55 protein-coding genes, 1 tRNA gene and 1 pseudogene (1 of these 57 only partly in view) are annotated in these 54,640 nt (G+C 68.4%); 36 read left to right on the top strand and 21 right to left on the bottom strand.

Going from position 1 to position 54,640, the window contains the following annotated elements:
- Positions 1-92: 92 nt before the first annotated feature.
- Genes CYAGR_RS17230 through CYAGR_RS10620 form a run of 7 tightly spaced genes read left to right on the top strand, consistent with a single transcriptional unit; the run spans position 93 to position 6,755 of the window.
- On the top strand, positions 93-992 hold the full coding sequence (locus CYAGR_RS17230; protein WP_015109812.1) for a class I SAM-dependent methyltransferase: 900 nt from the start codon (positions 93-95) through the stop codon (positions 990-992).
- The gene (locus CYAGR_RS10645) at positions 992-2,008 is read left to right on the top strand and encodes a glycosyltransferase family 2 protein (protein WP_015109811.1); all 1,017 of its coding nucleotides are present in this window, start codon (positions 992-994) and stop codon (positions 2,006-2,008) included. The genes CYAGR_RS17230 and CYAGR_RS10645 overlap by 1 nt, the downstream gene beginning before the upstream one ends.
- The gene (locus CYAGR_RS10640) at positions 2,005-2,940 is read left to right on the top strand and encodes an NAD-dependent epimerase/dehydratase family protein (RefSeq protein ID WP_015109810.1); all 936 of its coding nucleotides are present in this window, start codon (positions 2,005-2,007) and stop codon (positions 2,938-2,940) included. The genes CYAGR_RS10645 and CYAGR_RS10640 overlap by 4 nt, the downstream gene beginning before the upstream one ends.
- A gap of 32 nt (positions 2,941-2,972) precedes the next feature.
- Positions 2,973-3,719 carry a CmcI family methyltransferase gene (locus CYAGR_RS10635; protein ID WP_015109809.1) on the top strand — a complete coding sequence of 249 codons (747 nt, stop codon included), beginning with the start codon at positions 2,973-2,975 and terminating at the stop codon, positions 3,717-3,719.
- A 23-nt stretch (positions 3,720-3,742) separates the two neighbouring features.
- Positions 3,743-5,038 (top strand): glycosyltransferase family 4 protein, encoded by a 1,296-nt coding sequence (locus CYAGR_RS16555; RefSeq protein ID WP_015109808.1) that lies wholly within the window; start codon positions 3,743-3,745, stop codon positions 5,036-5,038.
- Complete coding sequence (locus CYAGR_RS10625) at positions 5,038-5,940, top strand: hypothetical protein (protein WP_015109807.1); 903 nt, start codon at positions 5,038-5,040, stop codon at positions 5,938-5,940. Before CYAGR_RS16555 ends, CYAGR_RS10625 begins: the two co-directional genes overlap by 1 nt.
- On the top strand, positions 5,937-6,755 hold the full coding sequence (locus CYAGR_RS10620; RefSeq protein WP_172637179.1) for a glycosyltransferase: 819 nt from the start codon (positions 5,937-5,939) through the stop codon (positions 6,753-6,755). Before CYAGR_RS10625 ends, CYAGR_RS10620 begins: the two co-directional genes overlap by 4 nt.
- On the opposite strand, the gene galE is transcribed toward CYAGR_RS10620, so the two are convergent.
- Positions 6,737-7,840 carry a UDP-glucose 4-epimerase GalE gene (gene galE, locus CYAGR_RS10615; RefSeq protein ID WP_015109805.1) on the bottom strand — a complete coding sequence of 368 codons (1,104 nt, stop codon included), beginning with the start codon at positions 7,838-7,840 and terminating at the stop codon, positions 6,737-6,739. The two genes, CYAGR_RS10620 and galE, sit on opposite strands and share 19 nt — an antisense overlap.
- Before the next feature lie 58 nt (positions 7,841-7,898).
- Positions 7,899-9,287, bottom strand: a complete 1,389-nt coding sequence (locus CYAGR_RS10610; protein WP_245552508.1) for an exopolysaccharide biosynthesis polyprenyl glycosylphosphotransferase — start codon at positions 9,285-9,287, stop codon at positions 7,899-7,901.
- Positions 9,288-9,426: 139 nt separating this feature from the next.
- On the opposite strand from CYAGR_RS10610, the gene CYAGR_RS10605 reads away from it, so the two are divergent.
- Positions 9,427-9,498, top strand: a tRNA-Gly gene (locus tag CYAGR_RS10605).
- A gap of 6 nt (positions 9,499-9,504) precedes the next feature.
- On the opposite strand, the gene CYAGR_RS17835 is transcribed toward CYAGR_RS10605, so the two are convergent.
- Entirely contained in the window at positions 9,505-9,966 is a 462-nt protein-coding gene (locus CYAGR_RS17835; RefSeq protein WP_015109803.1) for a GNAT family N-acetyltransferase, read from the bottom strand.
- Positions 9,967-10,129: 163 nt separating this feature from the next.
- Here CYAGR_RS17835 and secA point away from each other — a divergent pair, with 163 nt between their 5' ends.
- The 3 genes from secA to CYAGR_RS10585 are packed head-to-tail and all read left to right on the top strand — an operon-like array spanning position 10,130 to position 13,677.
- The gene (secA, locus tag CYAGR_RS10595; RefSeq protein ID WP_015109802.1) at positions 10,130-12,964 is read left to right on the top strand and encodes a preprotein translocase subunit SecA; all 2,835 of its coding nucleotides are present in this window, start codon (positions 10,130-10,132) and stop codon (positions 12,962-12,964) included.
- Between the two features lie 45 nt (positions 12,965-13,009).
- A complete protein-coding gene (locus CYAGR_RS10590; RefSeq protein ID WP_015109801.1) occupies positions 13,010-13,285 on the top strand; it encodes a type II toxin-antitoxin system VapB family antitoxin in 276 nt (91 codons plus the stop codon).
- The gene (locus CYAGR_RS10585) at positions 13,285-13,677 is read left to right on the top strand and encodes a type II toxin-antitoxin system VapC family toxin (protein WP_015109800.1); all 393 of its coding nucleotides are present in this window, start codon (positions 13,285-13,287) and stop codon (positions 13,675-13,677) included. Before CYAGR_RS10590 ends, CYAGR_RS10585 begins: the two co-directional genes overlap by 1 nt.
- 15 nt (positions 13,678-13,692) lie before the next feature.
- Here CYAGR_RS10585 and cysE read toward each other — a convergent pair whose 3' ends face one another.
- Together cysE and CYAGR_RS10575 are read right to left on the bottom strand one after the other, a co-directional pair.
- Positions 13,693-14,442, bottom strand: coding sequence for a serine O-acetyltransferase (cysE, locus tag CYAGR_RS10580; RefSeq protein WP_015109799.1), 750 nt, complete (start codon positions 14,440-14,442; stop codon positions 13,693-13,695).
- A 12-nt stretch (positions 14,443-14,454) separates the two neighbouring features.
- Positions 14,455-15,444, bottom strand: a complete 990-nt coding sequence (locus CYAGR_RS10575; RefSeq protein WP_015109798.1) for a GntR family transcriptional regulator — start codon at positions 15,442-15,444, stop codon at positions 14,455-14,457.
- A gap of 103 nt (positions 15,445-15,547) precedes the next feature.
- Here CYAGR_RS10575 and CYAGR_RS10570 point away from each other — a divergent pair, with 103 nt between their 5' ends.
- Positions 15,548-16,351, top strand: a complete 804-nt coding sequence (locus tag CYAGR_RS10570; RefSeq protein WP_245552507.1) for a dienelactone hydrolase family protein — start codon at positions 15,548-15,550, stop codon at positions 16,349-16,351.
- 64 nt (positions 16,352-16,415) lie between these two features.
- On the opposite strand, the pseudogene infC reads toward CYAGR_RS10570, so the two are convergent.
- Positions 16,416-16,976: pseudogene (infC, locus tag CYAGR_RS10565) on the bottom strand (translation initiation factor IF-3); the annotation flags it as partial.
- 20 nt (positions 16,977-16,996) lie between these two features.
- Positions 16,997-17,932: a tRNA (adenosine(37)-N6)-dimethylallyltransferase MiaA gene (miaA, locus tag CYAGR_RS10560; RefSeq protein WP_015109795.1), complete on the bottom strand. Its 936-nt coding sequence runs from the start codon at positions 17,930-17,932 to the stop codon at positions 16,997-16,999.
- A gap of 226 nt (positions 17,933-18,158) precedes the next feature.
- Between miaA and gyrB the strand changes: the two genes are divergently transcribed.
- Together gyrB and CYAGR_RS10550 are read left to right on the top strand one after the other, a co-directional pair.
- Positions 18,159-20,117: a DNA topoisomerase (ATP-hydrolyzing) subunit B gene (gene gyrB, locus CYAGR_RS10555; RefSeq protein ID WP_015109794.1), complete on the top strand. Its 1,959-nt coding sequence runs from the start codon at positions 18,159-18,161 to the stop codon at positions 20,115-20,117.
- A 17-nt stretch (positions 20,118-20,134) separates the two neighbouring features.
- Positions 20,135-20,452 (top strand): hypothetical protein, encoded by a 318-nt coding sequence (locus CYAGR_RS10550; protein WP_015109793.1) that lies wholly within the window; start codon positions 20,135-20,137, stop codon positions 20,450-20,452.
- A gap of 31 nt (positions 20,453-20,483) precedes the next feature.
- Here the strand turns inward: CYAGR_RS10550 and CYAGR_RS10545 are convergent, their stop codons facing one another.
- Complete coding sequence (locus tag CYAGR_RS10545) at positions 20,484-20,963, bottom strand: glutathione peroxidase (RefSeq protein ID WP_015109792.1); 480 nt, start codon at positions 20,961-20,963, stop codon at positions 20,484-20,486.
- A gap of 79 nt (positions 20,964-21,042) precedes the next feature.
- On the opposite strand from CYAGR_RS10545, the gene mgtE reads away from it, so the two are divergent.
- The 3 genes from mgtE to CYAGR_RS10530 all read left to right on the top strand — a co-directional run bounded on the left by mgtE (position 21,043) and on the right by CYAGR_RS10530 (position 24,417).
- Positions 21,043-22,419: a magnesium transporter gene (mgtE, locus tag CYAGR_RS10540; protein ID WP_015109791.1), complete on the top strand. Its 1,377-nt coding sequence runs from the start codon at positions 21,043-21,045 to the stop codon at positions 22,417-22,419.
- A gap of 247 nt (positions 22,420-22,666) precedes the next feature.
- On the top strand, positions 22,667-23,620 hold the full coding sequence (locus CYAGR_RS10535; RefSeq protein ID WP_156818600.1) for an RpoD/SigA family RNA polymerase sigma factor: 954 nt from the start codon (positions 22,667-22,669) through the stop codon (positions 23,618-23,620).
- Positions 23,621-23,685: 65 nt separating this feature from the next.
- Positions 23,686-24,417, top strand: coding sequence for a putative 2OG-Fe(II) oxygenase (locus CYAGR_RS10530; RefSeq protein ID WP_015109789.1), 732 nt, complete (start codon positions 23,686-23,688; stop codon positions 24,415-24,417).
- 9 nt (positions 24,418-24,426) lie between these two features.
- Here CYAGR_RS10530 and CYAGR_RS10525 read toward each other — a convergent pair whose 3' ends face one another.
- Positions 24,427-24,816 (bottom strand): MAPEG family protein, encoded by a 390-nt coding sequence (locus CYAGR_RS10525; RefSeq protein WP_015109788.1) that lies wholly within the window; start codon positions 24,814-24,816, stop codon positions 24,427-24,429.
- Between the two features lie 89 nt (positions 24,817-24,905).
- The gene (locus CYAGR_RS10520) at positions 24,906-25,577 is read right to left on the bottom strand and encodes a winged helix-turn-helix transcriptional regulator (protein WP_015109787.1); all 672 of its coding nucleotides are present in this window, start codon (positions 25,575-25,577) and stop codon (positions 24,906-24,908) included.
- Between the two features lie 119 nt (positions 25,578-25,696).
- Between CYAGR_RS10520 and CYAGR_RS10515 the strand changes: the two genes are divergently transcribed.
- Positions 25,697-26,035 carry an acyl-CoA dehydrogenase family protein gene (locus tag CYAGR_RS10515; protein ID WP_043325724.1) on the top strand — a complete coding sequence of 113 codons (339 nt, stop codon included), beginning with the start codon at positions 25,697-25,699 and terminating at the stop codon, positions 26,033-26,035.
- A gap of 273 nt (positions 26,036-26,308) precedes the next feature.
- Here CYAGR_RS10515 and CYAGR_RS10510 read toward each other — a convergent pair whose 3' ends face one another.
- Both CYAGR_RS10510 and CYAGR_RS10505 read right to left on the bottom strand, forming a co-directional pair.
- Entirely contained in the window at positions 26,309-27,367 is a 1,059-nt protein-coding gene (locus CYAGR_RS10510) for an IS91 family transposase (protein WP_015109140.1), read from the bottom strand.
- On the bottom strand, positions 27,367-28,314 hold the full coding sequence (locus CYAGR_RS10505) for a tyrosine-type recombinase/integrase (RefSeq protein WP_216593343.1): 948 nt from the start codon (positions 28,312-28,314) through the stop codon (positions 27,367-27,369). The genes CYAGR_RS10510 and CYAGR_RS10505 overlap by 1 nt, the downstream gene beginning before the upstream one ends.
- Positions 28,315-28,498: 184 nt before the next feature.
- On the opposite strand from CYAGR_RS10505, the gene CYAGR_RS10500 reads away from it, so the two are divergent.
- Together CYAGR_RS10500 and mutT are read left to right on the top strand one after the other, a co-directional pair.
- Positions 28,499-29,323, top strand: coding sequence for an acyl-CoA dehydrogenase family protein (locus CYAGR_RS10500; RefSeq protein WP_051017117.1), 825 nt, complete (start codon positions 28,499-28,501; stop codon positions 29,321-29,323).
- A 12-nt stretch (positions 29,324-29,335) separates the two neighbouring features.
- Positions 29,336-30,514, top strand: coding sequence for an 8-oxo-dGTP diphosphatase MutT (mutT, locus tag CYAGR_RS10495; RefSeq protein ID WP_015109786.1), 1,179 nt, complete (start codon positions 29,336-29,338; stop codon positions 30,512-30,514).
- Here the strand turns inward: mutT and tsaE are convergent.
- Positions 30,477-30,995, bottom strand: coding sequence for a tRNA (adenosine(37)-N6)-threonylcarbamoyltransferase complex ATPase subunit type 1 TsaE (gene tsaE / locus CYAGR_RS10490; protein WP_015109785.1), 519 nt, complete (start codon positions 30,993-30,995; stop codon positions 30,477-30,479). The two genes, mutT and tsaE, sit on opposite strands and share 38 nt — an antisense overlap.
- Before the next feature lie 91 nt (positions 30,996-31,086).
- On the opposite strand from tsaE, the gene ahcY reads away from it, so the two are divergent.
- The 5 genes from ahcY (at position 31,087) to CYAGR_RS10465 (ending at position 36,294) form a co-directional block, all read left to right on the top strand.
- Positions 31,087-32,529: an adenosylhomocysteinase gene (gene ahcY, locus CYAGR_RS10485; protein ID WP_015109784.1), complete on the top strand. Its 1,443-nt coding sequence runs from the start codon at positions 31,087-31,089 to the stop codon at positions 32,527-32,529.
- A gap of 26 nt (positions 32,530-32,555) precedes the next feature.
- On the top strand, positions 32,556-34,088 hold the full coding sequence (locus CYAGR_RS18405) for a hypothetical protein (RefSeq protein ID WP_156818448.1): 1,533 nt from the start codon (positions 32,556-32,558) through the stop codon (positions 34,086-34,088).
- A gap of 59 nt (positions 34,089-34,147) precedes the next feature.
- Positions 34,148-34,519 (top strand): GtrA family protein, encoded by a 372-nt coding sequence (locus CYAGR_RS10475; protein ID WP_015109782.1) that lies wholly within the window; start codon positions 34,148-34,150, stop codon positions 34,517-34,519.
- A gap of 83 nt (positions 34,520-34,602) precedes the next feature.
- Positions 34,603-35,502, top strand: a complete 900-nt coding sequence (locus tag CYAGR_RS10470; protein WP_015109781.1) for a glycosyltransferase family 2 protein — start codon at positions 34,603-34,605, stop codon at positions 35,500-35,502.
- A 135-nt stretch (positions 35,503-35,637) separates the two neighbouring features.
- Entirely contained in the window at positions 35,638-36,294 is a 657-nt protein-coding gene (locus CYAGR_RS10465; RefSeq protein ID WP_015109780.1) for a DedA family protein, read from the top strand.
- Between the two features lie 142 nt (positions 36,295-36,436).
- Here the strand turns inward: CYAGR_RS10465 and CYAGR_RS10460 are convergent, their stop codons facing one another.
- Entirely contained in the window at positions 36,437-36,832 is a 396-nt protein-coding gene (locus CYAGR_RS10460) for a single-stranded DNA-binding protein (RefSeq protein WP_015109779.1), read from the bottom strand.
- Between the two features lie 159 nt (positions 36,833-36,991).
- Here CYAGR_RS10460 and CYAGR_RS10455 point away from each other — a divergent pair, with 159 nt between their 5' ends.
- From CYAGR_RS10455 to CYAGR_RS10425, 7 genes are all read left to right on the top strand, one after another.
- Positions 36,992-38,038 (top strand): rod shape-determining protein, encoded by a 1,047-nt coding sequence (locus CYAGR_RS10455; RefSeq protein WP_043327022.1) that lies wholly within the window; start codon positions 36,992-36,994, stop codon positions 38,036-38,038.
- A 5-nt stretch (positions 38,039-38,043) separates the two neighbouring features.
- Entirely contained in the window at positions 38,044-38,784 is a 741-nt protein-coding gene (gene mreC, locus CYAGR_RS10450; RefSeq protein WP_015109777.1) for a rod shape-determining protein MreC, read from the top strand.
- Positions 38,784-39,395 (top strand): hypothetical protein, encoded by a 612-nt coding sequence (locus CYAGR_RS10445; RefSeq protein ID WP_015109776.1) that lies wholly within the window; start codon positions 38,784-38,786, stop codon positions 39,393-39,395. The genes mreC and CYAGR_RS10445 overlap by 1 nt, the downstream gene beginning before the upstream one ends.
- A 3-nt stretch (positions 39,396-39,398) precedes the next feature.
- On the top strand, positions 39,399-40,739 hold the full coding sequence (locus CYAGR_RS10440) for an ABC transporter substrate-binding protein (RefSeq protein WP_015109775.1): 1,341 nt from the start codon (positions 39,399-39,401) through the stop codon (positions 40,737-40,739).
- 136 nt (positions 40,740-40,875) lie between these two features.
- The gene (gene rpaB / locus CYAGR_RS10435; protein ID WP_015109774.1) at positions 40,876-41,760 is read left to right on the top strand and encodes a response regulator transcription factor RpaB; all 885 of its coding nucleotides are present in this window, start codon (positions 40,876-40,878) and stop codon (positions 41,758-41,760) included.
- 70 nt (positions 41,761-41,830) lie between these two features.
- Positions 41,831-43,351 carry a lysine--tRNA ligase gene (gene lysS / locus CYAGR_RS10430; RefSeq protein ID WP_015109773.1) on the top strand — a complete coding sequence of 507 codons (1,521 nt, stop codon included), beginning with the start codon at positions 41,831-41,833 and terminating at the stop codon, positions 43,349-43,351.
- Positions 43,352-43,389: 38 nt separating this feature from the next.
- Positions 43,390-43,653 carry a hypothetical protein gene (locus CYAGR_RS10425; RefSeq protein WP_015109772.1) on the top strand — a complete coding sequence of 88 codons (264 nt, stop codon included), beginning with the start codon at positions 43,390-43,392 and terminating at the stop codon, positions 43,651-43,653.
- Positions 43,654-43,681: 28 nt separating this feature from the next.
- Here CYAGR_RS10425 and CYAGR_RS10420 read toward each other — a convergent pair whose 3' ends face one another.
- From CYAGR_RS10420 to egtB, 5 genes are read right to left on the bottom strand one after another with little or no spacing between them, the layout of a single operon-like run.
- The gene (locus CYAGR_RS10420; protein WP_015109771.1) at positions 43,682-44,482 is read right to left on the bottom strand and encodes a YdcF family protein; all 801 of its coding nucleotides are present in this window, start codon (positions 44,480-44,482) and stop codon (positions 43,682-43,684) included.
- Positions 44,483-44,495: 13 nt separating this feature from the next.
- A complete protein-coding gene (locus CYAGR_RS10415) occupies positions 44,496-44,981 on the bottom strand; it encodes a hercynine metabolism protein (protein WP_015109770.1) in 486 nt (161 codons plus the stop codon).
- Positions 44,978-45,214: a hercynine metabolism small protein gene (locus CYAGR_RS10410; RefSeq protein WP_015109769.1), complete on the bottom strand. Its 237-nt coding sequence runs from the start codon at positions 45,212-45,214 to the stop codon at positions 44,978-44,980. Before CYAGR_RS10410 ends, CYAGR_RS10415 begins: the two co-directional genes overlap by 4 nt.
- Positions 45,211-46,182, bottom strand: a complete 972-nt coding sequence (gene egtD, locus CYAGR_RS10405; protein ID WP_015109768.1) for an L-histidine N(alpha)-methyltransferase — start codon at positions 46,180-46,182, stop codon at positions 45,211-45,213. The genes CYAGR_RS10410 and egtD overlap by 4 nt, the downstream gene beginning before the upstream one ends.
- Positions 46,176-47,426, bottom strand: coding sequence for an ergothioneine biosynthesis protein EgtB (gene egtB, locus CYAGR_RS10400; RefSeq protein WP_015109767.1), 1,251 nt, complete (start codon positions 47,424-47,426; stop codon positions 46,176-46,178). The genes egtD and egtB overlap by 7 nt, the downstream gene beginning before the upstream one ends.
- A 60-nt stretch (positions 47,427-47,486) precedes the next feature.
- On the opposite strand from egtB, the gene CYAGR_RS10395 reads away from it, so the two are divergent.
- Both CYAGR_RS10395 and CYAGR_RS10390 read left to right on the top strand, forming a co-directional pair.
- A complete protein-coding gene (locus CYAGR_RS10395; protein WP_245552506.1) occupies positions 47,487-48,533 on the top strand; it encodes a cysteine synthase A in 1,047 nt (348 codons plus the stop codon).
- Entirely contained in the window at positions 48,530-50,665 is a 2,136-nt protein-coding gene (locus CYAGR_RS10390; RefSeq protein ID WP_015109765.1) for a serine/threonine protein kinase, read from the top strand. Before CYAGR_RS10395 ends, CYAGR_RS10390 begins: the two co-directional genes overlap by 4 nt.
- Before the next feature lie 9 nt (positions 50,666-50,674).
- On the opposite strand, the gene smpB is transcribed toward CYAGR_RS10390, so the two are convergent.
- Positions 50,675-51,175, bottom strand: a complete 501-nt coding sequence (smpB, locus tag CYAGR_RS10385; protein WP_015109764.1) for an SsrA-binding protein SmpB — start codon at positions 51,173-51,175, stop codon at positions 50,675-50,677.
- A 62-nt stretch (positions 51,176-51,237) separates the two neighbouring features.
- Between smpB and ruvB the strand changes: the two genes are divergently transcribed.
- Entirely contained in the window at positions 51,238-52,308 is a 1,071-nt protein-coding gene (ruvB, locus tag CYAGR_RS10380; RefSeq protein ID WP_015109763.1) for a Holliday junction branch migration DNA helicase RuvB, read from the top strand.
- Here ruvB and CYAGR_RS10375 read toward each other — a convergent pair.
- On the bottom strand, positions 52,256-53,869 hold the full coding sequence (locus CYAGR_RS10375; RefSeq protein WP_015109762.1) for a glucosyltransferase domain-containing protein: 1,614 nt from the start codon (positions 53,867-53,869) through the stop codon (positions 52,256-52,258). The genes ruvB and CYAGR_RS10375 overlap by 53 nt on opposite strands.
- 169 nt (positions 53,870-54,038) lie before the next feature.
- Here CYAGR_RS10375 and CYAGR_RS10370 point away from each other — a divergent pair, with 169 nt between their 5' ends.
- On the top strand, positions 54,039-54,640 hold the 5' portion of the coding sequence (locus tag CYAGR_RS10370) for a tetratricopeptide repeat protein (RefSeq protein WP_015109761.1). 199 nt of this gene lie beyond the right edge of the window; only the first 602 of its 801 coding nucleotides appear in the window; its start codon is at positions 54,039-54,041; the stop codon falls past the right edge of the window.

Here is a 54,640-nt window from a genome sequence, read left to right as displayed (position 1 = left end):
TCTGTAGGATGACCTTAATCAGCATTGAGGAGGCTCTGCGTGAATGAGTCTTTATGGCCGCTTATCCTGTTGCAACTGGTGAATGTACATCCATGAAAACCCGTGTGGCAAGTGAGCTGAAGCCGGCTCTGTTGAAGCGTCATCTCTGGCCTTTGATTCAATTCAAGCGATTTATCGATCGACGGCTGTACGTATGGAATCAATCCAGAATCAATGCGCAAAGATCTCTGCGCGATTCTCTTTCGTTAACTCGCCGAATCGAAGATCCCGGATTGACGGTCGGAACCATGAATTCCCTCAATCGTGATCGTTGGGTATGCAAGATGTTGGCAGGTATACCCCCAAACTCCCGCTTGCTCGATGCTGGTTCTGGTGAACAGAAGTACCGCCACCACTGCGATCATCTTCTTTACTATTCTCAGGATAATGCCGCTTACGATGGTAAGGGTGATGGCCGTGGGGGACATGTTGAGGGATGGACGTATGGTTCAACAGACTACATCTGTGATATCGTGGAGATTCCCGCGCCAAGCGAGTCCTTTGATGTAGTGCTCTGTACCGAAGTGTTCGAGCATTTGCCCGATCCATTAGCGGCCGTTAAGGAGCTCACTCGATTGCTTGGTCCAGGCGGGCAGCTACTTATCACTGCACCTTTTTGCAGTTTTACCCATTTTTCTCCGTATTTTTACTCGACTGGATTTTCGCGCAACTGGTATCTCCAACATCTAGCAGCGCTTGGTTTTGTCGAGGTGGAGCTAGAGCCTAATGGAAACTACTTCGAGTTTCTTGCTCAAGAGATTCGCAGACTTCCGTTGATGTCAAGTTCCTATGGTTTAGCGACGGTGCCATGGTATGCGAGATTGGCAGTTCTAGTTATTCTAAGATTCTTGGAGGGGTGCTCATCGTCGGATTCAGGATCCAGTGAGTATTGCTGTTATGGGTGGCATGTCAAGGCGGTCAAGTCCGCTGCTGTCCAACAGGTTGAACTGTGATGAGTGTCGTCTCCCCACTCGTCTCTGTCGTTTTGCCGGTCTTTAATGGCAGTCCCTACCTACAAGACGCGATTGATAGCATTTTGGTTCAGGTGCATGACGACTATGAGCTAATTGTCATCGATGATGGCTCCACGGATGATTCCGCTTTGATTCTTGAACGGCTTAACGACCCACGAATCCGGTTTTTTCGTCAGCCTAATCAGGGCTTGGCGGCTACCCTCAATCGGGGCATCGCCCATGCCAGAGGTCAGTACATTGCCCGTCAGGATCAGGATGATCTCTCCTATCCAGAGCGTTTGGAAAAACAAGTAACGTTCATGGAATCCCATCCCGATTGCGTGCTGCTGGGCACCTGGGCCCAGATCCTGGAGGTGGATCGTCCCGTGGATCGCTTCCATCGCCATCCCGTGGATGAGGCCGAGCTGCGCTATCAGATGCTGTTCAACAACCCCTTCGTGCACAGTTCGGTGATGCTGCGCAAAGAAGCTGTGCAGCAGGTCGGTGGCTACACCACGGATCCCGATCGCCAGCCCCCGGAGGACTTCGAGCTCTGGTCGCGCCTGTCCCGGGTCGGTCAAGTCGCCAATATCGGCGAGGTTCTGATGGCCTACCGCGAGATCCCCGGCAGCATGTCGCGGGTCGGACCGTCACCGTTCCGTCGCCGTCTGATCACGATCTGCGCCGAGAATCTTGCCGCCGCGGCCCTGCTCGCTCCTGACGATCCCGATGTGGTCGCCATCGCCGCCCTTACCCATGGGGAGGCTGAAGCCCTGCCGGGTCGGCCTGATTTTTCGCGCATGCAGTCCCTGCTGCTGCGGGCCATCGACAGTTTTGCCCCCGACCCCCAAGCCCTGTCCCTCCGGCAGGATGCCCTGGGTCGCGTGGAGGCGATGCGGGCCGGCTGGATGGTGCGGGACTCCGCCGCCTATGGCCTCCTCCATACGGTGGGCCCGGTCCGCAACGTCGCCAAGCGGATCTGGCGGTTGCTCCAGCGTTTCAGGAGGACCCGTTGAAGACGATCGTCATCGGCGGCGCCGGTTTCATCGGTGCCGTCGTCAGTCAGCTGCTTCTGGCCACCGGCCGGGAGGTCACTATCGTCGGCCGGCGCCAGCCTGATGAACAGCGCACCGTGCCCGTTTGCAGCTATCGCTGCGCCGACCTGGGCAACCGGGCCCAGATGGCCGAGATCCTTGAGGCCGACTGCGAAGTCATCGACCTCGCCTATGCCACCGTTCCCAAGACTAGCTTCGGTGATCCGCTCTTTGACCTGCAGGCGAACCTGCCGGCGAGTGTGGCGTTGCTGGAGGAGTCCATGGCGGCGAAGGTGCGTCGGCTGCTCATCGTCTCCTCCGGCGGCACGGTCTACGGCCGCTCCCGGTCCCTGCCCATGGACGAGACCCATCCCACGGCCCCCGTCAGCCCCTACGGCATCACCAAACTCACCATCGATCACTATGCCCTGATGTTTCACCACACACGCGGCCTGCCGGTGGTGGTCGTGCGACCGGCCAACGCCTATGGGGTGATGCAGCGCGCCAGATCGGGCCAGGGATTCCTCGCCGCCGCAATCGATGCGATCGTTTCAGGACGCACCATCGAGATCTACGGGCCCGAGGGCACGATCCGCGATTACATCCATGTCGATGATGTGGCCCGTGGCATCATCGCGGCCCTGGAGTGCGGCCATGACGGAGACATCTACAACCTCGGCACCGGCATCGGCACCAGCAATCTCGAGGCCCTTGCCCTGCTGCGCCCCCTGGCCCTCCAGGCGGGCCGGGCCATTACTGTCAACCATCTCCCCCAGCGACGCTTTGATGTCGATGCCAACGTGCTCGACAGCGCCAAGCTCACCGCCACTTCAGGCTGGCGTCCCCAGGTGGCCCTGGAGCAGGGGCTGGCCCAGATGTGGGAGCATGCCCTGACGGCGTCCAGCTCCGCCTGACGACCCCCCCCCCGCTCCTTTCGTCCTGACCCATGGGAATGCTTTCGCGGTTGCTGGATCTTCGTGGGTCCTCCGCCGAACGTTCGACCTCCCTGGATCCCTTTCTCAGCACGGCCAACCCCTCCCGCAATCCCGCCTGCGAAGAGTTCGAGGTGGACGGCTGGGTCACGTCCGCGTTCGTGGCCCGCACCCTGGTTCCCGTGGTCGGCGTCCATCCCTTTCCGCTCCAGGAACTGATGCTGATGACGGCGACGGTGTGTCGCTTCCAGCCCTCCCTGATCTTCGAATGGGGCACCAACATCGGCAAGTCGGCGCGAATCTTCCATGAAATCGCCCAGTATTTCCATATCCCCACCACCATCCATTCCTGCGATCTTCCCGACGACGTCGACCACGTCGAGCACCCCCACGCCCAGCGGGGCGCGATGGTGCGGGGCCTGGCGGGGGTGGAACTGCACCAGGGCGACGGTCTGACCACCTCCCTCGGTCTCTGGGGGCGGGCCGGGCGTCCCCCTTCCCCCCTCTTCTTCCTCGATGGTGACCACAGCCACGCCAGTGTCAGGCGAGAGATCGAAGGCATCCTGGCGGCCGTCCTCGACCCGGTGCTGCTGCTGCACGACACCTTCCTCCAGTCCCCCGATTCCGGCTACAACACCGGACCCCGTCAGGCCGTCGAAGAGTCCCTGGCCGCCCACCCCGGCCGCTTCCGGGCGGTGCATTCCGGGCTCAGCCTGCCGGGCATGACCCTGCTCTATTCCACCGCCCCGGTTGCGGCGTAGGTTCGCCCCAGCCCTGCCGGCCCATGAAGATCCTCCATACGGTCGAGTCCTACCTGCCGGCCCGCCATGGCATGTCGGAGGTGGTGCGGCAGATCTCCGAGCGGCTGGTGGCCCGGGGCCACGACGTCACCGTGGCCACCCGCTCCGACCCGGCGCGCACCGGCGACAGCATCGAGGGGGTGAAGGTCAGGGGTTTCGATGTGCAGGGCAAGAGTGCGGTGGGGGTCTGGGGGGATGTCTCCGGCTACCAGCGCTATCTGCTCGCCTCCGATGCCGATGTGATCGTCAACTTTGCGGCGCAGCAGTGGGCCACCGATCTGATGCTGCCGCTGCTGCCCCAGCTGAAGGCCCGCAAGGTGTTCGTTCCCACGGGCTTCTCCGCCCTGGGGGATCCCACCTTCGCCTCCTATTTCGCCGCCATGGGCGAATGGATGCGCAGCTACGACACCTGCGTCTTCCTTTCCGACTCCTACCGCGACATCGACTTCGCCCGCCGCGAGGGCGTCGACCGCATCGCCATCATTCCCAACGGGGCGGCCGCCGAGGAGTTTGAGCGCCCCCGGGATCCCGGCCTGCGGGCCCGGCTCGGGATTCCCGAGGACGACCTACTGATCCTGCATGTCTCCGGCTACCTGTCGGTGGCCAAGGGGCAGGCCGAGGCCCTCGAGATCTTCTCCCATTCCGATCTGCGGCAGGCCACCCTGCTGCTGGTCAGTCCGGATTTCGCCCAGTCCCTGGCCCGCTCCCTGACCCCGCGGCAGCTGGCCCGGGGCCTGTACCACCTGCTGCGGGGCAAGGGGTTGCGGGCCCTGGCCTTCCCCACCCAGCTGCAGGTGATGAAGCGCCTCAACCGGCGCCGCAATGCGGCGGCCGGCCGCCAGGTGCTCGGCCATGCCCTCTCACGCCAGGACACGGTCAGTGCCTTCCTGGAGGCTGACCTGCTGCTGTTCCCATCCTGGATCGAGTGCTCCCCCCTGGTGCTGTTCGAAGCCGCCGCCTCCCACACGCCGTTCCTGGTCACGCCGGTGGGCAATGCGGCCGAGATCATCGCCTGGACAGGGGGAGGCGAGCTGCTGCCCGGCGAGCGCAGTGACGACCGCGAAGGCAGCGTGCGGGCCGATGTGGCCGCCGGAACCCAGCGGCTGGAAGCACTGGTGGCCGATGCCCCCGGCCGCCGCCGGATGGCCGACTCCGCTTACCGGGCCTGGCAGGCCCACTTCACCTGGGAGCGCATCGCCGACCAGTACGAACGGCTGTACCGATCCCTGCTGGATGGTGAGGCGATCCACGACCAGTTCCCGGCTCCCCCCCAGCTCTGATGCGCGTCCTCACCCTGATCTTCTCCAAGGATCGGCCGCTGCAGCTGCAGGCGAGCCTGGCGTCGTTCGCCTTGCATTGCCAGGAGGCGGCGCAGACGCCGATCACGGTGCTCCACCGGGCCAGCTCAGAGGCGTTTGCCCAGGGTTATGCCCAGCTGCGGCAGGAGTTCCAGGGCCGGCTCCTGATCGACTGGGTTGAGGAGCGCTCCTTCCGGCGGGACCTGCTCGCCAGTCTGCGGGAGCCCCCGCCTTCGTCCCGCTGGCGCCGGCTCCTGGATCGGCTGCGGCTGCGCTCCTGGCGTCCGCGCTGTGACCAGCTGCTGTTTCTCGTCGACGACAACATCTTCGTGCGGCCCTTTTCGTTGCGGTCGATCGCGGAAGCCCTCGAGCAGCAGCCCTCCGCCATCGGCTTCTCCCTGCGCGTCGGCCGCAACACCACGCGCTGCTATTCGATGAACTGCGCCCAGCCGCTGCCGGAGTTCCAGCCCATGGCGTCGGGTCTGCGGTTTCGCTGGGTGGGCCAGACCGGCGACTTCGGCTACCCGATCGAGGTGTCCAGTTCCGTCTATCGCCTGGCCGATCTGATCGGCCTGCTGCGCACGCTCCCCTACACCAACCCCAACCGCCTGGAGCAGGTGCTCTCCTCCTCCAGTTCCCTCTTCGCCCTGGGCAAGCCCGACCTGCTCTGCTTCGAGCAGTCGGTGGCCTTCTGTGCACCGATCAACAAGGTGCAGACGATCCTCGACAACCGGGCCGGCGCCTCCGATGACTACTCCAGCGAGGCCCTGCTCGAACGCTTCCTCGAGGGGCAGCGGGTGGATGTCGAGGCCCTGCGGGATTTCGTCCCTCGGGCCGCCCATGTGGAGATCGAGCTTCCCCTGCAATCAGCTTCGGCGCTGTGACCGCGCCCATCGCAACCCTGCTCTGCATGAAGGGGGACACCCCGCCGGCCCTGGCCCTGCGGGCCATCCGCAGCACGGCCGCCAGCCTGGCCCCCGGCGATCTCCTCTACCTGCGGGTGGATGGGGGGACCCTCACCGACCTCGGGCGTTTCCGTGCCGCCGCCGCCCCCGCCCGGCTGGTGCTCCGGGAGGCGGCCGAGGGCCGTGGGCTGGCCCACGGCCTCAACCAGCTGCTGGAGGAGGTGCTGCGTGATCCCGCCATCGGCCTGATCGCCCGGATGGATGCCGACGACGAATCCCTTCCCGGAAGGATGGAGCGCCAGCGCCGCTTCCTGGCGGAGCACCCGGAGGTCGACATCCTCGGCACGGCCTGCCATGAGGTCGACGAGCACGGTGCCTATCTGCAGCTCAAGTGCATGCCCCTCGCCCATCGCGCCATCGTGGCCACCCTGCCGCGCAGCAATCCCCTGAACCACCCCACGGTGATGCTGCGCCGCCGCGTGTTCGACTCCGGGCTCCGCTACCGGGAGGATGTGAAACGCACGGAGGACTACCACCTCTGGATCTCGGCGGCGGGGGCGGGTTTCGTGTTCGCCAACCTGCCCGAACCGCTGCTGAACTTCCAGCGTGATTCCGGGTTCTTCGGGCGCCGTGGTGGCTGGCAGCAGGCCTGGGCCGACCTGCATGTGCGGATCCGGGCGATGCGGGTGCTGCGGTTGTTTTCAGCGCCCAACCTGCTGTGGGCCGCGGCAGCCTTCGGCCTTCGCCTCCTGCCGGCGGCCCTGCAGAAATGGCTCTACCTCCGGCTGCGGTAACCGTGCCGGTTCTGCTGTCGCCAGGCCCAGCCATCCCGGCAGATGTCTTCGAGATTGCGGGTGGTGGACCAGCCGAGCAGATGCTGGGCCGCGGTTGAATCGGCCACACTCTCCGCCACATCGCCTGGCCTCCGGGGCGCGAATTCGTAGGCCACAGGACAGCCGTTGACCCGCTCGAAGGCCGCGATCATTTCGAGCACGGAGTGTCCCTGTCCGCTGCCGAGATTCAGGGTGAGGATCTGTTCGTCCGTCGTCAGGAGTAGATCCAGGGCCTGCCTGTGGCCCTCGGCCAGATCCATCACATGGATGAAGTCACGGATGCCGGTGCCATCGGGTGTGGGCCAGTCGGAGCCGAAGATCTGCACGTGGGATCGGAGTCCCATGGCCACCTGGGTGATCAGGGGGAACAGGTTGGAGGGCACCCCATTGGGGTCTTCGCCGATGCGTCCGCTGGGGTGCGCTCCCACGGGGTTGAAGTAGCGCAACCTGGCCATGCGCCATCCCGGCTCGCTGTCCGCCATGTCGGCCAGCATCCGCTCCACCGCCGCCTTGGTCTGTCCGTAGGGATTCGCCGGCTGGACACAGGCGCTCTCAGGAATCGGCAGCTGCTGCGGGCAGCCGTAGAGCGCGGCGGTGCTGCTGAACACGATCGTCCGGCAGCCGTGGCGCCGCATCGCCTCGAGCAGGCAGCGGGTGCCTTCGACGTTCACGTGCCAGTAGCTCAGCGGCTCCTGGATCGAGTCACCCACGGCCTTGAGGCCGGCGAAATGCAGCACGGCCGCCACGTCCCCGCCGCCGCTGGCGCGGAACGCCCCATCGAGGGCCTCCGGGCTTCGGATGTCACCGTTGATGAAGCGCAGCCGGCGATCACCCGTGGCGGTCTCCCAGGCCTGATGCACGCCGTCCTGATCAGCAGCCGGCTGGCAGGGGCTGAGCTGGCAGAGTTCCGCCACCCGGTGGAGTGCTTCGACGCTGCTGTTGTGCAGGTTGTCGATGACAACCACCTGATGGCCGGCACCGATCATCACCAGACAGGTGTGACTGCCAATGAAGCCAGCCCCTCCAGTGATCAGTACAGTCGCCAAAGACCATGACCAGGGATTGTGGATCCTACGCGGTTAGGGGCCGCCCATCCCCTGAGACTCAAGGAAGTGTCTTGAACCGGGCCATGGAGGCCCGGGGGTGCACATCCGGCTGGGCACCCCTGGCTCTGGCGAGCAGGCGAATCGTCTTGATCAGGATCAGTGTGTCCAGCATCAGACTGGCATTGCGCAGGTAATAGAGGTCGTAGCTGAGTTTCATCCTGCTGTCCTCGATGCTGGCGCCATAGGGATAGCAAACCTGCGCCCATCCGCTGAGTCCGGGGCGCACCCAGTGGCGGACGCGATAGTGCTGGATCTGTTGCTCCAGCGTGGCTTCGATCTCGGGCCGTTCCGGCCTCGGGCCGATCAGGCTCATCTCACCCTTGAGCACGGCAATCAACTGGGGAAGTTCGTCGATGCGCAGCCGTCTCAGCAGCTTCCCCACCCGCGTGACACGGGGGTCGTCGCGGCTGGCCCAGCGGGCACCCCGTGTCTCCGCTTCCGCGCACATGGTCCTCAGTTTCCAGACCTCGATGGCCTCTCCATAGAGTCCTGTCCGGACCTGGCGGTAGAGGATGCCTCCCCCGCCCTCGAGTCGGATCGCCAGGGCGGCGGCCAGCAGCACCGGCGCCGTGAGAATCAGCAGCAGGCTGGCGACGACGACGTCCCCCAGTCGTTTGAGCCGCCATCCCCAGCGGCTGGGCTGCAGCTCGAAGCCGTCGGCCTGCAGCAGCCAGCGGCTCGAGAACAGCTCCGGAGGGACCCGCTGGAGATGGTGCTCGGCCCAGATGACGAGACTGCAGACACTGGCGCCCCGTTCCCGCCGCGCCAGCAGTTTCTGCAGCAGGACATCGTTCAGCTCGGCCGCCTCGCTCACGGCGATGCCGTCCACCGACGGCAGGATCGTCTCGAACGTCGGCTCCAGGGCGCGGCAGTCGCAGTAGTGGAGATCCAGCAGGGTCGGGCCGCCGTCCCGGCCAAGCTCACGTTGCACCACCGCGAGTTCGGCCTCCTCCCCCACCAGCAGCCAGGCCTGGCGGCGGCTCAGCAGCCGGGTGACCAGCAGCTGCGCCGTCCCTGACGCCAGCGTGACGGCCCCCAGCAGGGGAAGGACGAAATTCCGGAACGTCCGTGGATCCTCGACCTTCAGCCCCCAGTTGAGAACCACCACGACGACGGTGAGCACCAGCAGGGCGACCACGGCGGTGGCGCCCAGCCGTCGCCGCCGGGAATCCCGCTGACCCTGGTCGGGCTTGGAGTAGCGCCCCAGCAGGTAGGAGGTTCCCACCCAGAGCAGGGTCAGGCCCACGATCGAGCCGGTGATGCCGGCCCAGCGGTCGAACCGCTGCAGAAACAGGCTGTTGTAGGTCCCCAGCAGCAGCAGGGCGTCGAACAGGGCGAGTCCCAGCAGCAGCCGTCGCTGTCTCAGCCAGGGAGTTCGCCACCACATGCGCTGCCGCCACCGCCACCGCCCGACTTTATGGGCGCTGCCGGCGTCCTCACCCGGCCGCCGGATCCGGTCCCGGCGTCCCCATTTGACCGAGGGGCCCCCCATGGGGCATGCTTCGAGCCGGCCCGGGGGCCGAATTGCGGATGTAGCTCAGTGGTAGAGCATCTCCTTGCCAAGGAGAGGGTCGAGAGTTCGAATCTCTTCATCCGCTTGTCTGTTACAGCCTCGTCTTCAGCATCAGCCGCTGGCTGTCCACCCGGCTGAAGCCCAGCTTCTCGTAGAAGCCTTCTCCTGTGGTGGTCATCAGGTAGACCCGCTCGGCCGCCGCCACCTCCGGGCTGGCCAGCAGCGTCTCGACGATCCGCCGGCCGACCCCCCGGCCCTGCTGGTCCTCGGCCACCACCACGTCCCAGAGCACGGCGCGGAACACCCCATCGCTGGTGGCCCGCCCGAAGCCCACCAGGGTGCCCCCCTGCCAGGCGCTCACCACCACCTGGCTGCCGCCGAGCATCCGCCCCAGCTGGGCGGGCCGGCGGCCGGTGGCCCAGAAGCTGTGGCCATCGAGCAGGTTGCCCAGGGCCGCCAGCCGCCAGCGCAGGCGCAGGCACAGCCGGCCGTGGCGGACCAGCCGGATCGGGGCGAGGGAGGGGGCCTCGGGCCTGGGGGGGGCGCTGCTCAACGGACCGGGGTGGGGCGCATCAGCTGCGAATCCTGCTCGGTGGGCTCCCCGGGTACGGATCCCCGGCGACGGAGACGCCGAGAACCCTTGCAGCAGCACGATTCTTCGCTCTCGGCCACGGTTTTGCGATGGTAGGGTAAGAAACTACGGACAGGCCAACTCCATGCTCAAGCTGCTGCTGGGTGATCCCAATGCCCGCAAGCTGAAGCGTTACCAGCCGTTGGTGTCCGACATCAATCTGCTGGAGGAGGAGATCGAGCCCCTCAGCGACGAGGAACTGAGGGGCCTGACGGCCGAGTTCCGCCAGAAGCTGGAGAAGCCCGAGACGGCGGCCCGCCGCAAGGCCCTGCTCGATGAGCTGCTGCCCCAGGCCTTCGCGGTGGTGCGCGAGGCGGGCAAGCGGGTGCTGGGCATGCGCCACTTCGACGTGCAGCTGATCGGCGGCATGGTGCTGCACAACGGCCAGATCGCCGAGATGAAGACCGGCGAGGGCAAGACCCTGGTGGCCACCCTGCCGGCCTACCTCAACGCCCTCACCGGCCGCGGGGTGCACGTGGTCACGGTGAACGACTACCTGGCCCGCCGTGACGCCGAGTGGATGGGCCAGATCCATCGCTTCCTGGGGCTGAGCGTCGGGCTGATCCAGCAGGACATGAGCCCGCCGGAGCGGCGCCGCAACTATGCCTGCGACATCACCTACGCCACCAACTCCGAGCTGGGCTTCGACTACCTGCGCGACAACATGGCGAGTGACATCGCCGAGGTGGTGCAGCGCGAGTTCGAGTACTGCATCATCGACGAGGTGGATTCGATCCTCGTCGACGAGGCCCGCACCCCCCTGATCATCTCCGGCCAGATCGAGCGCCCCCAGGAGAAGTACATGCAGGCGGCCCGGATCGCCGCTGAGCTGGAGCGCGCCGCCGAGATGGGCAAGGACGGCATCGATCCCGAGGGCGACTACGAGGTCGATGAGAAGCAGCGCAACGTGACCCTCACCGACGAGGGTTACCAGAAGGCCGAGCAGCTGCTCGGCGTCCAGGACCTCTTCAACCCCCAGGACCCCTGGGCCCACTTCATCAACAACGCCCTCAAGGCCAAGGAGCTGTTCGTCAAGGACGTCAACTACATCGTGCGCGACTCCGACGCAGTGATCGTCGACGAGTTCACCGGCCGGGTGATGCCGGGGCGCCGCTGGAGCGACGGCCTGCACCAGGCGATCGAAGCCAAGGAGTCCCTGCCGATCCAGCCCGAGACCCAGACCCTGGCCAGCATCACCTACCAGAACTTCTTCCTGCTCTACCCCCGCCTCGCCGGCATGACCGGTACCGCCAAGACCGAGGAAGTGGAGTTCGAGAAGACCTACAAGCTGGAAGTGGCGGTGGTGCCCACCAACCGGGTCCGCTCCCGCTCCGACTGGCCCGATCAGGTCTACAAGACGGAAACGGCCAAATGGCAGGCCGTGGCCGCCGAGACCGCCCAGGTGCACAGGAGCGGCCGGCCGGTGCTGGTGGGCACCACCAGCGTCGAGAAGTCCGAGCTGCTTTCCACCCTGCTGCAGGAGCAGGCGATCCCCCACAACCTCCTCAACGCCAAGCCGGAGAACGTGGAGCGGGAGGCCGAGATCGTGGCCCAGGCGGGCCGGGCCGGTGCCGTCACCATCGCCACCAACATGGCCGGCCGGGGCACCGACATCATCCTGGGGGGCAACAGCGACTACATGGCCCGCCTCAAGCTGCGGGAAGTGCTGCTGCCCCGGCTGGTGCGCCCCGAGGAAGGCCATCGCCCGCCGGTGCCCCTGCAGCGCTCCACCGAGGCGCCGGCCGGCTTCGGCGGCGCCGTGGCCCCCAGCTCCCGGCCGGCCAGTGAGGCCCGCGCCATCGGCAACCTCTACCCCTGCAGGCTCTCCGAGGACACGGAGAAGGCCCTTGTCGGCTTCTCCCGCGAGCTGGTGGCGGCCTGGGGCGACCGCACCCTCACCGTGCTCGAGCTCGAGGACCGCATCGCCCAGGCCGCCGAGAAGGCCCCCACGGACGATCCCCAGATCCAGCGGCTGCGGGAACTGATCGCCCAGGTGCGGGCCGAGTACGACGTGGTGGTGAAGCAGGAGGAGGCCCAGGTCCGCACCGCCGGTGGCCTGCACGTGATCGGCACCGAACGCCATGAGTCTCGCCGTGTCGACAACCAGCTGCGCGGCCGGGCCGGTCGCCAGGGCGACCCGGGTAGCACCCGCTTCTTCCTGTCCCTGGAGGACAACCTGCTGCGCATCTTCGGCGGCGACCGGGTGGCGGGCCTGATGAACGCCTTCCGGGTGGAAGAGGACATGCCGATCGAATCGGGCATGCTCACCCGCTCCCTGGAGGGGGCTCAGAAGAAGGTGGAGACGTACTACTACGACATGCGCAAGCAGGTGTTCGAGTACGACGAGGTGATGAACAACCAGCGCAAGGCGGTGTACACCGAGCGGCGCCGGGTGCTGGAGGGACGGGAGCTCAAGCAGCAGGTGATCGGCTATGGCGAGCGCACCATCGACGACATCGTCGAGGCCTACGTGAACCCGGATCTGCCGCCCGAGGAATGGGATCTCACCCGCCTGGTGGAGAAGGTGAAGGAGTTCATCTACCTGCTGGCGGATCTCTCCCCGGATCAGGTGAGCGGCCTGTCGATGGAGGAGCTCAAGGCCTTCCTGCAGGAGCAGATGCGCAATGCCTACGACATCAAGGAGGGGCAGATCGAGCAGATGCGGCCGGGCCTGATGCGGGAGGCGGAGCGCTTCTTCATCCTCCAGCAGATCGATACCCTCTGGCGCGAGCACCTGCAGGCCATGGAGGCCCTGCGGGAATCGGTGGGTCTGCGGGGCTACGGCCAGAAGGATCCCCTGATCGAATACAAGAACGAGGGCTACGACATGTTCCTGGAGATGATGACCCAGATGCGGCGCAACGTGATCTATTCGATGTTCATGTTCCAGCCCCAGGTGCCGCAGGCGGTCACGGCCTGAGGAACGGCAAGGGTAGAATCTGAGCAGGTTCTACCTTTTGGACCCATGGGCATGAACATCAAGGATCCTGAAGTGCATGCCATGGCACGCGAGCTGGCTGCCCGCCGGTCCACCACCGTGACCAATGCGGTGCGACAAGCCCTCAGCGCCGAGCTTGAGCGCAGCCATCAAGGGGAGGAAGAGATGGCCAGTGCGGTCGCGGCTCGGCATGCCCGGCTTCAGGAACTGCTGCAGCGATTTCGCCAGATTCAGTGGCCGGAGGGCGTGACCAGCAAGGAGTTGCAGGACGAGCTCTATGACGATCAGGGGTTGCCGGTGTGATGGTGGTGGACACCTCTGCTTTGGTGGCGATCCTCAAGGCAGAAGCGGAGGCAGCGGCCCTCCTGCACTGCTTGGGCGAGAGTCGCAACAGCACCATTGCCATGCCCACCCTGCTGGAGGTTCAGATGGTGATGGTCAGCCAGGTAGGTGACGCTGGATTGGTTGACCTGGAACTGCTGCTGAGCCGAGCTGAGATCCGTCCCCTGGCCTTCGATGCGAACCATCTGCGCTGGGCCTTGCACGGTTGGCACTACTACGGCAAGGGTCGTCACCGGGCAGGCCTGAACTTCGGGGATTGCTTCAGCTATGGCCTGGCCATGGCCCTGGATCGGCCCCTGTTGTTCAAGGGCGACGACTTCTCCCAAACCGATGTCAAAGTGGCCGTGTTCTGAAGGCGCTCCGCCGCTTCAGCTTTGGATTTCTGGGTTGTCACCCAGGAACTCGAGGATCTCCCGGTCGCGCAGGTTCTGGGCCGTGCCGGTGCAGGGCTCCTTCAGGGGCCGGCCGGCGGCCACCTCCTGCAGGCAGGCCTGAAGCCGGTTGACGTCGTTCTCCAGGCTGTCGATCCGCTCCATCAGGTTGCGGATCACGGACGCCTCCGCATCCGGCAGGGCCGAGTGGGCCAGGGGGTCGATGCGGGCCCCGGCCTGGTGGATCACCCGGCCGGGGATGCCCACCACGGTGCTGTCGGCCCCCACGTTGCGCAGCAGAACCGAGCCGGCGCCGATGCGGGTGTTGGTGCCCACGGTGATCGCCCCGAGCACCTTGGCCCCCGCCCCCACCACCACGTTGTCCATCAGGGTGGGGTGGCGCTTGCCGAGCTCCTTGCCCGTGCCCCCGAGGGTCACCCCCTGGTAGAGGAGGCAGTTGTCACCGATGACGCTGGTCTCGCCGATGACCACCCCCATGCCGTGGTCGATGAACACCCCGCGGCCGATTCGGGCCCCCGGGTGGATCTCCACGCCGGTGAGCAGGCGGCCCAGCTGGCTCAGCAGACGGGGGATCAGGGGCAGACCCATCCGCCAGAGGCGGTGGCTGACACGGTGCAGCTCCAGGGCGTGGAAGCCCGGGTAGCAGAGCAGGATCTCCAGGGTGCCCCGGGCGGCCGGATCCCTCTGCCGGATGATGGCCAGGTCGGCCCGGAGTGCATCGAGCATGGATTCCCGCCGTCAGGCCGCCAGGAGGCCGATCTCCTTGCGCAGTTGGTCAATGGTGGCGCTGCCAAGGTAGCTCTGCGCACAGTGCACCATGGGCAGGCGCATCAGCTGGGCGCGGTTCTGGCGCAGGGTCTGCTCCACCAGTGGCAGGCTGGGCTTGTCGCAGATCACGTGGCTGGAGGCCCGCAGCAGGGCCAGCAGGCGGCTGCTGGTGTCGGGATTGGCCGTCATCACCAGCAGTTCGTTGCCCCGCATGCTGTGCAGGATCACCTCCGCGGCCCGCAGGATCCCCGGACTGATGCTCACCAGGCCCACGCAGCTGCCGGGGCGCAGCTCCTTGAGCATGCCCAGTTCGTGGCCGAAGTCGTTGAGATCCACCGGCACCGCCCGCACGCCGTGCACCTTGGCGATCTGCTCCACCTCCTGGAGGAAGTAGCGGCTGGTGACCACCGTGCCCTTGCTGGAGGTCTCCAGCACCGACTCCAGCTCCTCGATCGGCACCACCTCGACGGGCACCTCCAGGCTGGGCTTGAGCTCCTCGGCGATCAGGATCGAGGCGCCGATGTCCTCCCGGGAGGTGCTGACCAGCACCCGGGCGCCGCAGCGCAGCCGCCAGTCGATCTCGCGGGTGAGCAGCTCCCGGGCCTGCTGCAGGGTGCAGCCGGCGTTGAGCAGGCCGTCGACGCTCTGGCGCACCTCCCGGTCGATGTCCGGCAGGGCCTTGCTGCGCAGGCCCGGCGGCGGCTTGATCTCGCGCGGGTTCTGCTGGTCACGCACATAGATCCCCGAGCCGGCCATCGCCTCCACCACGCCGTCGGTCTCGAGCTGGCGGTAGACCTTGCTGATGGTGTTGCGGTGCAGGCCGGTCTGCATGGCCAGCTGGCGCGTGCTGGGCAGCCTGTGGCCCGGGGGGTAGTGCCGGGCGGCGATGGCGAAGCAGATCTGGTTGTACAGCTGGGTCGACGCCGGGATGTCGCTCTCCTGCTGAATGTGGAATCGCACGCCGGAGTGGCCAGGTGGGTCTGGCCGCCACCCTAAGGAGCTTTGGGCCCCGTGACAATTCCCTCGTTGGCATACGACCATGTGCCGGTTGCCCTGTGCCGGTTTGTCCCCTTCCGCCTGCGTCGCGTCCTGGCAGTCGATCGACCCCCGCCGCCCGGATGAGGTGCCGCTGCGCTGCTGGTGGGCCCGCCCCGCCGACGGGCCGCCCCGAGCCGGGGTGCTGGTGCTGCCGGAGGTGTTCGGCCTCAATGGCTGGATCCAGGGCGTGACGGAGCGGCTGGCGGCGGCGGGCTACGCGGCGCTGGCGGTGCCCCTGTTCGCCCGCACCGCCCCCGATCTGGAGCTGGGCTACGGCCCGGATGAGTTGGCCCTTGGGCGCAGCCACAAGGAGCGCACCCGCACCGATCAGCTGCTCGCCGATGTGGCCCTGGCCGCCGAGTGGCTGCAGGAGCAGCTGCCCCCCGCGGCCGCAGGTCTGGGGTGCGTGGGGTTCTGCTTCGGCGGCCACGTGGCCCTGCTGGCGGCCAGCCTCCCTGGCGTGGCCGCCACGGTGGATTTCTACGGGGCCGGCGTGAGGTCGGGCCGCCCCGGCGGTGGCCCGGCCAGCCTGGAGGTGGTGCCGACGATCGGCGGCACCCTGCTGTGCATCTGCGGCAAGGAGGATCTCCTGATCCCGGCCGCCGACGTGGCGGCGATCGAAACGGCCCTGGCCGCGGCGAATGCCGCCCGCTCCGCGGACTCGCCTGCCGGGTGGCTGCACCGGCTGGTGGTGCTGGAGGGGGGGCACGGCTTCATGTGCGCGGCCCGCTCCGACCATCACCCCGCATCGGCGGAGGCGGGCTGGTCGCTGCTGCTGGAGACGTTCGCGCAGCAGCTGGGGCCGGACAGGCACCGGGCGGGAGCCTGAGGCGGCTCAGCCGGGAACCCGAGGGGGGCTCTGGCGGAGTGTCTCAGCCGGCCGCGGCCGCCGCCGTCTTGCCGGCCGCCTGCTTGCGCGGGCTCAGGAACATGATCATGTTGCGGCCCTCCCGCTTGGGGGGCTGCTGGATCTCGGCGTTCTCCTCGAGGTCCTTGGCCATGCGGTACAGCAGCTGTTCGGCCAGCGCCGTGTGCTGAATCTCCCGGCCCCGGAAGATCACCGTGCACTTCACCTTGTCGCCGGACTTGAGGAAGCGCACCGCCTGACCGATGCGCACCTGATAGTCGTGCGAATCGATCTTATAGCGCATCTTCACCTCCTTGACTTCGGTCTGGTGCGACTTCTTCTTGGCTTCCTTGGCCTTCTTCTCCTGCTCGAACTTGTATTTGCCGTAATCCATGATCCGGCAGACCGGCGGATCGGCCTTCTCGCTCACCAGGACCAGATCCAGCTCCCGGTCGCGGGCGACATCGAGGGCCGCCTCTCGGGTGATGACTCCCAGTTGACTGCCGTCCGCATCCACCACACGAAGGTTGGGGTAGCTGATGCGGTCGTTGATGTTGGGCAGCTCCCGCACGGGAGCACGGCGATCAAAACGGGGACGGGGAGGCATTCACAGGGGCGGTTAGTCCTTCACCTTAAACCGCCCGCGGTCGCCCCCAGAGCACGCTGAAGCACATCCGCCTCCGAGGCCGGGCCCGCGACGCCGTCCGTCAGCCAGAGGGGCTGGTGCTGGCGCCGGAACCAGGTGCGCTGCCGCTTGGCGTACTGCCGGGTGCGCCGCTCCGTCAGGGCGACGGCGGCCTCAGGCTCCAGTTCCCCCCGCAGCAGCCGGGCCGCCTCGCCGTAACCGATCGTCTCCAGCAGAGGGCAGTCGGCCCCGAAGCGCTCGACCAGGTGCGCCGTCTCCTCCACCAGGCCGCCGGCGTAGAGGGCGGCGGTGCGGCGGTGGATGCGCTGGGGCAGATCGGCCGGATCCAGGCCCAGCTCCAGCACCCGCCAGGGGGGAGGGGACTGGCCCTGCTGGGCCGACAGGGGCCGCCCGGTGGCATAGAGCACCTCCAGGGCCCGGCTGGTGCGCACCGCATCCGCCGCGGCGATGCGACCGGCGGCCGCCGGATCCGCCTGGCGCAGCACCTGGTGGCAGAACGGCTGGCCCAGGGCGGCGAACTGGGCCCTCAGGGCGGGCTGGGGCGGCACCGCCGGCGGCCGCAGGCCCGCCAGCAGGGCCTTGAGGTAGAGCCCGCTGCCCCCCACCAGCAGGGCCACGCCGCGGCGGCGATGCTCCGCTTCGATGGCGGCGCTGGCCAGGGCCGTGAACTCCTGAAGGGTGAGGGGCCGGTCGGGGTCGCTCAGATCCAGCAGCTCGTGGCGCACCCGGGCCCGCTGCTCGGGGCTGGGCTTGGCCGTGCCCACGTCCATGTGGCGGTACATCTGGCGGGAATCCACCGAGAGCACGGCCAGATCGAGGGCTTCGGCCAGCTCGATCGCCAGGGCGGTCTTGCCGCTCGCTGTCGGGCCCAGCAGGGCGATCACCAGGGGCCTGTCGGCTCCGGAGGGGGGCGCCACGGGTGGCCTGGGCGGGGGGATCGGGCCATCCTGCCGGAGGCGGGCTCGGAGGGCGGTTGCACCCCCGGCCCGAATCGGTGCTCAGAGGCGCCTCTGGGGCCCTGCGGGACGGCGGTGGTAGATTGACCTTTGCGCAGCGTCCTTCGAGCGTCGCTGCGCCCCATCGCCGCCCCATCGCCCCTGGGATCCGCCGTCCTTGTCAGCCCCCTGGGGAGCCCTTTTCTGAATGAGCGACGCCATCAAAGTCGAAGCGGCCTACGGCGCCGAACAGATTCAGGTGCTGGAAGGCCTGGAGCCGGTGCGCAAACGGCCCGGCATGTACATCGGCACCACCGGGCCCCGGGGTCTCCACCATCTCGTCTATGAGGTCGTCGACAACTCGGTCGACGAGGCCCTGGCGGGCCACTGCGACGAGATCCTGGTGACCCTGCACGGGGACGGCTCCGCCAGCGTCACCGACAACGGCCGCGGCATCCCCACCGACATCCATCCCCGCACCGGCCGCAGCGCCCTGGAGACGGTGCTGACCGTGCTCCATGCCGGCGGCAAGTTCGGCAGCGGCGGTTACAAGGTGTCCGGCGGTCTGCACGGTGTCGGCATCTCGGTGGTCAACGCCCTCAGTGAGTGGGTGGAGGTGACCGTCCACCGTCAGGGCCAGGTCCACCGCCAGCGGTTCGAGCGGGGCCTGCCGATCGGCACCCTCGCCTCCGAGGACGCCCCCGATGCCCACACCGGCACCTCGGTGCGCTTCCGGCCCGACATCGAGATCTTCAGCGGCGGGATCGAGTTCGACTACCACACCCTCTCGGCCCGGCTGCGGGAGCTGGCCTACCTCAATGGCGGTGTCCGCATCGTCTTCCGCGACGAGCGCGCCGCCGCCGCCGGCGCCGATGGTGCGGCCCACGAGGAGATCTACCACTACGAAGGCGGCATCAAGGAGTACGTCGCTTACATGAATGCGGAGAAGGATCCGCTCCACCCGGAGATCATCTACGTCAACGCCACCAAGGACGGTGTCCAGGTGGAGGCGGCACTGCAGTGGTGCGTCGATGCCTATTCCGACAGCATCCTGGGCTTCGCCAACAACATCCGCACCGTCGACGGCGGCACCCACATCGAGGGCCTCAAGACGGTGCTCACCCGCACCCTCAACACCTTCGCCAAGAAGCGGGGCAAGCGCAAGGACGCCGATGCCAATCTGGCCGGGGAGAACATCCGCGAAGGTCTCACGGCCGTGCTGTCGGTCAAGGTGCCGGATCCGGAGTTCGAGGGCCAGACCAAGACCAAGCTGGGCAACACCGAGGTGCGTGGCATCGTCGACACGACGGTCGGCGAGGCCCTCGGCGAATACCTGGAATTCAACCCCCAGGTGATCGACCTGATCCTCGAGAAGGCGATCCAGGCCTTCAACGCCGCCGAGGCCGCCCGCCGCGCCCGGGAGCTGGTCAGGCGCAAGTCGGTGCTGGAGAGCTCCACCCTGCCCGGCAAGCTGGCCGACTGCAGCTCCCGCGATCCCAGTGAGTCGGAGATCTACATCGTCGAGGGGGACTCGGCCGGTGGCTCCGCCAAGCAGGGTCGCGACCGCCGCTTCCAGGCGATCCTGCCCCTGCGCGGCAAGATCCTCAACATCGAGAAGACCGACGACGCCAAGATCTACAAGAACACCGAGATCCAGGCCCTGATCACCGCCCTGGGCCTGGGTATCAAGGGCGAAGACTTCGAGGAGAAGAATCTCCGCTACCACCGCATCGTCATCATGACGGACGCGGACGTCGACGGCGCCCACATCCGCACCCTGCTGCTCACCTTCTTCTACCGCTACCAGAAGGCGCTGGTGGAGGGCGGCTACATCTACATCGCCTGCCCGCCCCTCTACAAGGTGGAGCGCGGCAAGAATCACAACTACTGCTACAACGAAAACGAGCTCAAGAAGGTGCTGGAAGGCTTCGGTGAGAAGGCCAACTACAACATCCAGCGGTTCAAGGGTCTGGGCGAGATGATGCCCAAGCAGCTCTGGGAAACCACGATGGACCCGGAGACCCGCATGATGAAGCGGGTGGAAATCGAGGATGCCCTCGAGGCTGATCGCATCTTCACGATCCTGATGGGCGACAAGGTCGCCCCCCGCAGGGAGTTCATCGAGACCCACAGCGCCGAGCTGGATTTCGCCCAGCTCGACATCTGATGCGGCCGCGCCCTGCGATGCCTCTGCCGGCCTGGCGCTGGGCCGCCCTTCTGGGCTTCGCCCTGATGGCCCCCGCCGCCCTGCCCGCCGGCGGCGGCGAGCGGCGACTGCCGGAGGTGCGGCGGCGGGAGCGCCAGGCTGAGCCCCTGATCAGCAGCGGCAGCCATGGTCTTCACTGCGCCCCCCGCTGCCAGGCACCGGTGCTGGTGCGCCTCGAAACTGGCGCCCCACTGCGGGTGCTGCGGGAATGGCTCGAGCCCGGCGGCCGCCGCTGGCTGCGGGTGGAGGCCTCCACCGCGGACGGCCGGGCCAGCCGGGGCTGGCTGCCCGGCTGAGTCCCACCCGATCGGGCCAGCTCCCGCCGGCTCAGGCCGCCAGGGCCTTCTCGATCGCGGCGGTCAGCTCGGCCCCGTCCGGCTCCACGGCGCTCTTGAAGCGGGCCACCACGCTGCCGTCCTTGCCGATCAGGAACTTCTCGAAGTTCCAGGCCACGTCGCCCGCCGGCTCCGCCTGGGTGAGGGTGTCGTAGGGGGCCGTCTTGGAGCCGGTGGCGTGCACCTTGTCGAACAGCTCGAAGCCGATGCCGAAGGTGGTGGAGCAGAACTGCTGGATCTCGTCGAGGGTGCCCGGCTCCTGGGCGCCGAAGTCGTTGCAGGGGAAGCCGAGCACGGCGAAGCCCTGGGAGCCGAAGCGGTCCTGGAGGGCCTGCAGGCCGGCGTACTGACGGGTGAAGCCGCAGCGGCTGGCCACGTTGACGATCAGCAGCACCTGGCCGGCCCACTCGCCGAGTCGGCGCTCCTGGCCGGCGGCGGTGCGCACCACCACGTCGCTCACGTTCACGGCCATGGGTTCCTGGGGAGGGGAGAACGCCGCGGACCCTAGCGGCCCAGCCCATACACTCGTATCCACCGGCATCCGAGGAGCGATGGCTGAGGCCTCCGCCGTCGCCGAGGTGGTGGCCCGCCAGCTGGAGGGGCTGCTGCAGGCAGGGAACTACGACGGCGCCAAGCTGCTGCTGCAACCCGTGCAGCCGGTGGATGCCGCCGAGGCGATCGGCACCCTGCCGCGCACGCTCCAGGCCCTCGCCTTCCGGCTGCTGCCCAAGAACGAGGCCATCGAGGTCTACGAGTACCTCGATGGCTCGGTGCAGCAGAGCCTGCTGGAGCGGCTGCGCTCCGGCGAGGTGCTGGAACTGGTGGAGGAGATGTCCCCGGACGACCGGGTGCGGCTCTTCGACGAACTGCCGGCCAAGGTGGTCCGGCGGCTGCTGGCGGAGCTGAGCCCGGCGGAGCGGCGGGTCACCGCCCAGATGCTCGGCTACGAGGCCGAGACCGCCGGTCGCCTGATGACGACCGAGTTCATCGACCTCAAGGAATTCCACAGCGCCCAGCAGGCCCTCGACATCGTGCGACGTCGGGCCCGGGACACCGAGACCATCTACAGCCTCTACGTGACCGATGCCTCCCGGCATCTCAGCGGCATGCTGTCGCTGCGGGATCTGGTGACGGCCGATCCGGAGGACCGGCTCGGGGACGTGATGACCCGGGAGGTGATGAGCGTCAGCACCGACACCGACCAGGAGGAGGTGGCCCGGGTGATCCAGCGCTACGACTTCCTGGCCGTACCGGTGGTGGACCGGGAGCAGCGGCTGGTAGGGATCGTCACCGTCGACGACGTCATCGACGTGATCCAGCAGGAGGCCACCCGGGACCTCTACGCCGCCGGCGCCGTGCAGGCCGGTGACGAGGACGACTATTTCCGCAGCAACCTGTTCACCGTGGCCAGGCGCCGGGTGGTGTGGCTGCTGGTGCTGCTGGTGGCCAACACCGGCACCTCGGCGGTGATCGCCTCCGAGCAGCACGTGCTGAAACAGGTGGTGCTGCTGGCGGCCTTCATTCCGCTGCTGATCGGCACCGGTGGCAACGTGGGCGCTCAGAGCTCCACCGTGGTCATCCGGGGTCTGAGCACCCAGCGACTGCAGTCCCTGGGCCCCTGGCGCACGATCGGCCGGGAACTGGTGGCCGGGGCGCTGCTGGGCGGCCTGCTGGCGGTGGTGGTGGTGCCCTGGGCCTGGACCATGGGGGGCAGTGCCCTGGTGGCCACCGCAGCCGGCATCAGCCTGGTGGCCATCACCACCCTGGCCGCCACCGCCGGTGCGGCCCTGCCCCTGCTGTTCGACCGCCTGGGGCTGGATCCGGCCCTGATGTCGGCCCCGTTCATCACCACGGCCACCGACGTGGCCGGCGTGTTCATCTACCTCAGGACCGCCCAACTGCTGCTGCCGCGGCTCGGCGGCGGCTGATCCGGGCCTGTGCTGGGGGGCCGCGACGGCCCATGAGCCCCATCGGAACGGGCTTTTGGGCCACTCCCGTTTCTGAGAGGAGTTCACACTTCGTGATGTTACGCTTTACAGACAGTTATGGATCGGATCCATGGTCGTCGCCCTCGCCTTCGCCCAGCCCACGACTTCCGACACGGTCCAGATGGCCGAGACGCTCCAGGTCTCCGACACGGTTCAGACCGTGGTCCGCGCCTCCCCCGGCCGCTCCATGCCGCCGGTGGACGGCGACCTGGTCCGCTCCTACCTGCGGGACATCGGCCGGGTGCCGCTGCTCAGCCATGAGCAGGAGATCACCCTGGGCCGCCAGGTGCAGGAGCTGATGGCCCTCGAGGAGCTCCGCGAGGAGCTGAAGATGCGCGCCGGCGGCACCGATCCCAGCCAGCAGGAACTGGCGGCGGCAGCGGGCCTGCGGCCGGAGGTGCTGCGCAAGCGCCTGCACGCCGGCCGCCGCGCCAAGGAGCGCATGGTGGCCGCCAACCTGCGCCTGGTGGTGAGCGTCGCCAAGAAGTACACCAAGCGGAACATGGAACTCCTGGACCTGATCCAGGAGGGCACCATCGGCCTGGTGCGGGGCGTCGAGAAGTTCGATCCCACCCGCGGCTACAAGTTCTCCACCTACGCCTACTGGTGGATCCGCCAGGGCATCACACGGGCGATCGCCGAGAAGAGCCGCACGATCCGCCTGCCGATCCACATCACCGAAACCCTCAACAAGCTCAAGAAGGGCCAAAGGGAGCTCAGCCAGGAGCTGGGCCGCACCCCCACCCTGAGCGAACTGGCCGTGGCGGTGGAACTGCCCGAGGAGGAGGTGAAGGACCTCCTGTGCCGGGCCCGCCAGCCGGTGAGCCTGGAGACGAAGGTGGGCGACGGTGAGGACACCGAGCTGCTGGATCTGCTGGCCGGCGACGACCTGCTGCCCGCCGATCTGGTGGACGGCGAATGCCTCAAGGGGGACCTGCGGGCGCTGCTGGAGCAGCTGCCGGAACTGCAGGGGCGGGTGCTGAAGATGCGCTACGGCATCGACGGCGAGGAGCCGATGAGCCTCACCGGCATCGGCCGCATCCTGGGCATCAGCCGCGACCGGGTGCGCAACCTGGAGCGCGACGGCCTGGCGGGTCTGCGCCGCCTCAGCGACGCCGTCGAGGCCTACGTGGCCATCTGAGGCCCTCCCGGGCGGTCCGTTTGCGAGGCTTGGAACCGCTCGCACCTCCCCCTCCCATGGCCGGCATGCCCCCCGCAGCCTCGGAGGATCCGACGATGGAGGTGATCAGTCTCTTTCCCCGCTACCTGCTTCAGGGCCATCTGGGCCCTTCGCAGCTGGCCGATTTGCAGGCCATGGCCCGGGCGGTGCTGGCCGCGCCCGAGCGCAGTCCCGACGCCTCGGTGAAGCTGGCCGGCCAGCTCACCCAGCAGCGGGAGCTCGGCCCCGACCACCCCGCCGCCGCCGAACTCTGCCGCTCGGTGATCCTGCCGGCCTGCGAGCGCTGGATCCGCCACGTGATCGACCAGCAGCCTCCCCAGGGGCGGGGCCCCTGGACGCCGGGTCGCTACGGCCTGCAGATGATCGATCTGTGGCTCAACGCCCAGCGTGCCGGCGACTACAACCCCACCCACACCCACGGCGGCAGCTTCTCCGGCGTGCTGTTCCTGCAGGTGCCGCCCCAGATCCGGGCCGACAGCTTCGACGGCCAGCTCTGTTTCCACGGCCCGGAGGAATGGCACATCCAGAGCTTCCGCACCGGCATGGCCCACTACGTGCTGCCGGTGCCCGGTGACTTCTACGTGTTTCCGGCCTGGCAACCCCACTCGGTGCCGCCGTTCCGGGGCGAGGGGGAACGCTGGTCGATCGCCTTCAACGTGGTGGCCGTGCCCCAGCCGCCGCCGAGGCCCGCAGCCGCTCCCGCCCCGGGCAATGTCTCCCTTTCCAGTGTCCGGCCGAGGCCTGGGGGATTCGCCTGATCGGGCCCTTCAGAGTGCGGCCCGCAGGGCGCCCGCCACCGCCATCACCAGCAGCACGGCGCCGCTCAGGAAGCTGATGCCGAATCCAGGGCCGCGTTTTTCCGCAGCCTGGAGGTATCCCGCGGCATAGGCGATCCGCCCTCCCACCCACACCAGCCCGAGGGCCGAGGCGATGGCGGCGTTGTCGAGGAGCACTGCCAGCCAGAAGCTCGGCAGGAAGAACACCAGTTGCTCGAGGGTGTTCTGCTGCACCCGCAGCGCCCGCTCGAAGGCAGCGGGGCCGGTCATCGCCGGCGGTTTCACCCCGTGCACGACCCGTGCCCGCCCCACCAGGAGCCCCGTGGCCTGGTAGGTGAGGAGGGCCAGCACCGTCACAAGGGCCGGAATGGGCGGAACCATGGGGAGCGGGCGATCGGTTCCAAGGTTCCCACGCGATGGGGGGACCGAGTGTGGCGCTGGCGGTGCTGCTCACGGCGGCGGCGTCCGCCTCAGCCCGCCTGGCGGACCGCAGCGGCCATCGGGCTCAGCCGCAGCGCCGCGGGCATCTGCTGGGTCAGGACGGAGGGCCCGTCGAAGGCCAGCCGGCGGGCACGCAGGGCCTCCCGGATGGTGAGGCGCCCAAGCCATACCTGATAGAGGGAGCTCACATCGGAGCTGATCGTCACGTCGACCTCGAAGCCGGGATCCGCCGTGCACATCGACGGCCCGGCCGCATCGACCACGATCCAGTACAGACGCCGATCGTCCCGGAAGCGCACGTGGATCACCACGCGCCTGCCGGGGAGCACCGAGGTGTCGAGCCGGCGATGCATCCACCACACCAGCAGATCGCTGTTGCACTCCTCGGGCCGCGGCTCCCCGAACAACCAGCGCACCCCCCAGGCTCCAAGGCCGAACACCATCGGCTCGAGGTCTTTTCCGGCCTCGGTGAGCCCGTAGGTTCCCCCCGCATGCACCACGAGTCCGGCGGTCTCCAGCTGGTGGAGCCGCTTGCTGAGCAGACTCCGTGACAACCCCGGGAGCCCGCGGGCGAGGTCGTTGAACCTGTCGGTGCCCGTGAGCAGATCCCGCAGGATCAGCAGTGTCCAGCGCTCGCCGAGCACATCGAGCGCCCTGGCGATGGGGCAGTACTGCCCATACCCGTCGTCTGCTGCGGTCATGGGATTCCTCCTCGGGCTGCCGGGTTCGAGCGTCCGGATCGATCAGGTCCAGAATCTGGACTAGTTGGAACCGACCCATCTTCGTACGGTCCGATCCAGGACCCATACAGGCTCCAGCCATGACCACATCCCTCACCGCCGCCGGACGGGCGGCCACACCGCGCACCACGGAGCAGTGGATCGCCATCGCCGAAACCATCGGCGAGCGCCTCAGGGCCGATGCCGGCCGTCACGACGCGGCTGGAGACATCTCCCGGCCCGCCTTCGACCATCTGCGGGCCGAAGGCGTCACGGTGGCGCTCGTCCCCGCCGTCCTCGGCGGCGCCGGCGCCAGCCATGCCGACATGGGGGCCATCCTCCGCACCCTCGCCCGCTTCGATCCGGCGGTGGCGCTCACCCTCTCGATGCATGCGCACCTCGTGGCGTTCCAGCTCTGGCGCCACAACGATTATGGATAGATCGTGCGCAGCCACGATCTTATCCGAAGTTGAACAAGCCTGCAACGATGGAGCCTGATGGCTTACTGCAGAAACATCCGGCCAGTTTTCAGGATATCTTTGGCTTTCTCCTGAGTGCAAATGCCTGCCGTTTGGGGCATCGTTGAACCTTGCCATGCCTCAGCCGAATCTAGAGCGCAGCTGAGCTGGCCGTTCAGTTCTCTGGAGCTGAACGGATCTGCTCAGTGTCTGCTGGCTACATTCAGGGATATCTTCCCAGCATTCTTGTCAGCCTCAGCACAGCAGCGGCGTCATCCCTCGTTCTCGCAGTGCGATGATGCGCATCTGTCCCTGGCACAGGGGGCAGAGCATAGGCGCTTTCTCGCGGGGAAGCTCTGGAATCGGCAATTCCACCCTGAGCAGCAATTGCACCCCTTGGATCAGTCGTTTGGCATTGCCATGCAGCAGGCCGTAATCCCGTACACGCCGGAAGCGTCTCGGCAGGACATGCCGCAGCAGCAGCCACAGAAACTCTCCGCCCGGTAGTGTGCGAACCTGGCGCGTTCCCTTGTTGTCCTGATAGCAGAAGCTGACTTTGCCCTCATGGTCGGCAATGATGTTCTTCTCCGGCAATACTCCACGGTAGAGGTAGCGCCCCAGATACACCAAGGCCTTTTCGCCCCTGCCCACCGATTTGCAGTTCACAATCCACTCTCTTGGCAGTGGAGTCTTGAGCCGCAAGCCCAGACGGCGCATCCCCTCGTACCATTTGGCGCGGAACACCCTCGCCAGGTTGCCGGCCGGGAACAGGTACCCTGCCACTTTGTCCCTCCACTGCCGTTTCTGCACGTTGATCGCACCTGCGGGCACAATCAGATGCACGTGGGGATGGTACTCAAGCCGCCGGTTGTGGGTGTGCAGAACGGCATGGGCGCCAATCTTCCCTCTCAGTTTCGGATCACGGCGGGCAAAGGAATCGATCGTTTCCCAGGCTGTTTTCAGCAGTAGATCATAGGCCAATCGTTGCTGCTGCCAGAAGATCTGCCTGAGTTCTGCAGGCACGGTGAAGGTGATCAGGAAGTACTCCACTGGCAGCAGCTTGGCCCGTTGTCGTTCGATCCACTGTTGACTTTCATGATGTTGGCAGTGTGGGCAACTGCGGTGTCCACAGGAATGGGGGATGCGGATGCTGTGCTCACAATCGGAGCATTGCAGCCGCATGACGTCACTGCCGCTCTGGCGGCAACGTCCCATCGCCTGCAGGGCCTGGCGGTGGCTTGGCAGCAGCTGATGGCCATGGCGGCGCTCCAGCTCACCCTGATAGCGCGCCACCAGATGGGAGAGGAGAAGCATCAGCCTTCCTCCCAACGAAGCTGGAAGCCGCTCAGCAGCGTCTCGATCCGATCGCTGGTGTGATCGCGCACCACATGGGTGATGTGGGCGTAACGCGCTGTGGTGTTGCTGTTGCTGTGGCCGAGCAACGATTGGATCAGGCGTAGATCCATCCCTTGCTCCAGCAGGTGGGTGGCATAGGCATGGCGCAGGGAGTGCACTGTGAGCCGTTTCTCGATGCCACACTCCTTGCGGGCGGCCTTGAGCGCGGCCTGGACACCGCTGGCATCCATCGGTGCGCTCGCCATCCGGACGATGAACTGGCTTCCGGCCGGACTGGGGAAGAGCAGACGGGGGTGACGGTGGGTTGTCCAGAACCTGCGCAACGATTGGAGCGTGAGATCGGGGATGGGGACATAGCGATCCTTACCGCCTTTCGCATCGCGGAGGTGCACACGTCTTTGGCTGCCGTCAATGTCCGCCACCTCCAGTCCCAGGCCTTCACTGATTCGCAGACCCAGGCTGTAGACCGCCAGCAGGAAGATGCGATAACGCAACTTGCGTACCGTATTGATCAACGCATGCACTTCCTCTCGGGTGGGAATGTCCGGGAGAGTGCGTACACGGGGAGGGCGAATGATTTTGATCCACTCCATCTCGCGATCGAGCACATAGCGATGGAAGAACTGCAGGCTGCAGAGATCCACCTTGATTGTGCTCCATGAATACTGCTCCAGCAGAGCGGCAAAGTAGCTCTTTAACTCATCAGGGCTGAGATCATCGGGGCAACGACCAAAATGGCCGGCGACTCGCCGCAATGTTCGGCTGTAGCTATCAATTGTTTTGTCGCGCAAGCCATGCAGCTGCATGGCTTGCAGATTGGCATCAAACAGGCGATCAAAACGCTCCTGTTCTGCAGTATTCATCTCAGCAGCTTCCCAGCGGGAAGATGAAGGGGGAAAGCACATCCGAGGACGTGCATCCCTCAGTGTCTTCCCGACGGTCGCGCTCTCCTGTCGCTGCTCAAGACATGCTTGCAGTTCCGCGCCAGTGGCATGGCGCTAGAACCTTGGGCAGTCGGCTTGAAACTGAAGCAGTTCAGCTATGCTGTGGCTTGCAATCTGCCGCGTAGCGGCTTAGTTCAACCACGGCATGGACGCCTCCGCCATCCTCTCCCGTGTGGCCGGTGGCGCCCTGCTCGTCAGCACCGGCGCCTCCGACTGGGTGAGCTCCAACGGCAGGGCCCGGAAGGTCGACGGCGGCTTCCGGGTGACCGCCCGGAAAGCCCCCGCCAGCGGCTGCGAGATCGCTGATCTCATCGTGACGAGCATCCGCTGGGACGACGCTCCGCAGGGCCCCGGCGTGATCCACTGCTCGATTCCCCGCTCCGCCCCAGGGGTGGGCATCCAGCGCACCTGGGACACCATGGGGATGCGGGCCACCGGCTCCCACACGATCGTTCTCGACGATGTATTCGTGCCGGATGCCGCCGTGTCGCTGCTGCGGCCCGCCGACGTCTGGCACCCGGTGTGGAACATTGTCGTGACGGCGGCGATGCCCCTGATCTGTGCCGTCTACGTGGGGGTGGCCGATGCCGCCGTGGCCGAGTCGCGACGGCTTGTTCAGGGCCGCCACGACCAGCACCTCATCCAGCTGCTCGGAGAGATGGGCAACGCCCACATCACGGCCTCCGATCTCCTGGGGGCGATGTTCGCCGATGCGGCCGACCTCGGTTTCCCCAACGACGACGATGCGATCTCGAGCCGGACCCTGAGCCGCAAGGCCGTCCTGGCGGACGCCGTCATCGACACCGTGCGCCTGGCCATCGAGGCGAGCGGCGGGCGTGGCTACATGCGGACGTCGGAGCTCGAGCGGCTCTACCGGGACGCCCACGGGAGCCTGTTCCACCCGCTGCCGCGGGCCAGGCAGACCACATTCTCCGGCCGGGTGGCGCTCGGTCTCAGCCCCTGCGAATGAGGTCCCTCGAGCGTGGCTGACCGGCTCCACCTCCCGCCGGACGACGGGTCGTCCCTGCAGGTTCGTGTCGCCGAACTGCGCCGGCACCTTCTCGACTGGTGGGAGCGGGACGGACGCCACCACATCCCCTGGAAGCTTCACCGCGACGGATCTCGCCCCGGGCCCGGTGAACCCCTGGCCGCCTACGGGATCTGGGTCGCCGAGGTGATGCTGCAGCAGACCCAGCTGGCGGTGGTGCTGCCCTACTGGCACCGCTGGATGGCGGCGTTTCCCGCCCTCGCCGCCCTCGCCGCCGCCAGCGAGCACGACGTGCTGATGCTCTGGCAGGGCCTGGGCTACTACGCCCGGGCCCGCCGGCTGCACGCGGGGGCCCGGCACCTCGTCGCCGGCGCCCAGCTCTCCAGCGCGGGTGACGGCGACCCCTGGCCGCGCACGCTCGAGGGCTGGATGGCCTTGCCGGGCATCGGCCGCAGCACCGCCGGCAGCATCCTCTCCTCCGCCTTCGATCGACCCTTCGCGATCCTCGACGGCAACGCCCAGCGGGTGCTGGCCCGGCTGGTGGCCCACCCGGTTCCGCCGAAGCGGGAGCTGGCCGGGTTCTGGCGGCTCAGCGAGACCCTGCTCGACCCGCAGCGGCCCCGCGCCTTCAACCAGGCCCTGATGGACCTGGGCGCCGGCGTCTGCACCCCCCGCCAGCCCGCCTGCGGCACCTGTCCGTGGCAGCCGCACTGCGCTGCCTACGCTGCCGGCGACCCCGGCCGCTTCCCCGTGAAGGACACCCCTCCGCCCGTGCCGTTCCAGGTGATCGGGGTGGGGGTGGTGCGCAACGAGCAGGGCCAGGTGCTGATCGATCAGCGACTGCCGGAGGGCCTGCTCGGTGGGCTGTGGGAGTTCCCGGGGGGCAAGCAGGAACCGGGCGAGGCGATCGAGGCGACGATCCGGCGCGAGCTGCGCGAGGAGCTGGCCATCGAGGTGACGGTGGGGGAGGAGCTGATCACCCTTGAGCACGCCTACAGCCACAAGCGGCTGCGTTTCGTGGTGCATCTCTGCCGCTGGCGCTCGGGGGAGCCGCAGCCGCTGGCCTCCCAGCAGGTGCGCTGGGTGGCGCCCGAGCAGCTCTCCAGCTACCCCTTCCCGGCCGCCAACGCCCGCATCATCGCGGCGCTGCAGGCGAGGATCGCGGCGGGGTGATGCCTGGCGGCGTGATCCGGGCCAGGCGGCCCTTGCCATCCTCCCGGTGGCTCAACGCCACCTCCCAGGCTCCTTCCGGCCGGAAGCTGAGCCGCTCGGGCCACTCCACCGCGAGCACCGCGCCGAGGCCGCGGGCGTCCTCCTCCTCCTGGGCGAACAGTTCATCGGCTGCGGCGCCGGGCTCCAGCCGGTAGAGATCCAGGTGCACCAGGGCCGTGGTGCCCGCGTCGGAACCGCTGTCGGTGTCGTAGTGCTGGGCCAGGGCGAAGGTGGGGCTGGTGACCGGCTCGCTGATGCCCAGGGCGGCGGCCAGCCCCTGCACCAGGGACGTCTTGCCGGCCCCGAGCTCCCCCCGCAGCAGCAGCAGGGCACCGTCAGCGGCACCAGCCGCGAGCAGCTGCGACGCCAGCCGCCGCCCCAGGGCGTCGGTGGCGGTGGGGTCCGCCAGATGGCACACCTCGATCGCGTCAGTGGATTCCATCGATGTAGATTGACCCGCAGCGAGCCCGAAGCCTCGGCGTCTCTGCAGATATTTCCACTTCTTCGTCCTCCCTTCGGGGAGCTTCCCATTCATGGTGGCAACACCTTCCAGCCCTGAGGCTGCTTTTGCTGGCCTTCAGGCGACAGGTTCCTATGTGATCGCCGATCTCGGCCTGGCCGACTGGGGCCGCAAGGAACTGGCGATCGCCGAAACCGAGATGCCCGGCCTGATGGCCCTGCGCGAGAAGTTCGGTGCCGAGCAGCCCCTGAAGGGCGCCCGGATCGCCGGCAGCCTCCACATGACGATCCAGACCGCCGTTCTGATCGAGACCCTGGTGGCCCTCGGCGCCGAGGTGCGCTGGGCCTCCTGCAACATCTTCTCCACCCAGGACCACGCCGCCGCCGCCATCGCCGCCGCCGGCATCCCGGTGTTCGCCTACAAGGGCGAAACCCTTGATGAGTACTGGGCCTTCACCCACCGCATCCTCGAGTGGGGCGACGGTGGCACCCCCAACATGATCCTCGATGACGGTGGCGATGCCACTGGCCTGGTGGTGCTCGGCAGCAAGGCCGAGAAGGATCTCTCGGTGCTCGACAACCCCTCCAGCGAGGAGGAGGTGGCCCTGTTCAACTCCATCCGCCAGCGGCTGGCGGTGCAGCCCGGCTTCTACTCCCGCATCTACGCCAACATCCAGGGCGTCACCGAGGAGACCACCACCGGCGTGGCCCGTCTGTACCAGATGCAGAAGAGCGGTGAGCTGCCCTTTCCGGCCATCAACGTCAACGATTCGGTCACCAAGAGCAAGTTCGACAACCTCTACGGCTGCCGCGAATCGCTGGTCGACAGCATCAAGCGCGCCACCGACGTGATGGTGGCCGGCAAGGTGGCCCTGGTGCTCGGCTACGGCGACGTGGGCAAGGGTTCGGCCCAGTCCCTGCGCGGGCTCGGCGCCACGGTGATGATCGCCGAGATCGATCCGATCTGCGCCCTGCAGGCCGCCATGGAGGGCTACCGCGTCGTGCGTCTCGAGGACGTGGTGGCGGATGTGGACATCTTCGTGACCGCCACCGGGAACTACCAGGTGATCCGCCACGAGCACCTGCTCGCCATGAAGAACCAGGCGATCGTGTGCAACATCGGCCACTTCGACAACGAAATCGATGTGGCGTCCCTCAAGCAGTACGCCTGGGAGAACATCAAGCCCCAGGTGGATCACGTGATCCTGCCGAGCGGCAACCGGATCATCCTGCTGGCCGAGGGCCGTCTGGTGAACCTGGGCTGCGGCACCGGCCACCCCAGCTTCGTGATGAGCAACTCCTTCACCAACCAGGTGCTGGCCCAGATCGAGCTGTACACCAAGGGCGACCAGTACGGCAAGGAGGTCTACGTCCTGCCCAAGCACCTTGATGAGATGGTGGCCCGCCTGCACCTAGACCGGATCGGCGCCCGGCTCACCGAGCTCACCGCCGAGCAGGCGGCCTACATCGCCGTGCCAGTGGAAGGCCCCTACAAGCTCGACCACTACCGCTACTGAGCGCAGCGCTTCCGGCGTAAATCTCATTGGCTGAGCTGAAAAGTTCAGCCTTTTTTATTTGGTTGTTTTACTCGTCCACCATGACCTTGGCCACTGTTCGCCGCCTGCTGAGTCTGCTTTTGCATCCCCTGCCGGCGTCGATCACGGCGCTGTTTCTTTCCCTGCTGCTCTTCGATGCTTTCCCGGCAGATTCGTTGATGTATCACCTGCCTTATTCGGCAAGGTTCCTGCATCTTCCAGGATTCCCTGATTTCACGAATGTCACTGAAGGTCGATACCAGGGCTTCCCTTCCCTTTGGCGAATTCTTCTAGGGCCTGGTCTGGCCTGGTACCACCCCCGCCTTTTCATCGTTCCCAATCTGCTTGCGTTGGCGCTGCTGGTTTACAGCTGCCGACGTTTCCTTGCTATCTCCGCGGCTCTTGCGATCTGCTGCTGTCTCACCTTCCCCGTCGCCCTGTTCGGTTTCCGCTCCTCTCTGCAGGACTTCTTCGTCAACGCCATGGTGCTGGTAGCGTCCCTCTGCCTTTTTCAGCCGGCTGCTGAACCCGGGGCTGATCCCAGGCCGCCCGCCTGGATCAGGCGGTGGGATCTTCTGGGCCTGCTGTGTTTGGTCTTGGCCGCCAATGTCAAATTCCAGGGCCTGTTCATGGCCGTGGTTGTTTTGATTGCGACGCTGTTCTTTCGCTGGCGAGATCAATCTTCCAGCAGATCAGAGCCGTGGCATCCACGGAGGGGATCGATTGTATTGGCGAGCCTGCTCGCCGTGCTCATCTTTGCCCAACCGCTGCTGAATATTTCCCGCTTCGGAAACCCATTTTATCCAGTCAGGATTCTGGGGCTGAGTGGAACTGAGCCGCCCACCTCATCTCCGATCCAGTACCTTCCGAGACTTCCCCTGCTCACCAATGCGGCATCATTTGTGGTTTCAGTCACTGAGGTTGATCCAATCATTCGCTCCGAGGCGGGCTTTTCTTTTTCCAGAAGCTGGCACAACCATAATCTGCCCAGGAAGCAGTATTTCCCCACCGCTCCTGACTATCCGTGGATTCTCACTGGCGGCTCTAATGGGCTGCTGTTTCTTGCCTTGTTGATGGGTGCTTTCCTGTCTGTTTTCGGATGGAGGGGGAAACTCCATCTTCCATTGACCCCTGTGTTGATTCTGAGGCGAAGGCTGCTGATCACGAGCCTGCTGTTCATGGTTCTGCCTCAATCGATGGAGCTGCGTTACTACATGTCAACCCTATTCGCCACGGCATTGGTCGCTGTGGGTGGGGATGGTTCGCGATTGCGACAGCTGATGCGCTGGTTGGTTGTGGCTGGGTTGTGGTTCACTTTGGTCTTCTCCTTCCTGCAGCCCGTTTACTTCTGGGCGCGCACCGGTGAGTGGATCAGTGCGCGGGGTCTGCTGACCCCCGACGTGTTTTACAACCTGCCATCAGAGCAGCAATGTCTGGATAAGTATGCCTTGTGGAAGGGGCCCATCTCCAAGGCTCCGGATCGCACGAGCGGAGATGTTCAGGACGCCCTGGCCTGCCATGTGCGGCTCACCAAGCCATGAGACGTGGAGCGCCGCATCCACACGAGGACGACCGTTTTGGCGAGGCAGCTTCTGCGCCGATGGCCCCGGGTCTGGGCCGCAAGCGCCGATTCCTGATGGTTGGCTCCCTGAACGTGTTGCTGACCAACCTTATGTTGCAGGGGCTGTTGCTGATCCTGCCCATCGGCCTGGCCACCCTGCTCAGTCAGGGGTTGAACATGGCCTTGGGTTACTATCTCTATGGGAAGGGGGTGTTTCAGGTGTCCGGTTTCACGCTCCGTTCAGCTGTTAGCTATGCCTTCATGGCCCTGTTCCTCTGGTGGCTGAACTGGTATGGAATCTCCCTGATGGCTGGCCATGGAATCAGCAAGAACCTTGCGGCCCTGCTCATGATACCCATTTTGCCGGTGATTTCGTACCTGATCCAGAAGCATCTCGTTTTTTCCTCTTAGGTTTCCGTTTCTTCGCCTTTGACGTTCGGATTGACTAGACAGGTGGTATCGACTAGATTGTTTCGAAACATGGCGATCTGCGGATGGATGTTGCAGTTCTGATCCCCTGTTTCAATGAAGCGGCTTCCATCCATGAGGTGGTGATGAAGCTGCGGCAGCAGCTGCATTCTGCTCGCATCGTTGTCTGTGACAACGCCAGCACCGATGGCACGGCTGAGCGGGCCAGGGCTGCCGGTGCTGAAGTCATGCGTGAGGAGCGCCGTGGCAAGGGAAATGCGATGCGACGACTGTTCCGGGATGTGGAGGCGGATATCTATGTGATGATCGACGGCGATGATACCTATGGCACGGAGATCCTTGCCGACGCCATCGCCCTCGTCCGCGACGAGGGTTGCGACATGGTGGTGGGAACACGGCGGCTTGGCGATATTCGTCAGCGTCGTGGCCATGACGCTGGCAACCAGCTGTTCACCCGTTTTTTCCAGACCCTCTTCGATGTCCGCAGTGAAGATGTCTTCAGTGGTCTGCGGGTCTTTTCCCGTCGCCTCATCAAGACCTTCCCCTGCATCAGCCTGGAGTTTGAGATCGAGGCCGAGCTCGAGATCTACTGCGCACGCATGCTTCTGCCCACCGCCTCGCTGCCGGTCACGATCCGACCACGGCGCGGCAGTGTCAGCAAGCTCAACACATGGCGGGATGGCCTGAAGATTCTCTGGCTGTCGATCCGCATGCTGCACCGGGAGTATCCACTGCGCCTTTATGTAGCGCTCGGCGGGCTGATCGGACTTGTGGCCTCGCTGCTGTTGGTTCCGGTTGCCCAGGACTACCTGGCCACCGGGCTGGTGCCCCGCTTCCCCACCCTGATCGCCTGTTCGGTGCTGCTCGCCCTGTCCGTGGCCAGTATCGGCATGGGACTGATCCTCAAGGAGATCACCAATAACCGCTACGAAATGCGCTATCTGCGCTATCTGTCCTATCCCTGAGCCAGGGCCGGCGGCGCATGGCGTGGTGTTCCAGCCCCCCGTCTGTGGCTGGCTGCTGCACAGGGGAAGCGTGGAGCGCTGCTGGCAGCGTCCGGGCCGTCGTGGAAGACTGGCGCCTCTGATCCGGCTGCCCCGATGGCGATCGAACTGGTCCAGAAGCTGCCCGAGATGATCGGGGCGGCGGTGGAGGCCAACCCGGCGGCAGGGTATGGCGCGATCTTCGCGGCCATGTTTCTGGAGAACCTGTTCCCCCCGATTCCCTCCGAGCTGATCATGCCGCTCGGGGGGTTTTTTGTGCATCAGGGCAAGCTCTCCCTGGTGCCGGTGGTGCTGGCCGGCCTGCTGGGCACGGTGCTCGGCGCCCTTCCCTGGTACGGCATCGGCCGGCTGGTGAATGAGGAGCGCATCGAGCAGTGGCTCGAACGCCACGGCCGCTGGATCGGCATCAGCCCCCAGGAGCTGCGCCGCAGCCGCCGCTGGTTCAGTCGTCATGGCACGGCGCTGGTGTTCTGGGGCCGGCTGGTGCCCGGCATCCGCACCTTGATCTCGGTGCCCGCCGGCATCGAGATGATGCCGATGACCCCCTTCCTGCTCTGGACCACCGCCGGCAGCCTGATCTGGACCCTGCTGCTGACCCTGGCGGGGCTGGCGCTGGGGGAGAGCTACACCAAGGTTGAGCTCTGGATCGAGCCCGCCGCCAAGGTGGTGAAGGTGTTGCTGGTGTTGGCCGTGCTGGCGGGCGCCGCGTGGCTGGGGCTGCGGATCTGGAAGCAGAGCCGCCACCGGTCCTGATCCGGGCCCCGCAGGCACTCCGCCCCGGTCCATGACAGTAAAAAAGGCGCCCCGTGGGGCGCCTTCTCTGGCTTCAGGACGCTTGATAACCCGGCTGGGCCACTGGCACAAGCCCCCAGGCTTCAGATCCGGCCCGAAAGCCTCAGAACGGCACTTCCTCCTCGCTCGGCTCACCGCCGCCGAAGCCGCCCCCGAAGCTGCCGCCGCCGCCGCTCTCCGCGTCCCGCTTGCTGCCGAGCAGCTCCAGCCGATCGACGCGGATCACCGGCTTGCTGCGCTCCTCGCCGCTGGCCCGGTCCGTCCAGCGGTCGAGCTTGAAGGAGCCGATGATGCCGATCAGGGCACCCTTGCGGACGTAGTCGGCGGCCACCTGGGCCTGCTTGCCCCAGATCTCCAGGTTGAACCAGTCGGGCTCGTCGTCGCGGCTGCGGCGGTTCACCGCCAGGGTGAGGTTGGCGACCATGCTGCCGGATTCGAAGTAGCGGACCTCCGGGTCGCGGCCGGCTCTGCCGACGAGGGTGATGGAATTGACGCCCATGGCGTGCTCCTGGAACGAATGGATCAATGATGCGGCACCCCGATCGGGGGCCTCTCCCTTTCCGTTCCACCCTTCGTCCCGGTTGTCACACCCGCCGGCTTCCCGGGGGGCCGTCGGGAATGCCCCACCTATGATTGACCGCTGCCAGAGGCCTTGCCCGTGTTTTTCCGCCGTTTCCAGTTCTCCCGCGACATCGGCATCGACCTGGGGACGGCCAACACGCTGATGTACGTCTCGGGCAAAGGGATCGTGCTGCAGGAGCCGTCGGTGGTGGCGATCGATCTGGAGCGGGGCACCCCCCTGGCGGTGGGCGAGGAGGCCAAGCTGATGCTCGGCCGCACCCCCGGCAACATCCGGGCGATCCGGCCCCTGCGCGACGGCGTCATCGCCGACTTCGACGCCGCCGAGCAGATGATCAAGAGCTTCATCCAGAAGGGCAACGAAGGCCGCGGCGTGATCGCCCCGCGGCTGGTGATCGGCATCCCCAGCGGCGTCACCGGTGTCGAGCGCCGGGCCGTGCATCAGGCCGGCCTGGCCGGGGCCCGGCAGGTGCACCTGATCGATGAGCCGGTGGCGGCCGCCATCGGCGCCGGTCTGCCGGTGACCGATCCGGTGGGCACGATGATCGTCGACATCGGCGGCGGCACCACCGAGGTGGCCGTGCTGAGCCTGGGCGGCACCGTGCTGAGCGAGTCGGTGCGGGTGGCCGGCGACGAGCTCAGCGACGCCATCAGCGTCTATCTCAAGAAGGTCCACAACCTGGTGGTGGGCGAGCGCACCGCCGAGGACATCAAGATCCGCATCGGCTCCGCCTTCCCCGACGACGGCCACGACGAAACCTCCATGGACGTGCGGGGTCTGCACCTGCTCTCCGGCCTGCCGCGCACGATCAACATCCGGGCCGGAGACATCCGCGAAGCCATGGCCGAGCCGCTCAACGTGATCGTGGAGGCGGTCAAGCGCACCCTGGAGCGCACCCCTCCCGAACTGGCGGCCGACATCGTCGACCGGGGGATCATGCTCGCCGGCGGCGGCGCCCTGGTGCGCGGCATCTGCGACCTCATCAGCCACGAGACCGGCATCCTCACCCACGTGGCCGAGGACCCCCTGCTCTGCGTGGTCAACGGCTGCGGCATGGTCCTGGAGGACTACAGCCGGCTGGAGCGCGTGCTCGACACCCCCGAATTCGCCCGTCAGACGGCCTGAGTCCGATGCCGGCTTGGCGCTGGCTCCGCTTCGTCGACGGCTCCTCCCTGCGACGCCTCCTGCCCTGGCTGCTGGTGCTGCTGGCGCTCGTGGCCGTGCGTCTCAGCAAGGGGGCCATGCTCACCGACGCCTACGCCTTCCTCAGCCGGCCCTTCTGGCCGGGGACCGCCCAGGCCGAATGGCTGCGCTCGGCCCGCCGGGTGGAGGACGGCGCCCGGCTGGCCCAGCTGGAGCGGGACAACCAGCGGCTGCGCTCGCTCCTGGAGCTGCAGCAGAAGAATCCCAACCGGGTGACGGCGCCGGTGATCTCCCGGGAGGGATCCGGCTGGTGGCGCCAGCTGCTGCTCGGCCAGGGGGCCCTCAGCGGCATCCGGGCCGGGCAGGCTGTGCTCGGCCCCGGTGGCCTGGTCGGTCTGGTGGGGAGCGTCACCCCCAGCACCGCCACCGTCACCCTGCTGACCGACCCCAGCAGCCGGGTCGGGGTCTGGGTGGGGCGCACCCAGCACCACGGCCTGCTCACCGGCATCGGCACCGCCCGGCCCCTGCTGCGCTTCCTGGAGAAGGATCCCCAGGCCCGCCCCGGTGACGTGGTGGTGACCTCCCCCGCCAGCACCCTGGTGCCCCCCAACCTGCCGGTGGGCGTGATCCAGACCATGGACGCCAATGCCGATCCGGCGCCGGAGGCGGTGGTGCAGTTGATCGCGCCGGTCTCGGCCCTCGACTGGGTGCAGGTGCAGGTGCGCTGATGGACCTGCTCACCCGGCAGCCCCTGCTCGCCGCTTCGGTCCTGCTGGTGCCGCTCCTGGCCCTGGCCTCGCCGGGCTGGCTGGCCCTCGACGGTGTCGGTCCCTGCTGGGCGGTGCTGTGGTTGCTGCCCTGGGCGCTCAGCGACGGGCCCTTCTCGGGGGCCTGCGCCGGCCTGGCCCTGGGCCTGCTGCTGGATGCCCTCCACCCCGGCGGCGTCACCCAGATCCCAGCCCTGCTGCTGCTGGGCTGGTGGTGGGGGCGGCTGGGACGGCGGGCGGCGCCGATCCAGCGCAGCTTCAGCCTCGGCCTGCTCGCCCTGATCGGCACGGCCCTGCTGGGCCTCACCCTGATGCTGCAGTGGGGCGTCCTCGACTGGATCGGCACCCGGGACGTGCTCCAGCAGGCGGGACCGCTCGCCAGCCGCAGTGCCCGGGAGCACGGGGTGAATCCCGCCCTGCTGGCCCTGCCGGGCTGGCGCTGGGATGATCTGGCGGGATCCGGCCTGCGGGTTCTGCTCGCCCAGACCCTGATCACGGCCGTGCTCGCACCGATGCTCTGCTCCCTGCAACTGCTGCTCTGGCGGCAACTGGGCTCCGGCTGGCGCCGTTAGGCCATGGCCAGGATGTCTTCCCGCTCGAGCCTGCCGTCCCGCCTGCCCCGCCGCCAGGCCCTGAGGCTCCTGGCCGCCCCGTTCGCCCTCGCCCTCGCCGCCGGGGCCTGCGCCCGGCCGCCCGCGTCCGGCCGGGGCAAGGTGCTCAACGTCTGGACCCTGGATCTGGCGCCCCGCTTCAACGACTACATGGGGCGGGTGATCGCCGCCTGGGAGCAGGCCCATCCCGGTGTGACGGTGCGCTGGACCGACGTGCCCTGGGGCTCGGTGGAACGCAAGCTGCTGGCCTCGGTGTTCGCCCGCACCGCGCCGGATCTGGTCAACCTCAACCCCAACTTCGCCGCCAACCTGGCCAGCAAGGGGGGCCTGCGGGACCTCACGCCCCTGCTGCCCGCCGATGCCGCCGAGCGCTACCTGGCCGGAATCTGGATCTCCGGCCAGCAGGGGGGGGAGCAGTTCGGCATCCCCTGGTACCTGACGGCCCGGGTCACAATCGCCAACCGCCGTCTGCTGCAGAAGGCCGGCCTGGCCGCCCCGCCGCGCCGCTGGGAGGAGGTGCCGGCCTATGCCGAGGCCGTCCGGCGCCGCACCGGCCGCTATGCCCTGTTCGTGACCGTGGTCCCCGACGACTCCGGCGAGCTGATGGAGGCGCTGGTGCAGATGGGGGTGCGGCTGCTGGACGAGCGCCAGCGGGCGGCCTTCAACAGCCCCGCCGGCCGGCGGGCCTTCGCCTTCTGGAGCGACCTCTACAGGCGCGGCCTGCTGCCGCGGGAAGTGGTGAGCCAGGGGTACCGGCGGGCGATCGAGCTGTACCAGGCCGGCGATCTGGCCCAGGTGGCCAGCGGTCCCGATTTCCTCCGCAACCTGCAGACCAACGCCCCCGGCATCGCCGCCACCTCCGCCCCCTTCCCTCCCCTGACCGGGGCCAGCGGCGAGGCCAACGTGGCGGTGATGAACCTTGTGGTGCCGCGCCAGAGCGCCATGGCCCCGGAGGCGTTGAGTTTCGCCCTGTTCCTGAGCAACGCCGCCAACCAGCTGGCCTTCGCCGAGGAAGCCCGGGTGCTGCCCTCCTCCCGCGGCGCCCTGGCGAGCCTGGAGGGGCGGCTGCGGGCGGCGGTGCCCACAGGCGGGCAGGAGCGGCTGGTCCACAGCGCCCGGCTGCTCTCGATCGAAACCCTGGCCGCGGCGCGGGTGCTGGTGCCGGCGACCCCGGGGGTGAAGCGGCTGCAGGCGATCCTCTACACCCAGCTGCAGCGGGCGATGCTGGGGCAGCTCGACAGCGATGCGGCCCTGGCCGAGGCCGAGCGGCAGTGGAACAGCTACGCCGAGGCCCGCTGGCCCTGAGGCCGCCGCCGAGCCGGGGACCCTGAAGAAATGTTGTGAATCGGCCAGAGGCCAGCTGCCGGAGCCGATTCCGTGTTCACGGCCCGAAACGGCGTCGCGTTATGGTTGCGATTCTTCATCCGGTCGGACAGGAGCGATGCCCACGCATTCGGTCGCATCCTCTGCATCCTCAGCCTCCCCGTTCACCGACGGGGCTGATGAGCAGGAAGCCTCCGGTGGTGCGTCGGTCGTCCAGCAGCCCGCCTCCCCCCCTCCGGCCGACCAGGAGCCCTCCCAGCCGATCGCCACCCTGCTCGTCGTCGACGACGAGGCCGCCGTGCGCCGGGTGCTGCTGATGCGCCTGCAGCTGGCCGGCTACCGGGTCCTGTGCGCCGAGGACGGTGAGGAGGCTCTGGCCCTGTTCCACAAGGAGCAGCCCGACCTGGTCGTCCTCGACGTCATGCTGCCGAAGCTGGATGGCTTCGCCGTCTGCCGGCGGCTGCGAGCCGAATCCTGCGTGCCGATCATCTTCCTCTCCGCCCTCGATGCCATCGCCGAGCGGGTGGCGGGCCTGGACCTCGGCGCCGACGACTACCTGCCCAAGCCCTTCAGCCCCAAGGAACTGGAGGCCCGCATCTCCACCATCCTGCGCCGCATGGGCCGGGGGGCCGCCACCAGCGAGCCGCGAGATCTGCCCACGGGCTCCGGCGTGCTGCGGGTGGGGGATCTGGTGGTCGACACCAACCGCCGCCAGGTGACCCGGGAGGGACAGCGCATCGCCCTCACCTACACCGAATTCAGCCTGCTGGAGCTGCTGTTCCGCGAACCCGGCCGGGTGGTGCCCAGGGCCGAGATCCTCGAGCAGCTCTGGGGCTACCCGCCGCGCCGCGCCGCCGACCTGCGGGTGGTGGATGTCTATGTGGCGCGGCTGCGCGGCAAGCTCGAGCCCGACCCCCGCAATCCGGAGCTGATCCTCACGGTGCGGGGCACGGGCTACGCCTCCCAGCGGATGGGCGAGGGAACTCTGGCCGCCGCCGGCTGAGCCCCCGGCCTGGTCGCCGCCGGCTGATCCTGCAGGATGGCTGCGATCCTTCTCCATCGCCCTGCCTGCCTTGTCGGATCTGCGTGAGACCCGTCTGGAGAAAGCCCGCAGCCTGGAGGCCCTGGGACGGGCTCCCTATGCCCTCGGCTTCGCCCCCAGCCACCGCACCGCCGAGCTGCAGCAGGCCCATGCCGACCTGCCCAACGGCGAGGAGCGGGCGGTGGCGGTGGCGGTGGCCGGGCGGGTGATGACCCGGCGGGTGATGGGCAAGCTGGCCTTCTTCACCATCGCCGACGAATCCGGCCCGATCCAGCTGTTCATCGAGAAGGCCGCCCTGCTGGCGGCCCACCCGGAGGAGCCCGAGGCTTTCGCCCAGATCACCTCCCTGGTGGACGGCGGCGACTGGATCGGGGTGCACGGCAGCCTGCGCCGCACCGACCGGGGCGAGCTCTCGGTGAAGGTGAGCGACTGGGTGATGCTCTCCAAGGCGCTCCAGCCCCTGCCCGACAAGTGGCACGGCCTGGCGGACGTGGAGAAGCGCTACCGCCAGCGCTACCTGGATCTGATCGTCTCGCCCCACACCCGCGAGACTTTCCGGCGCCGGGCCCGGCTGGTGAGCGCCATGCGCCGCTGGCTCGACGAGCGCGACTTCCTCGAGATCGAGACGCCCGTCCTGCAGACCGAAGCCGGCGGCGCCGATGCCCGCCCCTTCGCCACCCATCACAACGCGCTCGACCTGCCCCTCACCCTCCGCATCGCCACCGAGTTGCACCTCAAGCGGCTGGTGGTGGGGGGCTTCGAGCGGGTCTACGAGCTGGGGCGCATCTTCCGCAACGAGGGGGTGAGCACCCGCCACAACCCTGAGTTCACCTCGGTGGAGATCTACCAGGCCTTCGCCGATTACCACACGATGATGGACCTCACCGAGCAGCTGCTGGCCGCGGCCTGCCTCGAGGTCTGCGGCGACACCCGGATCACCTACCAGGGCGCCGAGATCGACCTCACCCCGCCCTGGCGGCGGGTCACGATGCACGAGCTGGTGGAGCAGGCCACCGGCCTGGATTTCAGCGGCTTCAGCGATCGTGCCGAGGCAGTGGCGGCGATGGAGGCCGCCGGCCTGGCGGCCCCGGAGGCCGCCGACAGCGTGGGCCGGCTGCTGGTGGAGGCCTTCGAGCAGGCGGTGGAGACCACCCTGGTGCAGCCCACCTTCGTGATGGACTACCCGGTGGAGAATTCGCCCCTGGCCCGGGCCCACCGCAGCAAGCCCGGGCTGGTGGAGCGCTTCGAGCTGTTCATCGTTGGGAGGGAGACGGCCAACGCCTTCAGCGAACTGATCGATCCCCTGGATCAGCGCGCCAGGCTCGAGCTGCAGCAGCTGCGCCGCCAGGCGGGGGACCCCGAAGCCCAGACGGTGGACGAGGATTTTCTGCACGCCCTGGAGGTGGGCATGCCTCCCACCGGCGGCCTCGGCATCGGCATCGATCGCCTCGCCATGCTGCTCACCGACAGCCCCTCGATCCGCGATGTGATCGCCTTCCCCCTGCTGCGCCCGGAGGCCCGCGAGAAGGCCGGAACCGACGCAGTGGGATAATGGTCTCCAGTAGGCCTTCTCCCCCTCGGGGCTCTGGTATGAGTGGTGAGCGCGTCGGTTTTCGCTTTCAACACGCCGATGCGGTGGTGAAGCGCAATCCCCAGGGGCGATCCCGCCGTGGCTGGGTCATGGAGCCCGTGGAGCAGACCACCAGCCGCGGCACCAAGATGCCCGCCTACCGCATCCGCTGGCGGGACAGTGAACGTCCGGAGATCGTGCTGCAGCACATGCTGATCGCCGATCCCGATCCCACCCCACCGCCTGAAGGGGTGAGCCTGGTGCCCCCGGTGCCCAAGAAGTAGAGCTCCAACGGGCCGCGGCAGCGGCGGTTCAGATCCAGCCCCGCCAGCGGTAGGCCAGCAGGCCCAGATGCTCCCGCATGGCCGTGGTGGTCAGCACCAGGGCTTCGGCGCTGGGCAGCAGCCCCATCACGGTGCCGGCCACGGTGGGGGTGCCGAACGATCCCCGCTCGGGGAGCTGGAAGTCGCAGGCCACCGGGATGATCCGCAGGTCCGGGGCGGCGCGGCGCAGGGTGGCCAGGGAACGGGGCAGGTGGGTGGCGCTGGTGACCAGCAGCAGGGAGGTCCAGCCCCGCTGCCGGGCCACCCGCACCAGGGCGCCGGCCTCCTCGCCGGTGTTGCGCCCCTCCTCGCTGGTCACGATCCGATCGGCCGCCACCCCCAGGCTGGTGGCCAGGGCCTTGGCCAGCCGCGCCTCACCGGCCGCCGGATCGTTGGCCATGAAGGTGACCTTGCCGCCGGTCACCAGCAGCCAGGGGGCCTTGCCCTCCCGCACCAGGGCCACGGCCCGCAGCAGCCGGTCGCCGGCCTCATTCACCTCCACCCCCTGGCGCGGTGGCAGGGCGGGCCGCAGGCCGCCGCCCAGCACCAGCACCGCATCGGCCCTGGGAATCGGCGACGGCGTCAGCCGGGCGGCCCGCTCCTCCAGGCTCCAGACCAGCTGCCGGCTCAGCAGGGGCGTGGCCGCCAGCCAGAGCAGGGCGATGCCCACCCCGGAGAGCACCGGGCCGAAGCGGCGCTGGCCGCCCAGCAGGCCGGCGATCTGGAGCAGCAGGGCCAGGCCGAGGGGGTAGACGCCGAGTGGCAGCAGTTTCGAGAGCAGGAAACCCATGGGGCGGCGGGGTTCAGCGCTGGCTGCGGCGTTTCAGCTCCTGCAGCTCCTGCTGGGCCTCGAACCGGGCCCAGTCGGCCTCCAGGTCGGGGGTGGGGGCGGCTCCGGTGCGGGGACGGCTGGTGAGCTCGGCCAGCTCCTGTTCCACGCCGGCGAAGCGCTGGCCCAGATCGGCCAGGGCGCGCCAGCGGTGGCGACCCTGATCCATCAGCCCGGTCACATGCTGCTCGGCGCGGCCGGCCAGGTCCTCGGCGCCGGCGGCCCTGGCCCGGCCGGTGCGCTCCTGCCACTGGCGGATCTCCTCGGCCAGCCGCAGCAGTTCGCGCCGCTGCTCCTCGGCCTGCTGGCGCAGGCGCACCCGTTCCGCCAGCAGCTGCCGCTGGCGGTCGCGGGCGGCCTGCTCCCTCAGCAGCTCCTCCTGCTGGGGATTGGTGCGCAGGAAGCCCTCCAGCTGCTGATCCAGCCGCGCCTCCAGTTCCTCCAGCCAGCTGCTGCTCATGGCACCGGTTCGCCGGGGGCGCGGGTGATCAGGGGCGCCTCGATCTCCTCCTGCAGGGGGGTGATGGCGGCCTCGCGGGAGCGCAGCAGCAACTGGGTGAGCCGGGCGATGGCCCCTTCGCCCAGGTCCTGTTCGCCGATGCGGTCAAAGGCCCGGCGGTAGAGGTCCTCGAGTTCCTCGATCAGCCCCTCACGCACCCCGCGCATGGCCTGACGCTGCTCCTCCCTGCTCATGGCTCGCTCCGGTGCTGATCCGAGTCTGCCTGCACCAGCAGGTGCAGAGCGAAATCCCCGGCGACATCGCTCCAGCGGCCGGCCCCCAGCCAGCCGGCTTCGGCGGCCAGGGCCAGGAAAGCCTCGGGGGCGTACTTGTGGCTGTACTCGGTGATCAGGGCTTCGCCGGCCGCGAACGGCCAGTGGTGGCCGGCCAGCTGCACGGTGAGCTCCCGGCGGCTCACCAGGGCCATGGCGATGCGGGACTGGCCGGCCTCCCACCAGGCCCGGTAGTGGAAGTCGTCGGGGTGGAAATCGCCGTCCAGATCCCGGTTGAGCCGGGTCAGCAGGTTGCGGGCGAAGGCCTCCGACCAACCGGCGGCGTCGTCGTAGGCCGCCTCCAGCCGCTCCACCGCCTTGGGTTGGTCGATGCCGATCAGCAGGCGGCTGTCCGGCCCCAGCAGCCGGCGGAACTGGCGCAGCAGGTCCCGGGCGCCGGCGGGGTCGAAGTTGCCGATCGAACTGCCCGGGTAGAAGCCCAGCCGGCCGTGGCCAGCCAGTGCGGGGTGGTCGGGCAGTTGCTCCAGGCGGCTGTAGTCGCAGCAGATGCCGAGCACCGGCAGGTCCGGATGGCGTTGCTGCAGGGCCCGGCAGGCGGGGGCCAGGTGGTCGGCGCTGATGTCGAGGGCGACATAGGCGGCGGGCCGCAGGGCGGCGAGCAGGGGGCTCACCTTGCGGGCGCTGCCGGCCCCGAACTCCACCACCACCCCGGGCCCGAGGGCGGCGGCCAGCTCGGGCGCCTTCGCTTCCAGCAGGGCCGTCTCGGTGCGGGTGAGGCCGTACTCCGGCTGCTCGCAGATCGCCTCGAACAGCCGGGACCCCTCGGCGTCATACAGCAGCCAGGCCGGCAGCTGCTTCGGGCGGCGGGCCATGCCGTCGATCACCAGCCGGGCCATGTCGGCGGGCTCGGGATGGAGGTCGATCAGCATGGAGTGCCGGTGCCGTCGTCAGCGCCGTCGCGGGCCAGCCGCAGCCCGGCGGCCATCCAGCGGCAGTGGGGCCCGAAGAAGTTGCGGTAGGTGGGGCGGGCGTGGCCCGCCGGGGTGAGGAAGCAGCTGCCGCGGAGCACGAACTGGGAGGACATGAACTTGCCGTTGTATTCCCCGACGGCACCGGGGGCGGGGCGGAAGCCCGGGTAGGGCCGGTAGGGGCTGGCGGTCCATTGCCAGAGGGCGCCGAAGGCCTGGGGCAGGGGGCGCCCGCCCGGTTGGGCGGCTTCCGCCACCACCAGCTCCCATTCCGCTTCGCTCGGCAGCCGGCCGCCGCTCCAGCGGGCGAAGGCATCGGCCTCGAACCAGCTGAGGTGCCGCACGGGGGCCTGGGGGAGGCGCGGCCGGCGGCCCGCCAGGGTGAATTCCCACTCCCCGCGCCAGTAGCGCGGCGCGCCCCAGCCGCGCTGCTGCACCAGCGCCCAGCCCTCGCTCATCCACAGCTCCGGCCGCCGGTAGCCGTCATCGGCGATGAAGGTTGCGTAGGCCTCGTTGGTGACCAGGGTTTCGGCCAGGCTGAAGGGCTCCAGCCACTGGCGGTGCCGGGGGGCTTCGTTGTCGAAGTGGAAGCCAGCGCCGGCGTGGCCGATCTCCACCAGCCCGCCGGGGTGGGAGCGCCAGCCGCCGGTGAGCTCCGGCGCCCCGGCGCCGGGGGGTTCGACGCCATAGGCGGGCTCCAGGGGGTTGCGGCTGAAGCCGTCGAGCAGATCCATCAGCAGCAGCTCCTGGTGTTGCTGCTCGTGCTGGAGCCCCAGCTCGACCAGCTCCAGCAGGGGCGCCGCGGTGTCGGCGGGGCCGCGATCCAGCTCCAGCAGCAGCGTCTCCAGCCCGGCGTCGACGCGCCGGCGCCAGGCGAGCACCTCGCCGATGGCCGGACGGGTGAGCAGGCCCCGCTCAGGGCGGGGGTGGCGGCTGCCGACCGCCTCGTAATAGGAATTGAACAGATGGCCCCAGCGGCGGTCGGGCGTGGCGTGGCCCGGCAGGTGGGGCTCCAGCAGGAAGGTCTCGAAGAACCAGGTGGTGTGCCCCAGGTGCCACTTGGCGGGGCTGGCATCGGCCATGCCCTGAAGACAGAGGTCCTCGGGTTCCAGACCCTCGATCAGGCGTTCACTGTGCCGGCGGACCGCCTGGAGCCGTTGCAGGAGGCAGGGGATGTCCGCCGGCGCGTGTGCCCTGGAACCCATGGTCCTGCCGTTCTCTGGGGCCGACCTTAGGGATGTTCCCTACGATCCGGCCACGCAGCCATGGAGAAGGCCAGCCGCATGGGAGCCCACAGCGACGGCATGAGCACCGGGATCACCGAGGGCTTCAGCGGGGCGGTCGGCGGCACGCCGCTCATCCGGCTCCATGCCCTCAGCGCCCTCACCGGCTGCGAGATCCTGGGCAAGGCGGAATTCATGAACCCCGGCGGGTCGGTCAAGGACCGTGCCGCCCTGGGCATCCTCCAGGAGGCGGAGGCCAGCGGCCAACTCAAGCCGGGGGGCACGGTGGTGGAGGGGACCGCCGGCAACACCGGCATCGGCCTGACCCACCTCTGCAATGCCCGCGGCTACCGCTGCCTGATCGTCATCCCCGAGACCCAGTCGGCGGAGAAGATCGGCCTGCTGCGCAGCCTCGGCGCCGAGGTGCGCACGGTGCCCGCCGTGCCCTACAGCGACCCGGCCAACTACGTGCGCCTCTCGGGCCGCATCGCCGAGGAGACGCCCGGTGCCGTCTGGGCCAACCAGTTCGACAACCTCGCCAACCGGCGCGCCCACTACGGCAGCACCGGCCCGGAGATCTGGCAGCAGACCGGGGGCAGGCTGGATGCCTGGGTGGCCGCCACCGGCACGGGCGGCACCTACGCCGGGGTGGCCCTCTATCTCAAGGAGCAGGATCCCAGGGTCCGCTGCGTCCTGGCCGATCCCTGCGGCAGCGCCCTCTACAGCTGGGCCACCGACGGCACCCTGAAGAGTGAGGGGAACTCGATCACCGAGGGCATCGGCAACAGCCGCGTCACCGCCAATCTGGAGGGGGCGCCGATCGATGACGCGGTGCGGATCGACGACCCCATGGCCCTGCGCACGATCTATGGCCTGCTGTGGCAGGAGGGCCTGTTCATGGGGGGCTCGGTGGGGATCAACGTGGCGGCGGCGGTGGAGACGGCCCGGCGCCTGGGGCCCGGCCATCGCATCGTCACCGTGCTCTGTGACAGCGGTGATCGCTACCGCTCCCGCCTCTACGACAGGGAGTGGCTGGCGGGCCGCGGCCTCGAGCAGCCCCAGCGCACCGGCACGGCCCTGATCCCATGAGCGCAGCCCAGGGTCAGGTGATCGGCGGCCGCTACCGGCTGGAGCGCTGTATCGGCTCGGAGAACGCCGGCCCCCAGGGGGAGCTGTGGCTGGCGAGCGACCAGCTGGCCGCCGATGCGCCCGTGGCTCTGCGCCGCATCGGGCCGGAGCAGGACCAGGCCCGGGCCCGGGAGCTGTGGTCGCGGCTGCAGGGGGTGCTCCATCCCCAGGTGCCCCGCATCGGCGCCGTGATCGAGGCCGAGGGCCAGCTCTGGCTGGTGCGGGAGTGGCAGGCGGGCCGCACCTACCAGCAGCTGCTGGAGCTGCGCGCCGAGCGCCAGCTGGTGTTCGGGGCGGGGGAGGTGCTGCTGCTGCTGCGCCAGCTGCTGCCGGTGCTGGCCGCCCTGCACAGCCAGGACCTGCTGCACGGGGACCTCAGCCCCGCCAACCTGCTGCGCCGCGACAGCGACGGCCTGCCGGTGCCGCTTGATTTCGGCCTGGTGCGCGGCACGTCCGCCGGCCCCGCCGGGGAGCGGCTGCAGGGGGCCACCCCGGGCTACGCCCCGCCGGAGCTGGCCAGGGGCGAGCCCGCCCAGCCCTGGATGGATCTGCACGCCCTCGGGGTGGTGGCCCTGGTGCTGTTGAGCGGGGACGGGCCGGAGCGCCTGCTGGATCCGGCCACGATGCAGTGGCGCTGGCCGGCGGCGCTGGAGAACGAGCCGGAGCTGCTGCACCAGCTGCAGCGCCTGCTGAGCCGCCACCCCGAGGAGCGCTTCGCCTCCGCCGGCCAGGCCCTGGTGGCGTTCCAGTCCCTGGTGATGCCCGACAGTATGGGCCCGGTGCCGCGGGCCGACCGCACGGTGGTGCTGGTGCCCGAGGCCGCGGCGCCACCCCCCACCCCCCTGCCCCCGCCAGCCCCGGAGCGGGGGCCGGAGCCGGCACAGGAGTGGCGGCCGGCCGAGGTCGCCGCCGGCCCATCGCCGCAGGCGGCGCGGGTGGAGCCCCAGCTGCCGCTGCCCACGGCCGCTGCCGCCACGCCGCCGCCACCGGCCGCCGTGGCCGTCAGTGACAGCGTGCGGCGCCGCCATGAGGAACGGGAGGAGGAGGCCGAGGGGGGCTTCTGGCCGGTGCTGATCGCCCTGGTGCTCTCGGCGGTCGTGGGGACGGCGGTGGGCTGGTGGTGGCTGAGCCGCGGCAAGGTGGGCGCCCCGGCCCCCGGCGGCCAGAGCGAGCTCCCCAGCAGCCTGCCCCCCTCGGAGGTGGACCAGCGCCAGCAGCTGCTCAACCGCCTGCGGGCGATGCAGGTGGACCGGGCCTGGTTCCTGAGCCTGGTGGATGCGGCCCTGCTGGCCCAGTACCCCGAGCGCAACGGCCGGCTCCCCTCCGACACCCTGGAGGACACGCCGCTGCGGCGGGTGTGGAACGAACTGGCCGAGGAATGGCTGGCCCGGGTGGAGCAGCTGCCCCTGCCCCTGCGGCGCCGGCTGGGCAGCTTCAGCGCCAGCGACTGGGAGCAGCGCCAGGGCGGCTTCGTGCGCCAGGGGCTGAGCCCGGCGGTGCTGCGGGAGCTGGTGTCGGCCAGTGTCCAGAACCTGCTGCCGAGCCGGGCCTCCCAGGCGATGCCACCGGAACCCTTCCGCCAGATCTGGTATGCCGCCGCCGAACTGACGCTGGAGAACCTCAGGATCGAGCCGATCGAGGCCCCCTCCGGCACCGCCCAGGTGCTGTCGGCCGAGGTGCCGGCCAGCGGGGCGCGGCTGTTCCCGATCCGCTTGCCCGCCGGCCACGGCCTCGCCCTCGGCGTCAGCGGCTCGCCTTTGCTGCAGATGAGCGTCTACTCGGCCGGGGGAACGCAGCTGGAGCCGAGGGGCCCCCTGCGGGTGGTCAGCCTCGATGGCCAGAAGAGCTCGCCGGTGCAGTTGCTGCTCACCAACGACGGCGTCGCCCCGGCCCTGATCCGCCTGTCGCTGCGGGCCGATCCGCCGGCCCCCACGCCGCCACCGGCGCCGGAGGCGCCACCGGCCCCCGAGGAGCCACAGGACACCGCGCCCGCCCAGGCCCCGGCCACCCCCGGCGCCACCCCGGCCCCCGCAGCCCCGGCGCCCCCGGCCCCCGCCAGTCCACCGGCGCCCCCCGCACCGCCCAGCAACTGAAGCCAGGCTTCAGAGCCGGGCGACGGCGGCCCGCGTCTCCTTGGCGATCTGCTTGTTCTTCTCGTCCTGGCGCTTGTCGTGCAGCTTGCGGCCCTTGCCCAGGCCGATGGTGATCTTGATCCAGGAGCCCTTGAGGTGCAGGTTCAGCGGGATCAGGGTGAGCCCCTTCTGGTCGAGGGCGACGCGCAACTTGTCGATCTCGCGGCGGTGGGCCAGCAGCTTGCGCACCCGCAGCGGCTCGTGGTTGAAGAACTTGCCGGCGTGGCTGTGGGGGGAGATGTGAACGTTGTGGAGCTGCATCTCGCCGTTGCGGATCAGGCAGAAGCCGTCGCGCAGGTTCACCTGGCCGGCCCGGATCGATTTCACCTCGGTGCCGAGCAACTCGATGCCGGTCTCGAGGGTTTCGAGAATCTCGTACTGGTGGCGGGCCAGGCGGTTGTCGGCCAGCAGCCGGTTGGCCGGATCGGCGCCTTTGGCGCCACCGCCCTTCCTGCCGGGCCCCTTCGCCATCGCCGCGTTCCTGATCACCTGGGTGCTCCCCGACCCTAGGCAGCAGCCGGTACCCTCCAGCCATGGCGATCATCTCTTCGGGAGGAACGGCCGCACCCGCTCCCCGGGGGCAGCGGTCCGGGGCGGCTCCGGAGCGGCTCGTGGACCCCACCGCTGCTGTCGAGGAGCCCCCCGTGCGGGAGGACGGCCTGCGGCCCCGCCGGCTGGATGACTACATCGGCCAGAGCGAGCTGAAGCAGGTGCTGCGCATCGCCGTGGAGGCCACCCGCCGCCGCCAGGAGGCCCTCGACCATGTGCTGCTCTACGGCCCCCCCGGCCTCGGCAAGACCACCATGGCCCTGGTGCTGGCCGAGGAGCTGGGGGTGCGCTGCCGGATCACCAGCGCCCCGGCCCTGGAGCGCCCGCGCGACATCGTCGGCCTGCTGGTGAACCTGCAGCCCCGCGAGGTGCTGTTCATCGATGAGATCCACCGCCTCAACCGGGTGGCCGAGGAGATCCTCTACCCCGCCATGGAGGACTTCCGCCTCGACCTCACCGTCGGCAAGGGCACCACGGCCCGCACCCGCAGCCTGGAGGTGGCCCCGTTCACCCTGGTGGGGGCCACCACCCGCGCCGGCTCGCTGAGCTCGCCGCTGCGGGATCGCTTCGGCCTGATCCAGCGGCTGGAGTTCTACGGCCTCGATGACCTCGAGGCGATCGTGCAGCGGGCCGCCGGCCTGCTGCAGCTGGCCCTGCAGCCCTGCGCCGCCCAGGAGGTGGCCCGCCGCTGCCGGGGCACGCCGCGCATCGCCAACCGGCTGCTGCGCCGGGTGCGGGACGTGGCGGCGGTGGGGGGCCACGGCCGGATCGATGCGGCACTCGTGGAGGAGGCCCTCTCCCTGCACCGGGTGGACGGGCGCGGCCTGGATGCCAGCGACCGGCGCCTGCTGGGCCTGATGCTGGAGGCCTACGGCGGCGGGCCGGTGGGTCTGGAAACCCTGGCGGCGGGGCTGGGGGAGGATCCCGCCACCCTCGAAGCGGTGGTGGAGCCCTACCTGCTGCAGCTGGGCTTCCTGCAGCGCACGCCCCGGGGGCGGGTCGTCACCTCCGCCGGGCGCGCCCACCTGGACGGGGCTGGTCCGGCGGCGGCCTGAGGGGCTCTGCGTCGCCCGAGAACTTGAGCAGCAGCACATCACCCTGCAGGCGCAGAGAGCCGGGATCGGGCCAGGGGCGCATCGCGCTGAACTGCTGGAGGACCCTCTCGCGCGTGGCCTCATCGCCGGCCGTGAGGTTGGTGATGCCCAGGGTTCGCAGATAGGCCACGATGCGCGTCGCGCTACCCCCGTCCCAGTTGAAGAAGGATCCGTTGGCGGTGGAGTACCAGGCCGAGCGGCTCAGCAGAGGACGATCGAGTTTGCCCTGCACCACAAGGGTCAGGGGCCCCTGTCCTTGGAACTCGGGCCGGTTCAGCATGGCGGAGGCGATGGTGGAGGCGGTGACGAGGTCCGCTCTGGCGTTGTAGTGACGGGAGAAGAAGTACTCCGACGTGGCATTGAGGCATTGGAAGCCCAGCAGACCTGTCACCAGGGCCGAGGCCAGGAGACTCCCGCGCTGCAGGCTTCTGGCCTGGAGCAGCCAGAGCATGGCGAACACCCAGATCACATAGGGCAGGGAGACGTACGACCGGAGGGGAAGCCGGTCGGGTGTGGACAGCACATTGAGCAGAAACGGTGAGAGAAGCAGCAGCAGCACCAGGCCGGCCTGGATGAGCCGAGACCCTGCCGGCAGGCGTTTTCTCGTCGCCCACCAGGTGAGAATCGCGCCTGCGACCAGGAGCGGCAGGGCCCAGAGATCCGCTCCGTAGGAGTAGCCGGGGTGCACGTAGGTGCGCAGGATCTGGGTGGCATGGCCCAGCAGGTAGTCGAGCGGCCTGAAGCGCAGCATGCCAAGGGTGTTGCGCGTGTATTGATCGAGGTGGGCGGGCTCGAGGCCGTGGAAGAACAGGCTCAGCTTGACGATCAGGCGATGCAGCAGGATCGCGATGACGGCGTAGCCGAAGACGGGGGGCAGAGCGCTGAGCCGGTTACTGGCGCCGGCCCGGGAGGCGTCCCCGTCCAGCAGGACGGCGCCGATCCCGATCGAGACGTACAGCAGCAGGAAGGACTGAAAGAAGCCGGTCAGGACCACCAGCAGCCCGATGGTGACCAGCGAGAGACGCCACCGGGAGCCCTCCCGGGCGGCCTCTCCGGAGTGGACGCGCAGGGTCTCGATGACGGCCACGGGGGCGAGCACGAGGCCGAAGGCCAGCGAGAAGGCGGTGACGGGAAACTCCTGCAGCAGCCAGTTCGTCGGGAAGGCGAGGAAGAGGAGAAAGGCCAGGGTCGTCCTCCAGGAATGGCGGAGGTTGTGGAGGCCGATCAGCAGGGCATAGGACGCCACATAGGCCACGGCCAGGCAGGCATAGGCCACGAAGGGATGGGTGCTCGGCCAGAAGCCCCGGCGCAGCCAACCGAGCATGAATCGCCCCACCTGGAAATGCCAGAGGATCGACTGTTCCGTCTGGGTGAGGGTGAGCTCATCGTCGATCGATTCCGTGAAGGAAAAGAGGAAGCCGCCCAGGCAGAGGATGGTGATGCCCAGCAGCACGCCGACCGTTCCGCTGGACAACCCCGTGCGGCGTGGAATCGCCTGGATCGACCCGAGCAGGCTGTCCATGGCAAGGCGCAACCAGATCACTCCATGATCACCCGCTTTCCCCGGTGGCCGGTCCTCACCGCCCGGTCACCGTCGTTACCGTCGGGGAATGGCAGGCGATGAAGCCCCGGGGGTCGGTGTCCTACGCCGGAGTCGAGATCATCGGCTTCGCGCCGCCCCCTTGGGACCGTTGCTGGCCCTGATCCTGCTGCTGGTGGGGCTGCTGGCCTGGCCGCAGGCGTTGCGGGCCGATGCCGGCCCAGCGGCCGGCTCAGCGGCGGGGGCGGTGTCGCTACCGGCCCTGTTCGAGCAGGCCCTGGCCGCCAGTCGCGATGGGCGATTCGGCGAGGCCCTGCCCCTATGGGACCGGGTGGTGGATCTGGCGCCAGAGGACGCCTCGGCCTGGAGCAACCGCGGCAACGTGCAGCTGGCCCTGGGGGATGCCCGGGCGGCGATCGCCGACCAGGACAAGGCCATAGAGCTGGAGCCCGCCAGCGCCGACCCCCACCTCAACCGCGGCACCGCAGAGGAGGCCCTGGGCCTGTGGAGCGCCGCCGCTGCGGATTACCAATGGATCCTGGAGCGCAATCCGGAGGATGCCTCCGCCCTCTACAACCTGGGCAACGTGGAGGGCTCCCGGGGCGACTGGCCGGCGGCCCGCGCCTGCTTCGAGGCAGCCGCCGCCGCCCGGCCGGGCTTCGCCATGGCCCGCTCCAGCGCCGCCCTGGCCGCCTTCCAGCTTGGGGACACCACGGTGGCGGAGAAGCAGATGCGCGACCTGATCCGCCGCTA

Origin of the sequence: Cyanobium gracile PCC 6307, from assembly GCF_000316515.1 — a bacterium.
Taxonomy (GTDB): domain Bacteria; phylum Cyanobacteriota; class Cyanobacteriia; order PCC-6307; family Cyanobiaceae; genus Cyanobium; species Cyanobium gracile.
This window is presented reverse-complemented; position numbering and strand designations above follow the sequence as displayed.

Bases quoted from the DNA above. Each gene is read 5' to 3' on its own strand.
- CYAGR_RS17230 (WP_015109812.1), top strand. From the start codon at position 93: ATGAAAACCCGTGTGGCAAGTGAGCTGAAGCCGGCTCTGTTGAAGCGT.
- CYAGR_RS10645 (WP_015109811.1), top strand. From the start codon at position 992: ATGAGTGTCGTCTCCCCACTCGTCTCTGTCGTTTTGCCGGTCTTTAAT.
- CYAGR_RS10635 (WP_015109809.1), top strand. From the start codon at position 2,973: ATGGGAATGCTTTCGCGGTTGCTGGATCTTCGTGGGTCCTCCGCCGAA.
- CYAGR_RS16555 (WP_015109808.1), top strand. From the start codon at position 3,743: ATGAAGATCCTCCATACGGTCGAGTCCTACCTGCCGGCCCGCCATGGC.
- CYAGR_RS10625 (WP_015109807.1), top strand. From the start codon at position 5,038: ATGCGCGTCCTCACCCTGATCTTCTCCAAGGATCGGCCGCTGCAGCTG.
- CYAGR_RS10610 (WP_245552508.1), bottom strand. From the start codon at position 9,287: ATGTGGTGGCGAACTCCCTGGCTGAGACAGCGACGGCTGCTGCTGGGA.
- secA (WP_015109802.1), top strand. From the start codon at position 10,130: ATGCTCAAGCTGCTGCTGGGTGATCCCAATGCCCGCAAGCTGAAGCGT.
- CYAGR_RS10590 (WP_015109801.1), top strand. From the start codon at position 13,010: ATGGGCATGAACATCAAGGATCCTGAAGTGCATGCCATGGCACGCGAG.
- CYAGR_RS10585 (WP_015109800.1), top strand. From the start codon at position 13,285: ATGGTGGTGGACACCTCTGCTTTGGTGGCGATCCTCAAGGCAGAAGCG.
- cysE (WP_015109799.1), bottom strand. From the start codon at position 14,442: ATGCTCGATGCACTCCGGGCCGACCTGGCCATCATCCGGCAGAGGGAT.
- gyrB (WP_015109794.1), top strand. From the start codon at position 18,159: ATGAGCGACGCCATCAAAGTCGAAGCGGCCTACGGCGCCGAACAGATT.
- CYAGR_RS10550 (WP_015109793.1), top strand. From the start codon at position 20,135: ATGCCTCTGCCGGCCTGGCGCTGGGCCGCCCTTCTGGGCTTCGCCCTG.
- CYAGR_RS10545 (WP_015109792.1), bottom strand. From the start codon at position 20,963: ATGGCCGTGAACGTGAGCGACGTGGTGGTGCGCACCGCCGCCGGCCAG.
- mgtE (WP_015109791.1), top strand. From the start codon at position 21,043: ATGGCTGAGGCCTCCGCCGTCGCCGAGGTGGTGGCCCGCCAGCTGGAG.
- CYAGR_RS10535 (WP_156818600.1), top strand. From the start codon at position 22,667: ATGCCGCCGGTGGACGGCGACCTGGTCCGCTCCTACCTGCGGGACATC.
- CYAGR_RS10530 (WP_015109789.1), top strand. From the start codon at position 23,686: ATGCCCCCCGCAGCCTCGGAGGATCCGACGATGGAGGTGATCAGTCTC.
- CYAGR_RS10525 (WP_015109788.1), bottom strand. From the start codon at position 24,816: ATGGTTCCGCCCATTCCGGCCCTTGTGACGGTGCTGGCCCTCCTCACC.
- CYAGR_RS10520 (WP_015109787.1), bottom strand. From the start codon at position 25,577: ATGACCGCAGCAGACGACGGGTATGGGCAGTACTGCCCCATCGCCAGG.
- CYAGR_RS10515 (WP_043325724.1), top strand. From the start codon at position 25,697: ATGACCACATCCCTCACCGCCGCCGGACGGGCGGCCACACCGCGCACC.
- CYAGR_RS10510 (WP_015109140.1), bottom strand. From the start codon at position 27,367: ATGCTTCTCCTCTCCCATCTGGTGGCGCGCTATCAGGGTGAGCTGGAG.
- CYAGR_RS10505 (WP_216593343.1), bottom strand. From the start codon at position 28,314: ATGTGCTTTCCCCCTTCATCTTCCCGCTGGGAAGCTGCTGAGATGAAT.
- CYAGR_RS10500 (WP_051017117.1), top strand. From the start codon at position 28,499: ATGGACGCCTCCGCCATCCTCTCCCGTGTGGCCGGTGGCGCCCTGCTC.
- tsaE (WP_015109785.1), bottom strand. From the start codon at position 30,995: ATGGAATCCACTGACGCGATCGAGGTGTGCCATCTGGCGGACCCCACC.
- ahcY (WP_015109784.1), top strand. From the start codon at position 31,087: ATGGTGGCAACACCTTCCAGCCCTGAGGCTGCTTTTGCTGGCCTTCAG.
- CYAGR_RS10475 (WP_015109782.1), top strand. From the start codon at position 34,148: ATGGCCCCGGGTCTGGGCCGCAAGCGCCGATTCCTGATGGTTGGCTCC.
- CYAGR_RS10470 (WP_015109781.1), top strand. From the start codon at position 34,603: ATGGATGTTGCAGTTCTGATCCCCTGTTTCAATGAAGCGGCTTCCATC.
- CYAGR_RS10465 (WP_015109780.1), top strand. From the start codon at position 35,638: ATGGCGATCGAACTGGTCCAGAAGCTGCCCGAGATGATCGGGGCGGCG.
- CYAGR_RS10460 (WP_015109779.1), bottom strand. From the start codon at position 36,832: ATGGGCGTCAATTCCATCACCCTCGTCGGCAGAGCCGGCCGCGACCCG.
- mreC (WP_015109777.1), top strand. From the start codon at position 38,044: ATGCCGGCTTGGCGCTGGCTCCGCTTCGTCGACGGCTCCTCCCTGCGA.
- CYAGR_RS10445 (WP_015109776.1), top strand. From the start codon at position 38,784: ATGGACCTGCTCACCCGGCAGCCCCTGCTCGCCGCTTCGGTCCTGCTG.
- CYAGR_RS10440 (WP_015109775.1), top strand. From the start codon at position 39,399: ATGGCCAGGATGTCTTCCCGCTCGAGCCTGCCGTCCCGCCTGCCCCGC.
- rpaB (WP_015109774.1), top strand. From the start codon at position 40,876: ATGCCCACGCATTCGGTCGCATCCTCTGCATCCTCAGCCTCCCCGTTC.
- CYAGR_RS10425 (WP_015109772.1), top strand. From the start codon at position 43,390: ATGAGTGGTGAGCGCGTCGGTTTTCGCTTTCAACACGCCGATGCGGTG.
- CYAGR_RS10420 (WP_015109771.1), bottom strand. From the start codon at position 44,482: ATGGGTTTCCTGCTCTCGAAACTGCTGCCACTCGGCGTCTACCCCCTC.
- CYAGR_RS10415 (WP_015109770.1), bottom strand. From the start codon at position 44,981: ATGAGCAGCAGCTGGCTGGAGGAACTGGAGGCGCGGCTGGATCAGCAG.
- CYAGR_RS10410 (WP_015109769.1), bottom strand. From the start codon at position 45,214: ATGAGCAGGGAGGAGCAGCGTCAGGCCATGCGCGGGGTGCGTGAGGGG.
- egtD (WP_015109768.1), bottom strand. From the start codon at position 46,182: ATGCTGATCGACCTCCATCCCGAGCCCGCCGACATGGCCCGGCTGGTG.
- egtB (WP_015109767.1), bottom strand. From the start codon at position 47,426: ATGGGTTCCAGGGCACACGCGCCGGCGGACATCCCCTGCCTCCTGCAA.
- CYAGR_RS10395 (WP_245552506.1), top strand. From the start codon at position 47,487: ATGGAGAAGGCCAGCCGCATGGGAGCCCACAGCGACGGCATGAGCACC.
- CYAGR_RS10390 (WP_015109765.1), top strand. From the start codon at position 48,530: ATGAGCGCAGCCCAGGGTCAGGTGATCGGCGGCCGCTACCGGCTGGAG.
- smpB (WP_015109764.1), bottom strand. From the start codon at position 51,175: ATGGCGAAGGGGCCCGGCAGGAAGGGCGGTGGCGCCAAAGGCGCCGAT.
- ruvB (WP_015109763.1), top strand. From the start codon at position 51,238: ATGGCGATCATCTCTTCGGGAGGAACGGCCGCACCCGCTCCCCGGGGG.
- CYAGR_RS10375 (WP_015109762.1), bottom strand. From the start codon at position 53,869: ATGGACAGCCTGCTCGGGTCGATCCAGGCGATTCCACGCCGCACGGGG.